The sequence below is a fragment of the Pedobacter kyonggii genome, from assembly GCF_004310665.1.
GTDB lineage: Bacteria > Bacteroidota > Bacteroidia > Sphingobacteriales > Sphingobacteriaceae > Pedobacter > Pedobacter kyonggii.
The window spans coordinates 1-57671 of the sequence record NZ_SIXF01000014.1; the positions used below are offsets into that span (position 1 = coordinate 1).

At 37.0% G+C, this 57671-nt stretch carries 52 protein-coding genes (1 of these 52 running past the window's edge); 19 read left to right on the forward strand and 33 right to left on the reverse strand.

The features are described from left to right. Nucleotides 1–264: IS3 family transposase (locus tag EYS08_RS14705; protein ID WP_208745862.1), on the forward strand; the 264-nt coding region annotated here is incomplete at its 5' end. Between the two features lie 113 nt (nt 265–377). On the opposite strand, the gene EYS08_RS14710 is transcribed toward EYS08_RS14705, so the two are convergent. From EYS08_RS14710 to EYS08_RS14730, 5 genes are all read right to left on the reverse strand, one after another. Further along, nucleotides 378–1775 carry a SusD/RagB family nutrient-binding outer membrane lipoprotein gene (locus tag EYS08_RS14710; RefSeq protein ID WP_131030762.1) on the reverse strand — a complete coding sequence of 466 codons (1398 nt, stop codon included), beginning with the start codon at nt 1773–1775 and terminating at the stop codon, nt 378–380. Nucleotides 1776–1800: 25 nt separating this feature from the next. Next, nucleotides 1801–4809 (reverse strand): SusC/RagA family TonB-linked outer membrane protein, encoded by a 3009-nt coding sequence (locus EYS08_RS14715; protein ID WP_131030763.1) that lies wholly within the window; start codon nt 4807–4809, stop codon nt 1801–1803. A gap of 299 nt (nt 4810–5108) precedes the next feature. Beyond that, complete coding sequence (locus tag EYS08_RS14720) at nt 5109–7514, reverse strand: hypothetical protein (RefSeq protein WP_131030764.1); 2406 nt, start codon at nt 7512–7514, stop codon at nt 5109–5111. Nucleotides 7515–7588: 74 nt separating this feature from the next. Next, nucleotides 7589–9427 carry a UbiD family decarboxylase gene (locus tag EYS08_RS14725; RefSeq protein WP_131030765.1) on the reverse strand — a complete coding sequence of 613 codons (1839 nt, stop codon included), beginning with the start codon at nt 9425–9427 and terminating at the stop codon, nt 7589–7591. A 105-nt stretch (nt 9428–9532) separates the two neighbouring features. Continuing rightward, the gene (locus EYS08_RS14730) at nt 9533–10012 is read right to left on the reverse strand and encodes a Dps family protein (protein ID WP_131030766.1); all 480 of its coding nucleotides are present in this window, start codon (nt 10010–10012) and stop codon (nt 9533–9535) included. Between the two features lie 283 nt (nt 10013–10295). Between EYS08_RS14730 and EYS08_RS14735 the strand changes: the two genes are divergently transcribed. Together EYS08_RS14735 and EYS08_RS14740 are read left to right on the forward strand one after the other, a co-directional pair. Next, nucleotides 10296–11819: a muramidase family protein gene (locus EYS08_RS14735; RefSeq protein WP_131030767.1), complete on the forward strand. Its 1524-nt coding sequence runs from the start codon at nt 10296–10298 to the stop codon at nt 11817–11819. Between the two features lie 2 nt (nt 11820–11821). Next, nucleotides 11822–12466, forward strand: a complete 645-nt coding sequence (locus EYS08_RS14740) for a uridine kinase family protein (protein WP_131030848.1) — start codon at nt 11822–11824, stop codon at nt 12464–12466. 120 nt (nt 12467–12586) lie between these two features. On the opposite strand, the gene EYS08_RS14745 is transcribed toward EYS08_RS14740, so the two are convergent. From EYS08_RS14745 to EYS08_RS14765, 5 genes are all read right to left on the reverse strand, one after another. Then, the gene (locus EYS08_RS14745) at nt 12587–13246 is read right to left on the reverse strand and encodes a CoA transferase subunit B (RefSeq protein WP_131030768.1); all 660 of its coding nucleotides are present in this window, start codon (nt 13244–13246) and stop codon (nt 12587–12589) included. Between the two features lie 64 nt (nt 13247–13310). Continuing rightward, entirely contained in the window at nt 13311–14012 is a 702-nt protein-coding gene (locus EYS08_RS14750) for a CoA transferase subunit A (RefSeq protein ID WP_131030769.1), read from the reverse strand. A 297-nt stretch (nt 14013–14309) separates the two neighbouring features. Then, the gene (locus EYS08_RS14755) at nt 14310–15398 is read right to left on the reverse strand and encodes a PQQ-dependent sugar dehydrogenase (protein WP_131030770.1); all 1089 of its coding nucleotides are present in this window, start codon (nt 15396–15398) and stop codon (nt 14310–14312) included. A gap of 177 nt (nt 15399–15575) precedes the next feature. Next, nucleotides 15576–17954: an endonuclease MutS2 gene (locus tag EYS08_RS14760; protein ID WP_131030771.1), complete on the reverse strand. Its 2379-nt coding sequence runs from the start codon at nt 17952–17954 to the stop codon at nt 15576–15578. 1 nt (nt 17955) lies between these two features. Next, a complete protein-coding gene (locus tag EYS08_RS14765; RefSeq protein ID WP_131030772.1) occupies nt 17956–18513 on the reverse strand; it encodes a DUF4296 domain-containing protein in 558 nt (185 codons plus the stop codon). A gap of 69 nt (nt 18514–18582) precedes the next feature. Here EYS08_RS14765 and EYS08_RS14770 point away from each other — a divergent pair, with 69 nt between their 5' ends. The 4 genes from EYS08_RS14770 to EYS08_RS14785 all read left to right on the forward strand — a co-directional run bounded on the left by EYS08_RS14770 (nt 18583) and on the right by EYS08_RS14785 (nt 22291). Continuing rightward, on the forward strand, nt 18583–19284 hold the full coding sequence (locus EYS08_RS14770; RefSeq protein ID WP_131030773.1) for a YggS family pyridoxal phosphate-dependent enzyme: 702 nt from the start codon (nt 18583–18585) through the stop codon (nt 19282–19284). A 1-nt stretch (nt 19285) separates the two neighbouring features. Next, entirely contained in the window at nt 19286–19753 is a 468-nt protein-coding gene (locus EYS08_RS14775) for a GNAT family N-acetyltransferase (protein WP_131030774.1), read from the forward strand. 1 nt (nt 19754) lies between these two features. Beyond that, nucleotides 19755–21017 carry an aspartate kinase gene (locus tag EYS08_RS14780; protein ID WP_131030775.1) on the forward strand — a complete coding sequence of 421 codons (1263 nt, stop codon included), beginning with the start codon at nt 19755–19757 and terminating at the stop codon, nt 21015–21017. Nucleotides 21018–21103: 86 nt separating this feature from the next. Continuing rightward, on the forward strand, nt 21104–22291 hold the full coding sequence (locus EYS08_RS14785; RefSeq protein ID WP_131030776.1) for a class I SAM-dependent methyltransferase: 1188 nt from the start codon (nt 21104–21106) through the stop codon (nt 22289–22291). 486 nt (nt 22292–22777) lie between these two features. On the opposite strand, the gene EYS08_RS14790 is transcribed toward EYS08_RS14785, so the two are convergent. The 4 genes from EYS08_RS14790 to EYS08_RS14805 form a co-directional block, all read right to left on the reverse strand. After that, nucleotides 22778–22975 carry a cold-shock protein gene (locus tag EYS08_RS14790; RefSeq protein ID WP_029276380.1) on the reverse strand — a complete coding sequence of 66 codons (198 nt, stop codon included), beginning with the start codon at nt 22973–22975 and terminating at the stop codon, nt 22778–22780. Nucleotides 22976–23183: 208 nt separating this feature from the next. After that, nucleotides 23184–23819, reverse strand: a complete 636-nt coding sequence (locus EYS08_RS14795; protein ID WP_057934275.1) for a peroxiredoxin — start codon at nt 23817–23819, stop codon at nt 23184–23186. Nucleotides 23820–23981: 162 nt separating this feature from the next. Next, nucleotides 23982–25082, reverse strand: coding sequence for a S1 family peptidase (locus EYS08_RS14800; RefSeq protein ID WP_131030777.1), 1101 nt, complete (start codon nt 25080–25082; stop codon nt 23982–23984). A gap of 6 nt (nt 25083–25088) precedes the next feature. Continuing rightward, nucleotides 25089–25655: an RNA polymerase sigma factor gene (locus tag EYS08_RS14805; protein ID WP_131030778.1), complete on the reverse strand. Its 567-nt coding sequence runs from the start codon at nt 25653–25655 to the stop codon at nt 25089–25091. Between the two features lie 203 nt (nt 25656–25858). Here EYS08_RS14805 and EYS08_RS14810 point away from each other — a divergent pair, with 203 nt between their 5' ends. From EYS08_RS14810 to EYS08_RS14835, 6 genes are all read left to right on the forward strand, one after another. Continuing rightward, the gene (locus tag EYS08_RS14810; RefSeq protein WP_057934272.1) at nt 25859–26077 is read left to right on the forward strand and encodes a hypothetical protein; all 219 of its coding nucleotides are present in this window, start codon (nt 25859–25861) and stop codon (nt 26075–26077) included. Nucleotides 26078–26213: 136 nt separating this feature from the next. After that, nucleotides 26214–26432 (forward strand): hypothetical protein, encoded by a 219-nt coding sequence (locus tag EYS08_RS14815; protein ID WP_131030779.1) that lies wholly within the window; start codon nt 26214–26216, stop codon nt 26430–26432. Nucleotides 26433–26568: 136 nt separating this feature from the next. Next, the gene (locus EYS08_RS14820; RefSeq protein WP_131030780.1) at nt 26569–26790 is read left to right on the forward strand and encodes a hypothetical protein; all 222 of its coding nucleotides are present in this window, start codon (nt 26569–26571) and stop codon (nt 26788–26790) included. A 140-nt stretch (nt 26791–26930) separates the two neighbouring features. Further along, nucleotides 26931–27128: a hypothetical protein gene (locus tag EYS08_RS14825; protein WP_131030781.1), complete on the forward strand. Its 198-nt coding sequence runs from the start codon at nt 26931–26933 to the stop codon at nt 27126–27128. A 126-nt stretch (nt 27129–27254) separates the two neighbouring features. Continuing rightward, entirely contained in the window at nt 27255–28601 is a 1347-nt protein-coding gene (gene purB / locus EYS08_RS14830) for an adenylosuccinate lyase (RefSeq protein ID WP_131030782.1), read from the forward strand. A gap of 87 nt (nt 28602–28688) precedes the next feature. Beyond that, entirely contained in the window at nt 28689–29240 is a 552-nt protein-coding gene (locus EYS08_RS14835; RefSeq protein ID WP_131030783.1) for a NifU family protein, read from the forward strand. Nucleotides 29241–29387: 147 nt separating this feature from the next. Here the strand turns inward: EYS08_RS14835 and EYS08_RS14840 are convergent, their stop codons facing one another. The 4 genes from EYS08_RS14840 to EYS08_RS14855 form a co-directional block, all read right to left on the reverse strand. Next, nucleotides 29388–30179, reverse strand: a complete 792-nt coding sequence (locus EYS08_RS14840) for an inositol monophosphatase family protein (protein ID WP_131030784.1) — start codon at nt 30177–30179, stop codon at nt 29388–29390. Nucleotides 30180–30235: 56 nt separating this feature from the next. Next, nucleotides 30236–31384 (reverse strand): prolipoprotein diacylglyceryl transferase, encoded by a 1149-nt coding sequence (locus EYS08_RS14845; protein ID WP_131030785.1) that lies wholly within the window; start codon nt 31382–31384, stop codon nt 30236–30238. 463 nt (nt 31385–31847) lie between these two features. After that, the gene (gene mtaB / locus EYS08_RS14850) at nt 31848–33170 is read right to left on the reverse strand and encodes a tRNA (N(6)-L-threonylcarbamoyladenosine(37)-C(2))-methylthiotransferase MtaB (RefSeq protein WP_131030786.1); all 1323 of its coding nucleotides are present in this window, start codon (nt 33168–33170) and stop codon (nt 31848–31850) included. A gap of 159 nt (nt 33171–33329) precedes the next feature. Beyond that, nucleotides 33330–33899 carry a UbiX family flavin prenyltransferase gene (locus tag EYS08_RS14855; protein WP_131030787.1) on the reverse strand — a complete coding sequence of 190 codons (570 nt, stop codon included), beginning with the start codon at nt 33897–33899 and terminating at the stop codon, nt 33330–33332. 711 nt (nt 33900–34610) lie between these two features. Between EYS08_RS14855 and EYS08_RS14860 the strand changes: the two genes are divergently transcribed. Continuing rightward, the gene (locus EYS08_RS14860; RefSeq protein ID WP_131030788.1) at nt 34611–36467 is read left to right on the forward strand and encodes a PAS domain-containing sensor histidine kinase; all 1857 of its coding nucleotides are present in this window, start codon (nt 34611–34613) and stop codon (nt 36465–36467) included. Nucleotides 36468–36499: 32 nt separating this feature from the next. Here EYS08_RS14860 and EYS08_RS14865 read toward each other — a convergent pair whose 3' ends face one another. Further along, the gene (locus EYS08_RS14865) at nt 36500–36745 is read right to left on the reverse strand and encodes a hypothetical protein (protein ID WP_131030789.1); all 246 of its coding nucleotides are present in this window, start codon (nt 36743–36745) and stop codon (nt 36500–36502) included. A 260-nt stretch (nt 36746–37005) separates the two neighbouring features. Between EYS08_RS14865 and EYS08_RS14870 the strand changes: the two genes are divergently transcribed. After that, nucleotides 37006–37206: a DUF3606 domain-containing protein gene (locus EYS08_RS14870; RefSeq protein WP_131030790.1), complete on the forward strand. Its 201-nt coding sequence runs from the start codon at nt 37006–37008 to the stop codon at nt 37204–37206. A gap of 603 nt (nt 37207–37809) precedes the next feature. On the opposite strand, the gene EYS08_RS14875 is transcribed toward EYS08_RS14870, so the two are convergent. The 7 genes from EYS08_RS14875 to EYS08_RS14900 all read right to left on the reverse strand — a co-directional run bounded on the left by EYS08_RS14875 (nt 37810) and on the right by EYS08_RS14900 (nt 45469). Further along, on the reverse strand, nt 37810–38130 hold the full coding sequence (locus tag EYS08_RS14875; RefSeq protein WP_131030791.1) for a hypothetical protein: 321 nt from the start codon (nt 38128–38130) through the stop codon (nt 37810–37812). Then, entirely contained in the window at nt 38120–38251 is a 132-nt protein-coding gene (locus EYS08_RS26470; protein WP_262711735.1) for a hypothetical protein, read from the reverse strand. Before EYS08_RS26470 ends, EYS08_RS14875 begins: the two co-directional genes overlap by 11 nt. Nucleotides 38252–38470: 219 nt before the next feature. After that, nucleotides 38471–39052 (reverse strand): HPP family protein, encoded by a 582-nt coding sequence (locus EYS08_RS14880; protein ID WP_131030792.1) that lies wholly within the window; start codon nt 39050–39052, stop codon nt 38471–38473. A 119-nt stretch (nt 39053–39171) separates the two neighbouring features. Then, nucleotides 39172–40035 carry an OmpA family protein gene (locus EYS08_RS14885; RefSeq protein WP_131030793.1) on the reverse strand — a complete coding sequence of 288 codons (864 nt, stop codon included), beginning with the start codon at nt 40033–40035 and terminating at the stop codon, nt 39172–39174. A 74-nt stretch (nt 40036–40109) separates the two neighbouring features. Beyond that, complete coding sequence (locus EYS08_RS14890; protein ID WP_131030794.1) at nt 40110–42620, reverse strand: beta-L-arabinofuranosidase domain-containing protein; 2511 nt, start codon at nt 42618–42620, stop codon at nt 40110–40112. A gap of 358 nt (nt 42621–42978) precedes the next feature. Next, nucleotides 42979–43371: a nuclear transport factor 2 family protein gene (locus tag EYS08_RS14895; RefSeq protein ID WP_131030795.1), complete on the reverse strand. Its 393-nt coding sequence runs from the start codon at nt 43369–43371 to the stop codon at nt 42979–42981. 112 nt (nt 43372–43483) lie between these two features. Further along, entirely contained in the window at nt 43484–45469 is a 1986-nt protein-coding gene (locus EYS08_RS14900) for a sialate O-acetylesterase (RefSeq protein WP_131030796.1), read from the reverse strand. A gap of 219 nt (nt 45470–45688) precedes the next feature. Here EYS08_RS14900 and EYS08_RS14905 point away from each other — a divergent pair, with 219 nt between their 5' ends. Then, complete coding sequence (locus EYS08_RS14905; RefSeq protein WP_057934255.1) at nt 45689–46003, forward strand: RNA recognition motif domain-containing protein; 315 nt, start codon at nt 45689–45691, stop codon at nt 46001–46003. A gap of 288 nt (nt 46004–46291) precedes the next feature. Next, nucleotides 46292–47542, forward strand: coding sequence for a Na+/H+ antiporter (locus EYS08_RS14910; RefSeq protein WP_131030797.1), 1251 nt, complete (start codon nt 46292–46294; stop codon nt 47540–47542). Between the two features lie 416 nt (nt 47543–47958). Here the strand turns inward: EYS08_RS14910 and EYS08_RS14915 are convergent, their stop codons facing one another. From EYS08_RS14915 to EYS08_RS14925, 3 genes are read right to left on the reverse strand one after another with little or no spacing between them, the layout of a single operon-like run. After that, the gene (locus EYS08_RS14915; protein WP_131030798.1) at nt 47959–49635 is read right to left on the reverse strand and encodes a sodium/sugar symporter; all 1677 of its coding nucleotides are present in this window, start codon (nt 49633–49635) and stop codon (nt 47959–47961) included. 39 nt (nt 49636–49674) lie between these two features. Continuing rightward, a complete protein-coding gene (locus EYS08_RS14920) occupies nt 49675–50826 on the reverse strand; it encodes a galactokinase (protein ID WP_131030799.1) in 1152 nt (383 codons plus the stop codon). A gap of 10 nt (nt 50827–50836) precedes the next feature. Further along, entirely contained in the window at nt 50837–51898 is a 1062-nt protein-coding gene (locus EYS08_RS14925) for a UDP-glucose--hexose-1-phosphate uridylyltransferase (RefSeq protein WP_131030800.1), read from the reverse strand. Between the two features lie 161 nt (nt 51899–52059). On the opposite strand from EYS08_RS14925, the gene EYS08_RS14930 reads away from it, so the two are divergent. Continuing rightward, the gene (locus EYS08_RS14930; protein ID WP_131030801.1) at nt 52060–52758 is read left to right on the forward strand and encodes an NUDIX hydrolase; all 699 of its coding nucleotides are present in this window, start codon (nt 52060–52062) and stop codon (nt 52756–52758) included. 24 nt (nt 52759–52782) lie between these two features. On the opposite strand, the gene EYS08_RS14935 is transcribed toward EYS08_RS14930, so the two are convergent. Beyond that, nucleotides 52783–53553 carry an SDR family NAD(P)-dependent oxidoreductase gene (locus tag EYS08_RS14935; RefSeq protein ID WP_131030802.1) on the reverse strand — a complete coding sequence of 257 codons (771 nt, stop codon included), beginning with the start codon at nt 53551–53553 and terminating at the stop codon, nt 52783–52785. A gap of 179 nt (nt 53554–53732) precedes the next feature. Here EYS08_RS14935 and EYS08_RS14940 point away from each other — a divergent pair, with 179 nt between their 5' ends. Next, nucleotides 53733–54263, forward strand: coding sequence for an OmpA family protein (locus tag EYS08_RS14940; RefSeq protein ID WP_131030803.1), 531 nt, complete (start codon nt 53733–53735; stop codon nt 54261–54263). 380 nt (nt 54264–54643) lie between these two features. Here EYS08_RS14940 and EYS08_RS14945 read toward each other — a convergent pair whose 3' ends face one another. The 3 genes from EYS08_RS14945 to EYS08_RS14955 all read right to left on the reverse strand — a co-directional run. Beyond that, a complete protein-coding gene (locus tag EYS08_RS14945; protein WP_131030804.1) occupies nt 54644–55501 on the reverse strand; it encodes a glycoside hydrolase family 16 protein in 858 nt (285 codons plus the stop codon). Nucleotides 55502–55621: 120 nt separating this feature from the next. Then, nucleotides 55622–56854, reverse strand: coding sequence for a DUF4998 domain-containing protein (locus EYS08_RS14950; RefSeq protein WP_165456469.1), 1233 nt, complete (start codon nt 56852–56854; stop codon nt 55622–55624). 25 nt (nt 56855–56879) lie between these two features. Next, nucleotides 56880–57671, reverse strand: partial view of a DUF5000 domain-containing lipoprotein gene (locus tag EYS08_RS14955; RefSeq protein WP_165456470.1) — the 3' portion only. The gene runs 396 nt beyond the window's last position; 792 of the gene's 1188 nt are visible here — the last part of the coding sequence; the start codon falls outside the window, past its right edge; the stop codon is at nt 56880–56882.

Below are 57671 nucleotides of genomic sequence, written 5' to 3' on the forward strand. Positions count from 1 at the left end.
CATTACGGATATAGAAAGGCTCTGGAAAAAAATGGAATTATCCAAAGCATGTCCAGAAAAGGAAATTGCTTAGATAACGCCTTGGCCGAAAGCTTTTTTGGTATTATGAAGACAGAATTGCTGTACAGAGAGAGCTTTGAAACTGCAGAAGAATTTATCACTTCGTTAAAAGAATATATTCATTACTACAACAATAAAAGAATAAAAAACAGGTTAAATGGAAAGAGCCCGGTGGAATACCGAGCTCTCGTACAAAAAACTTAATTTTGAATCTGTCCAACTTTTTGGGGTCACACCAAGTTGAACTGGCGCTTTTTTTAATAAAAAAAGGATACCCAATCGGGTATCCTCAACATTATTAGCCAACTAGCATTTATTTAATTAACATCCCACCATAACCTGTCGGTAATTTTAGCCTTTTGTTGCGGTTGTGGGTTTGCTGTAATTTCGGTATTTGGGTAAAGTACTCTTCTCGGAATTTCTGAGAGTGCATTTTTAACTTTGGTTAAAGCCGGGAATCCGGTACGGCGCCAATCTGTATAATTTTCAGCATTAAGAAAGTTTGCAATCGACTTTTCCTCCATAATTAAACGGAGCGCATTTGTACTGCTAAGTGTCCCCCGCGAAGCAATGTAGGTATCCATATCTGCTGTGCTCACCCCTACCTTGGTCATGTGCTGTTTAATACCATCCTGATAAACAGGTTGTGCGGCAGCAAAACCCGATACTACCAGCGTGGCTTCGGCTTTTATGAATAATGCCTCGGTGTAATTTACAAGGTAATTATTGGCATTGGCACCTGCGTAAAAATCGGCAGGGATTGAGTAAGCCTCCAGACTTCCAATTTCGTCTAAACCAATTTGCCGGCCGGTATATAAACCAGTTTGTTTCGCGGGTTTAACCATTTTGCTTAATCTTGGATCGTTTCTGGTTGTAAAAGCATCAACAAAGGTGTTGGCAAGCACAAATGTAGTGCCTGGTAGAAAATTCTGCTGCCATGGATTTTCTGCTCCTGCTGCACCACTGAAAGCAATTTTAGCATCGTCATCGTTGCTTTGCATACCATCAGTTAGTGCAGTCAAAGCCAGCTGTGCCTGCGCAGAAGCTGTATTTCCAGGTGCTTTACTCAGGTGCATGTAATAACGTGCTTTTAAAGTATAAGCCAATTTTTTCCACTTTGCCATATCGCCCCCATAAATGTAATCGTCGCTTCCGGGTTTAAGGCCGACATTTTTTGCAATATCGGCTATTCCATCATCCAGTAAAGCTTGGATCTGAACATAAATCTGCTGCTGACTATCATACACTGGGGTTGGCTGTGTTACCCCTAAAAAAGCCTGGCTGTAAGGAAGATCACCCCAGGCATCTGTTGCATAGCCCAAAGTATAAGCAGTAAGAATTTTAGAAATGGCACCGTAATTAAAATTGCCATTGGCAACAGCTTTAACCTTTAATAAATTGAGGTTGTTTAATGTTCTTACGTACACATTATTCCAGTCGCCATCCATATCGATATTATACATCAGATAGGTACCGAAATTTGGTGCAACCTGGTTCAGGGCCATTACCTGCAAATATTGTTGCAACACCACACTTAAATTCCCGTCGCCTGATGCATTGATATTCTGCGAAATCAGCATTTGTATAGGTGGTAACATGAGCGATTCTTTAACATCAATAGGTCTGTTTGGATCTTCATTTACATCCAGGTATTTTTTGCACCCGGCTAGTGCCACCATAAGGGCAAAGCCTAAAATAAAATATATCTTTTTCATGTTATTTATTTCTAATTGTTAAGGCTTATAAGGTAAGTTTCAAACTAAAATCAACAGATCTTGATGTTGGCGTTGAGAACGAATAAATCCCTTGTGAACCATTTGATGAACCAAATGAACTTACTTCCGGATCTCCACCAGTAAAGTGTGGCGCGTAAATCCAAAGGTTTCGTCCGGTTACCTGAAATCCGATGGTTTTGAAAGGTGTTTTTTGTAACCAGGCAGGTTTAACATTATAACCCAGACTTACATTTCGCAATTTAACATAGGTTCCATCCTGAATTACCGATTCGAGAACACCGTTAGCACGTTGATAATAAGCTTGTCCCGTAGCTGAAACCGCATTTGGCAAGCCTGTTGTGGCATTTACACCCTCAACTATACGTGGTCCGCGGTCTTCGGTAACCTTAGGTGTACCATAGAAATAGCCATAACCATCTACGTTATTCTGAATGTCGCCACCCTTTTTCATATCAAAAGAGAAACTAAGCGTAAACTGTTTATACTTGAAATTATTAACAATACCACCCATCCAATCCGGATTAATATCTCCGATAATACCTTGCTCATCGGCTGCAAACGGAAGACCTCCATCATCAGTAAGCAATTGGCCTGCTGCATTTCTGGCATATCGGGTACCATAAATTACACCGTAAGGCTGGTTAACAAAAATAAAGGTGAAACCATTGCCAACCTGTTTCAGGTCTTTGTAAATAGAAAGCACTTTGTTTCTGATTCTACTGTAGTTTATCGTTAAATCCCAGCTAAAATCCGGGGTCGAAACTGGTTTCGCATTTAACAAAACCTCTATACCGCGGTTGCGCATAGCTGCAGAATTTACACTTGTTGCGTTAAAACCTGTAGATGGTGCCAAAGCCACCGACGGAATGATGCCATTTTTAGTTCGCTTATCAAAATAGGTAAGCTCAATGCCTAAGCGGTTTTTAAAGAAACCGGTTTCTAATCCAATTTCAAACTCGTTAATACGCTCATTTTTCAGGTTTGGATCGCTAAGTACCTGGCTGATTAAGAAACCCGATTGTCCCTGATAAGGAAAGGTAGTATTTCTTACCGTTTGCGATTCGTAGGGAGTAAGTAAACCATATGGCCCTATACTTGCATTACCTACTGTACTATAAGAAAGCCTTAACTTACCAAAATTCATCACCTCAGAAAGGCCATTAGAAAAGAAATTAGAGAAAATAAAACTCGTAGCAGCAGAGCCATAAGGATAAAAACTGTTGTTTTTGGACAGTACCGAAGTGCCATCGTATCTGCCGGTTAATGACAAGATAATAAACTTTTTATAATCGATATTCGATTGCAGATAAAAGCCTATTTTCCGTGTAAGGTAACTGGTTTCTGTAAACTTAACCGTCGAGGCAGAGCCGATATTATTAAAACCTGGAATCGTAATTCCTAAGCCATTGGCATAGCCATTTTGCGAATAAGTTGAAATGAGGTTGTTACCCAATAAGGCTTCGATATTAAAATCACCAAAACTTTTATTGGCGTTCAGTATCAAATCATTATTATACTGCCTGAAATTGGTATTGTTATTTACAATTCTTCCGTTAGGATTAGAGACCGACAGTAAAGACTCTGTGTATTTACCTTGCTCAACATAAACATCGGCACCAAAACGTTCAGTAATGGTTAACCAGCTTAAGGGTTTATAATCGGCCGTAAATGTGGGCAGAAAACGATTAACAACTGATGTATTGCTGATATTATCTAACACCCAGTAAGGATTATTGCGCGAGAAACGGAATAAGCGCTGACTTCCATCAGTGTTTACCGAAGGTTGCAGGTCGTAAGAAACCGGGGCAGAAAAAATAGTCCACACCGGACTTTCCAAAGCATAACCTTCAGGTAGCCGACGGTTTTTGGTATTGGCGTAATTTAAGGAGAAAGTAACATTCAGATCCTTAACAATTTGTGTGGTGAATTTCCCAAAAACGGTATTCCTGTCGAAAGAAGTGGTGGGTACCGTTCCATCCTGCGCAAAATTGGTATACGATATAAAATAAGAATTGTAAGCTCCACCTCCATTTATAGCTACTGTGTTGGTATATGTTTTTCCGGTTTTAAAGAATAAATCAGACTGATCATATACCTGCGCGGGCTGGCCGTTAATTTTTAAGGTATCCATTCTTGCCCCCCACGATGTACTTGTTTTTTGATTCACGCCATCAAAATATACACCATTTGAGCCAAGAGAATATTTATTCTGAATTTCTGGCAACAGCGGTTTCTCCATTGAAAAAGATGAAGAAAAGCTAATACCAGGCTTTTTATTCAGGCTACCGGCTTTTGTAGTAATAATAATTACTCCTTTTGCGCCATCAGATCCATATAGCGCTGTTGCTGCACCACCTTTTAACACATTAATACTTTCAATAATATTAGGATCAAGATCGGCAATTCGGTTGGTGCCTGGACCTGAGTTGAGGTTACCAGTTTCATCATTGTTAACCGGGATACCATCAATTACCATCAAAGCTTCGTTGTTTCCGTAAAGGGAATTAGCTCCCCTGATCACAATTCTGGATGAACTGCCTGGAGTGCCCGAAGAACTTGTAATCTGAACACCAGAAACCTTACCGGCAAGAGCATTTACCAAATTAGGCTCTTTGGTCTGGGTCAACTGCTCGCCTTTTACCTCTTGCGAGCTGTAGGTGAGGTTACGTTTTTCCCGCTTTACACCTAGTGCAGTCACTACAATCTCATTCAGGCTTTGCTGGTCTTCACTTAATGTGATGGTGATGTTGCTTTGCCCGTTATAAGCAAATTCTTTGGTTGCATAACCAATTCCACTAAAAACCAGTATAGCCGGATTTGCACTTTTAATTGAAAAAATCCCCTTCGCATCGGAAGAGGTGCCAACAGCGGTTCCTTTAACTTTTACCGATATACCTGGGATTGGTAGCCCCGATGCATCTGTAATTTTGCCGCTAATCAGCGACGTTTGACCATAAATCTGCATGCAACAGAGCATAGTCAAAATGAACAAAGTAATCTTTAATCTGGTCATTGTATTCAGTTTAGTTAGTAGTATGACCAAAATTAGGTTTATAAGAAGCCAGATAGAACGATGATTTTAACACGTATTGCCCAGAAATTAACACAAATGTTACAATCGTTGTAAATACATTAATAAACTATGATTTGTTTAACCGATCAAACAAAATTTCGAACTATGGAGCCGATGTTGAAGTAATTTGTTGGGTGTTTAGGCTTTCTGCCCCCAACTGATTGTTTGTCCGCGCTAATCAGATTTTCAGCACTGGTTTCGGTTGGTTAAGCGATAGCATAAAGCGTGTTGTCTTACAACTATTTCCCTTGCCTACTGCTTTTTACCGTTATTTCCTGCTCGCCATAAACCACACCATTATCAGTTACACCCTGTACAATAATTTTAAACTTTCCGGTAATATCTCCTGTATAGAAATTCAAAGGCGTTTCGCCATTTACAAGCACCTGGTAGTTCCAATAAACTGTATCAAAGTTAATGGGTTCGTTTTTGTTCAACACATCAGAAACGTAAAACTCTTTAGGCAGATTAATGCCTTTTAATATCACCAGATTCGATTTAGGTTCATCATCTGCGCAGCCCTGGTAAACAATTGTACCACCTGCCCTGCCATCCCTATAGGTCCTACCTTTAACAGGCACATGGCTGTCAAAATCGCCAAAATGGTTCGGGCAATTTAAAATATTGTACTTGCAAACATAATCGCCACATCTGTTATATCCTCTCCTGCCAAAACTGTTACTGTTATCTTTGGTTCTGTTAATTACCACATCTTTCAGTTTAATGCCCGCTGCAGTTGTAATACTTTGGGTATTTTCATCAGCTCCGGCAGTTTTACTTACCGGCTGTACAAAATCCTGCAAACCCAAGTAAGTTTTAACATCTTTTTGTGGCTCGTTAATCTTTAGCTCGTAGTTTTCATGTTTGGCGGTAACCATACTTAACCATACATTGGGCTTGGCTTCTTTGGTGAGCAGATTTGCGAAAGGGATACTAAACTTACCGCTGCTATCGGTACTTAAAAAATTTATGTTAGTACCGGCAATGATGCTTAAACTCATAGGAACTGTTAAAGGCTTCTTTTTCCGGGTTATATTTCCGCTATACTCCAGACTTGAAAGTACGTTAACAATTTCGTGCTTGCCCAATTCTACTTCGGGCCATTTATACTTCCGCCATCCCTTTACCAAAAGTACATCGTTTAAATAGTTTTTATCTGCATATTTCAGTCCAAAACTATTGTTTGCGAAATCGGTCAGGTTATTGTTTAAGTAATAGGCATCAACAATGGTGTTATTATTAGACAGCAATATCCGGTTTGCCCGCACACAGGCAATCGAAACCAGCCCGCTTACAGGTTTATGCTCCTTGTCAGTTATTTTAAGTTTTAGGTTTACCTGTCCGCGTGTTTGATATTCGCTTTTATCAGGTTCAACATTAATCTGGTTAATCCTGTCATAATGCGCAAAAAAGATCCTTTCCGCTAGGGGTTTGTAGTTACTATCTAAAACGGTTATAGTGTGCAATCCAACCGGGACAGAATCTAAATTAAACCTGATGCTTTGCATTTTACCAGCTTTTAAAGCCAAGGTGGTCTGTAAAAAGATATTCGTAAAATTATGTACCAGCACATGCACGTTAGCATTAACATTAGCTTCGAGCTGTGTTTTAAGTTCGTCATTACCAATGGCCGATGGCATACTCAAAGCCACACCTTTTTTTAGGGCGAGTGGTAAATGGTAAGACATAGCCTGCTGGTCATTTGCCAGTAACTTTACGGTATAGTGTTTTAATGATTTTGGCATTAGATAGAAAGCGCCAATGCCCATCGAACTGGTGGCAATGGTATCAACTGCGACACCATTTTCGTATAATACTCCCCGACCCTTTATACCGGCCCCGGTCCCATCTTTTATTTCAAAACCCACTTTGCTCATTAAATCAGTAATCAGGTAGCCACTTTCCGGATAGAAATTTACCTGGTATTTTGGGCTATTCCTTACCGGAAGCTCAAATTTAACGTAGCGGTTATCATTTCCCTTCTTAATGCTTATGGTTAGCAGGTTGTTTCCCTTTGTAATTTTATCTGCAGGATAATCGATCATCAATTCTCCAATGACACTACTTTTGGCTACTGCCGACTTTAAAACCTGCTTATCGCGCCCAATCTGATATTTGATTTGAGCATCTTCTACAAATCGGTTTTCGCTTGATAAAATTTTCAATAACACGGTACCATTACCTGTACGTTCATCATAAGGCTTAATTATGGATACCTGGTCCACTAGAGGGCTTAATGTAGTCGATTTAATAGTAACGGCCTGAATAAATTCAGCATCGGGCTTGCCGTTTAAGGTGATGTTCGTATTGGCTACAAAGCGGTAAGCCCCGCCCGGCAACGAATCTGGGAGATTCAATGCACCATAGCAAAACCCCTTATCCATTAAAAACTTTCCCTGGTACACCACGCTGCTATCTCTGTTGTTCACCAGCGATAAATAAAGGGTGTGGTATTGTTTCATATCGGTTACCGTTTTAAGCAGGTAAGCGGTAAACCAAACCTGATCGTTATTGGTATACACATTCTTATCAAAATGTACAAAGAGGTCCGAATGAGCAGTACTTAAACCATAATTATTCAGGTTTGTAGCCACACTATCGAGTTTATGGTCTTGCGCCTTTACAGATACACAAAATAGCATCAATAAAAAAGTAATTAACCGGGACGTTGGAAGCATAGCGTTTGTATGCTTAAAAATCAGTTTTTTATTTTAATTATTCAACTAATTATTCCATGCAGACTTCCGCCTTTTTGGACTAAAACATCAAGTTTTTTTTCTATAGCCTCATCTTTAATCAATTCAGGTGCGTGGTGGGGCTTTTTCCTTGCATCAATAATCAGTGAGCCTTTACATCCCCAATGTTTATTGATGGTTAAATCATTGATACCATATATATCAGCTGCCGGATTGCTTCTTGTAAAAGTTACCCAAACCAGATTATCAATGTTGGCAGCAGTAAATACTGCATCATCTGCCAATATAATTAAAGGTAAACCTGATAAATCCTGATCCATCAAAGCCATATTCAATAAGGCAATTTCTGCAGCTGTTTTCTCCGGGTTCAAATATTTGTTGCTTTCTAAAACCAGAACTCCCGGAATGGCTATCTTCGGCTGATAAAATCCATCGCTCAGTTTCAGTCCTTCAGGAATCTTATTCCAAAGTTCGCGTTGCTTATCCCCTGCTGCTGCAATTACGACCTTCGATCCGCTGTTTAATCCATCGCCGCTATAATCAAGCGTATCAATTGTAGTATTGGTATAAAAATGAACATCCCTCGTTAAATCGATCCGTTCTAAAATATGGGTAAGAAATGTTTCAATATGGTGCGTGCTTAATTGCTGATCATCTTCTTTGGCTGCAATAAACAGATATTTAGCCAAACTCAATTGGTTTTTCCCTAAGATGTGATTGGCAATGGTTAAAATTTCCTGAGGTCTGCGTGCTTTTAAATATGGAGTATAACGTTCACTACCGATAGCAAAAAGTAAAGGGTGAACGCCAGCCGCATCAACCGCATGAACTTCTTTTAAACCATGAATTTCCTGTGGTATGGCCGAGCCTGTAATTTCATGAATCAAAGCCCCAAAACTGGTATCCTCCTGTGGCGGTCGGCCAACAACCGTAAACGACCAAATGGCATCCTTTTTATGATATACATTGTGCACCTTCATCAAAGGAAAAGGATGCGTTAAACTGTAATAACCCAGATGATCGCCAAAAGGCCCTTCTGGTTTATTTTCGTTTGGATAAACCGTTCCGGTAATAATAAAATCGGCATCTGCAGAGATGCAAAAACCTTCATCATCATAAAAATAACGGAAACGCCTATCGCCCAATGCACCTGCAAAGGTCATTTCCGATAGGCCTTCTGGTAAAGGCATCACCGCAGCCAAAGGGTGTGACGGTGGGCCGCCGACAAAAATGCTCACCTTTAAGGGCTCGCCTAATGCATTGGCTTTCGATTGGTGTACCCCAATCCCCCTATGAATCTGGTAGTGCAACCCGATCTCCTGATCCTGAATATAATCGTTCCCACCCAATTGGATGCGATACATACCCAGGTTTGCATTTAAAACGCCTGGCTTATCTATATCTTCAGTGTAAACCTGTGGCATGGTAACAAAAGGGCCACCATCCATAGGCCAATTTACAATTTGTGGTAACTGACTAATACTTGTTTTTAAAAATTTGCTTTTTGCCGAACGTGTTTTAAGTGGCAAGGCCGATAAAGCCGACATTGCAGAACCCGCATATTTAAACGGATTTTTTAATGCTTTTATGGGATCGTTCCGTAAGGCTACTAACTGCTGTACTTTTGGTAAAGTATCTCTAAAAATAAACTTCGATCTTTCTAAGGTTCCAAATAAATTAGAAACTGCAGGGAAAGGACTTCCTTTAACTTTTTCGAATAATAGTGCCGGTCCTCTTTTTTCGTAAACCCTTAAATGGATGGCTGCCATTTCTAAATAGGGATCTACTTCTTCTTTTATTCTGATTAAATGACCGTGCTTTTCAAGATCGGATACACATTCTGCTAAACTTTTGTATGCCATGCCCAAAGATAAATAATTAGATTTTCTCAGAAACAAAAAAGCCTCATATAAGCAGATTTTACAATAAAGCTACTTACACAAGGCTTTTAACCTAAATTTTTGGTATTACTTTTTTCCGGCGAAAGAGCGCAACATCCAGGTGTTTTTCTCTTTAAACTGCATAAAACGGTTAACCATGTCGTTAGAACCATCATCTCCGGCCGCATCTGTAGCTTCTAAGAGTTCTCGTTCTAATTCGATCAATGCAGCCATATCATCTAAAATGGCATCAACCATATCAAGATCTTTTAAACCAATGGTATCAATTTCTTTAATTTGAGATTCTTTTATATAATCGGCGAAACGGCTATGCGGTGCTTTACCTAAGGTTAATACACGCTCCGCTATCTCATCAATAGTTAATTGTGCATTGGTATATAATTCTTCAAACTTAACATGTAAAGTAAAAAAGTTCTGACCTTTAATATTCCAGTGGCAACCTCTTAATTTTTGATAATGAATATGATAATTGGCCAAATAATCGTTTAAAAGATCTACAACTGGTTTAACTTCTTTTTCGTTTAAGCTTATTTCTTTAGCGTCCATTTTTTTTATTATTTATGATGTTTTTAATGTCTACGTAACAACCCAAATTTATAAAAGTTTTGCTCAATTTTGTCTTTTGAACAATACGTTATTTATTAGATCGTTTAATATTCAATATTACAGGGAACAACAATTTTACAAACATTTGTTAATGAATGATATATCGGTATCAAGATATTAAAGTCATCTTATTTTTACTTAAAAACGAATAACCGAACATAGACTGGTTAACAATATTATTCGTATAATTGCTCCCTTTGACTTAGAAATTTACATAAAATAAATGCATAAAATATATTTATCTGCCGTAGTGTTATTTGCCTTAAACATTGCAAATACCAAAGCCAACACAGCAAGAGACTCTATCGGTGTAGAAAATAATAAAGGCAAAAAACTGATCGTTCACCAAACTGTAGCAAAAGACACCTATTATTCAATAGGAAGAAGGTATAATGTTTCCCCTAAAGAGATTATGGCCTTTAATGACAACAAATACCTTCAGGTTGGGGTAATCATTAAAGTACCAACAAACATTCCTTTTACCGCAACAGGATCAGCTAACAGCAAGCAAAATCAAAGCGCTTCTACTGGCAATATAATAGAGCATACCATCAAGCCAAAAGAAAACTTAAACATGCTCGCCGAAAAATACGGCACAACCATTAATGAGATTAAAGCTTTAAACAACCTTAGCAGCAATAATTTAAGCATCGGTCAGCTATTAAAAATCCCTGTTAAAAACGGAGAACAAACTGCAACAGCTACTCCGGTAACACCACCAGCGAAAAATAATACAGAAACGCCTCAAGCCAATACATCATCTGCAGATCAAACCATGATTGAGCATACTGTTGCGCCTAAAGAGTTTTTAGGAAAAATTGCAGAGAAGTACGGCACTACTGTTGAAGAAGTAAAAAAAGCCAACAACCTTTCTGGGAATAGCTTGCGTATCGGCCAGAAGCTTAAAATTCCGGCAACTAAAAACATTGATGAGAACAAAGTAGTATCTGCCGCTGAAGAAAAACCAGTACAGGAGAACAAATCTACAGATGCTGCCGGAACACATACTGTTTTAAGGAACGAAACTATTTTCACTATCGCCAAACAATACGGCATTACCGCTTACCAGATTAGAAAACTGAACGATTTGCCTGATAACGCCATTACTATTGGACAGGTTTTAAAAGTGCCTGGTGGTATTATTACAGATGTTCAGGTTCCGAAAGAAAAGCAGGCAGAAGCAAAAGTTAAAGAAACGCCAGCAGCAAAAGAAGAAAGTTTTATTCATACCGTAGCTACCGGAGAAAACATTTTTACCATTGCCAAAAAATATAATTTAACTGCTTACCAGATCAGAACAGCAAATAAACTGGAGGATAACGCGATAAAAGTTGATCAGAAGCTGATTATTCCTAAACCACCGCAACCTAAATCGGTAAATGATTTATCGAAAGAAGAACAGGAAAATGAGCCAGATAGTACTATGGTTAAAGATCCTAAACTTCGCCGCGATCCTAGTGTATATGGTTTAAGTCAGATCGAAGAAAAAGGAACTGCAGTTTGGATTGCAGACCATGATCTGGACGGAACCAAAATGCTGGTTTTACACCGTACGGCACCTGTGGGCAGGGTAATTAAGATTACCAACCCAATGACCAACCGTACTACCTTTGCCAAAGTTGTTGGTAAATTTACGGAGAACGAATCCACAAAAGATGTTATAATTGTAATGACTAAAGCTGTAGCCGATTCATTGGGCGCTTTAGACAAACGTTTTTTCTGCAATTTAACATATAGTGCTCAATGAGTTTGAACAAAAAGCCATTTATAATTGGTATTGCCGGTGGTAGCGGATCGGGTAAAACATTTTTCTTAAACTGCTTTCTCCATCATTTTAAACAGGATGAAGTAACACTCGTATCGCAAGATGACTATTATATCCCAGCGGGCGAGATGACACAGGAAGAAAACAAGTTATACAACTTCGACCTCCCTTCTACCATTGATAGCGAGCAGTTTTTAAGAGATATTAAGCAATTAATGAGCGGCGAGGTTGTTTATAAAAAAGAATACAACTTCAATAATCCATTGGCCGTTGTCAAAATTTTGGAGATTAAATCGGCGCCTATCATTATTGTCGAGGGGCTTTTCATCCTTCATTTTAAAGAAATTGCCGCACTGTTGGATCATACCATCTTTGTTGATGCAGATGAAGAGGTTGCTTTAGACCGCCGTATTAAACGCGATGGCTTGGAACGTGGTTACCCTGAAGATGATGTATTGTACAAATGGCACAACCATGTAGTGCCAGCTTATAAAGAATACCTGCTGCCCTACCGCGAACAGTGCAACAAGGTAGTAATGAATAATACCAATGAGCCTGAAGAAATTATCGGTATAACAGAAGATATCTCTAACGATTTAAGAAATAGCATTTTAGTAGATATACAATAACCTTCAAAGAAGTCAAGCTTTTATAAAACTTGACTTCTTTTTTGATAATACGTTTTGTCAGGCTGAGCGGAGTCGAAGCCCTGCTTATCAAGGTTTACGCTGCACAAACCATATTTCGTATTAATCCAATCTCATTTCAGGAATCTCTCCTTCTACTACCAGTCTTCCAGCCGTAGATTGTTGTATAAATTCGATACTTACGCCTGGGGCACGCTCCAAAAGTTTAAAACCACCTTCAGTCAGAATATCCAAAACCGCCAATTCAGTTACAATTTTTTTGATGCATTTTACACCGGTTAAAGGCAAAGTGCATTTAGGCAGTAATTTACTTTCTCCAGCCTTGTTGATATGTTGCATCGCCACAATGATATTTTTGGCTGACGCTACTAAGTCCATAGCCCCTCCCATTCCCTTTACCATTTTACCTGGGATTTTCCAGTTGGCAATATCACCATTTTCTGATACCTCCATGGCTCCCAGAATAGTCAGGTCTACTTTTTGTGCACGGATCATCCCAAAACTCATGGCCGAATCAAAAATAGACGAGCCTGGCAAAGTGGTGATGGTCTGTTTCCCTGCGTTAATTAAATCGGCATCTTCCTCTCCTTCGAAAGGAAATGGCCCCATACCCAATAAACCGTTTTCAGACTGTAACACTACATTAATTCCCTTTGGAATATAATTGGCGACTAAAGTAGGTATGCCAATACCAAGGTTAACATAGTATCCGTCTTTTATTTCTTTGGCAATACGCTGTGCGATTTCTTCTTTTGAAAACATATTTTTTTAATGATTGATTGAAAGAATTTCGAATGAGTGAATGAACCACCAATGAGCTAATGAATTATTGAACCTTCCTCAACGTTCGTTGCTCGATTCTTTTCTCATAATCTTTCCCTTGAAAAATCCGATGAACATAAATACCAGGCGTATGGATATAATCTGGATCTAATTCACCGGCCTCTACCAATTCTTCTACCTCGGCAATAGTTACTTTACCTGCCATAGCCATTATAGGATTAAAATTACGACTGGTAGACCTGAATATTAAATTTCCAGCGGTATCACCTTTCCAAGCTTTAACAATAGCGAAATCAGCATCAAAGGCATATTCCATTAAATAATCTTTGCCATCAAAATTGCGCACTTCTTTGCCTTCTGCCACTTCTGTTCCTACACCTGCAGGTGTAAAAATTGCGGGCATACCGTATCCGGCAGCCAGACAACGCGTAGCCAAAGTGCCCTGTGGAATAAGGTCTACTTCGAGTTCGCCACTCAGCAATTGCCTTTCAAATTCGGCATTTTCACCTACATACGAAGAAATCATTTTTTTTACCTGGCGTTGTTTCAGCATTAAACCAATACCAAAATCATCAACACCAGCATTATTAGAAATACAGGTTAAATTTTTCACCTGTTTGTTTACCAAAGCATTTATGCAATTTTCTGGAATACCGCAAAGCCCGAAACCACCAAGCATGAGGGTAGCACCATCTGATATATCTTTGATAGCGTCTTCAGCTCCAGATACCACTTTATTTATCATCTTATGAATTTTTTGGTTAGTTCGCTAAATTACAAATTGCCTTCAAAAATGTAGCATTTATAATTTATAAATCTTCCTGGAATATTAATTAATTGGAATTAATCTAAATAACCATTACCTTTGTGCTGCAATGATTTACGAGAGAGAAGAAAGTTTATTCATATTACCCACCGATCCTGAATTTCAAAAAGGCATGGGTTTTATTTTCAGCTGTACGGCTGAGCACAAAAAGTGTTGCGAGAAATTTAAAAAAGGCAAACGCTGTAAAAAATGCCCTGGCAATAAAAAGAAATAGGTCTACTTTCCTATTTCTATAATTTTATCATCACTTCCGTTACTCGTACAGATATAAATTTTCCCTTCTGGCGATTGGCAAACAGCCCTTATCCTACCATAAGTGTTTACATAAAAATCTTTCGTTCCAGTAATTTTTGTTTGAGCATCGTCTAATTTAAGCTGCATCAATTTAGTTCCTTTTAATACAGCCAGCAGCAACGAGTTTTTAAACTGCGGAATATAATCTGAATTGTAATAAGCTAAACCACTAGGCGCAATGGTTGGTGTCCAATTGATTAATGGCTCTACTACATTATTCGAACTGCAAAACGATTGTTCTCCACTTTCATTACAAAAACCTTTAATATTTGGCCATCCGTAGTTTCTTCCCTTTTCGACGATATTAATCTCATCATCAGAATCAGGTCCATGCTCAGAAGAAAACATTTTGCTACCAACCTGGGTCAATCCTTGTGCATTTCGATGTCCTAAAGACCAAACCGGATTATTTGGATAAGGATTATCACCAGGGACAGAGCCATCTAAATTTATCCTTAAAATTTTCCCTGCTAAAGAATTAACATTTTGAGGAGTGCCAGTATCAGCAGCATCGCCAGTACTGATAAATAGTTTACCGCCACTGATCAGCAAACGCGAACCATTATGGATTGAAGCAGCGGGAATCTGATCCAATAAAACCTGCGGACTCGTTAAATTTCCTCCGCCGTAAGTATAACGTACAACTTTAGCTTTATAGGTGCTACCATAGCCATAAATTACATAAACATAAGGGTTACTGGAAAAATCGGGATGTAGCGTCATGCCAAGTAAGCCGCCCTCTCCATTAGTGCGTACTTCAGTTATGGTAAGTAAAGGCGTTACTTGCCCGTTGGTAGGATTTAAACGACTAATTTTACCTGCTTTTTCGGTAAACCAGATGAAATTATCAGGTCCATAAACCATTTCCCAGGGGAGGCTCAATCCGGATACAACTACTTTTGATTTTAATTCTACATCAGGTAAAGTACCTGGATTGTTGTTATCATCACCATTCTTTTTGCAATTTGTAACGAATAGCATTACAAATAAGCAAAGTAGTATTGCCCTCATAACCGTAACATTTTAGAAATAACAACGTTAGAGTTATAAAGTTTTGCTTTTATTGGGAGGAGACATCATTTCGAGCATAGTGCAACGAAGCCGAGAACCACGAAGTGCTCTGCGCAGCAAAATCTTTATATAACTAGCTTTTAGAGTGCTGTCAGATGTTACCATCTGACACCACGATTAATTCAAATACACGTAAGTAATTCCATCCCCGCCCCTATCAGCATGTTCATCTTCCATCCTATTTACCTGACTATATTTACGCAGGTATTCTCTGATCATTTTTCGCAAAATACCGTCACCTTTACCGTGGATCAGTTTAATGGACGGAAAACCAAGCATAATGGCCTTATCTAAATATTTCTCTACTTCGAACAAGGCATCTTCAGTGCGCTTTCCACGCAGATCCAGTTCTGCCCTAAAGCCAGATACGGCATCATTCATCCGCCCTGCAAAAGAATTTGCACTGCTTTGGATTACTTTTTTAGCTTCACGGTTACTCACCTTTTGAACGCGGTTCTTTTTAACAGTCGATCGTAAATCGCCAATAGCCAAAATCAGTTCATTGCGGTTAATTTCTAAAACCTGGCCAATGGTTTCACTATCCGTAAATTTCACTAAATCACCTATTTCAATCTCACCTCCTACAACAATTGGAGCAGGTTTTGGACGCTCTTTTGGCACAGTATTTTTCACTAATTCCCGTTGTAAATTCTGGCGGAGTTCTTTAGTTATTTCCTTATCGGCTTGCTTTTCTTTAATTTCGGCAATGGTGTTTTCAACCAGTTTATTGGCATTTTTAATAATATTCTGCGCCTCTTGTTTCGCCTCTTTAATCAGTACCTTTCTATTCTCCTCTAAAAAGCTTTTCAACTTTTCATTTTCGGCAACCAGGTTTTTAGCTTTATTCTGCTGATTGGCTAAACTTACTTTGGCATCGTAAACATTTTTCTTTTCGCGCTCCAGATCAACAAGCATGGTATCTACGCGGTTCTGGTTAGATCCTGTTTTTTCTTTAGCCAGCTGGATTACCTCTTTTGGCAAACCAATATTCTGAGCGATTTCGAATGCATAAGAACTACCGGGTTTACCCATCTCTAAAATATAGAGCGGTTTCATTTTGGCATTATCGAAAAGCATAGATGCATTTTCCAAACCAGGTGTATTACCTGCAAAAAGTTTTAAATTAGAATAGTGGGTAGTAATAACCCCCCTAACCTTTTTATTGTTCAACACCTCTAAAACAGCTTCAGCCATTGGTCCCCCAAACTGTGGATCGGTTCCGGTACCAAACTCATCAATCAGCACCATCGTTTTTGGCGAAGCATGCTCTACAAAATAGCGCATCTTCTTCAGGTGTGCACTGTAAGTACTTAAATCACTTTCTATCGATTGATCATCGCCGATATCGGCAAAAATATTTTCAAAAATACCTACTTCACTATTCGCATCAACCGGAATTAACAAACCTGTTTGAAGCATAATCTGCAAAAGGCCAACTGTTTTCATACAAACCGATTTACCACCTGCATTTGGCCCTGATACCAATACCACCCGGGTTTCGGCATCTATATGGATATTTAAAGGCGTAACCGTTTTCTTTTCGGCGGCAAATGAGATCGATAACAAAGGGTGCCTTGCATTAATCAGCTTGGTTTTAGGCTCTTTTAACAAACCTGGCATTTCAGCTTCAATATCCATCGCAAATAAAGCCTTTGCACGAACAAAATCCAGTTTGGTAAGGAAACCATGATAAGAAAGCAATAATGGCGAGTATGGTCGCAAATCGTCAGTTAAGGCAATTAAAATCTTAATAATTTCCCGGCGTTTGTCAAATTCTAAATCGCGCAACTTATTATTTAAGGTAAATACTTCTTCAGGTTCAATATAAACGGTCTGTCCTGTAGCCGATTCATCGTGTACAAAGCCTTTGAGTTTACGCTTGTTTTCAGCCAAAACCGGAATACACATTCTACCATCACGAATGGTTAAACTCCCATCAGCAACCCAGTTATTGGCAATGGCCTGCTTGTAAATCGAATCCATGCGCTTACGCACATCTTGTTCCGCTTTCGAAATGGCAGAGGTAATTTCCTGCAATTCTTTTGATGCATTGGGTTTGATCTTTCCTTTGGCATCTATAACGGTTTCTATCTTACGAAGGATCGTTTTTTCGATCGGCAGATGCTCAAATAAGGCTTCCAATGTAGGGTATACTTCTGCGCGTTCTTCGAAAAAACGGAGTACGGAGAAAACAGTATGCAATGAAGTATATACCTGAAACCACTCATCTTCTAAAAGATAAGTACCTTCAACCCTGATTTTTTCAACCAGCGACTTAATATCAAAAAAGGTATTAATCTGTAGTGGTTCCTGATTTTGCAGGATACTCTTAAACTCGTTTGTTTGACGTAAAAACTTATCGATCTGATCAAAACGGTTCATCACCTGCATCTTTTCCACCAATGCTTGACCCATCGGGCTCAAACAATGTTTGCTAATCAGTTGCCTGATCTCAACAAAACCTAAACGTTCTAAACAGTTTTCGGGATATAACATATTATTGTGCAATAGCTGGACTTGGAGTTACTTCCGATACACCAGCTTTTTTTATATTAATTAATGAATCGGCCTGTTTTTTCTTCTTTGCAATTGCAGCAACTGCTTTAACCTTCGATAAAGAATCTGGTTTCATTTTTTTTCTGATCGCAAGAGAATCGGCCTTAAATTTCTTTGCTATCACTAAAGAATCGGCTTTAAATGCTTTTTTCTTGATTATCAAATCAGCTAACGCCGTTCCCTTTTTTTGCTTGGCTAACAATTTTTGTATGTTTTTATACACCGCCTCTAATTCCTTAGGGTTGGTATTATACCAAATTAAACTCCTGTTGTATTCGGCAGAATCTGTACCAAATTTTTTGTAGATCCCTTTATAATAAGCAGCTGCCACCTTCTTCGCTGAATCTACTATGTAAATGCTTGAAAGGTAGCCATCAACAATGTGCATATCGTATAAAATCTTTTCCATTTTATCAGGCTTAATAATGCCATCAGGTATGCCAGGTTTACAACCAAACCATAATATAGCTGTCATTAAAACCCATATTAATCTTTTCATGCTTAATTTAAATATTATTTTTTGCCCAAATTGCGGCAAGGTTATTAATTTTACCAAAAATAGTTATAAATGAGCATAGCTGATAATCTTAAACAATATAAAAGCGAAGTTGAATCAGGCGGGGTAAAACTAATTGCCGTTTCAAAAACACAACCAGTAGAATCAATTTTAGAAGCCTATAACGCCGGGCAGCGCATTTTTGGAGAAAACCATGTACAGGAAATGGTAGATAAACAGGCGCAACTTCCAAACGATATCGAATGGCATCTTATTGGCCATTTACAAAGTAATAAGGTAAAATACATTGCTCCTTTTGTTAAACTTATTCATGGGGTAGACAGTTTGAAACTGCTACAGGAAATCAATAAACAGGCCGCAAAAAACAAACGCGTAATTGATTGTTTATTACAGATTTACATTGCAGATGAAGACACTAAATTCGGACTTGGTTTTGATGAAGTGATCGAGTTATTGCGGGCAGAAGAGTTAGCCGAATTGAAAAATATTCGTATAGTAGGTTTAATGGGGATTGCCACAAATACCAAGAACGAAAAGCAGATTACAACCGAGTTTCACGAACTAAAAGTATTTTTTGATGGCATTAAAGTAAGCTTTTTCCGTAAAGATGATGCTTTTAAGGAAATATCTACCGGAATGAGTGCCGATTATAAAATCGCAATTGAAGAAGGAAGTACAATGGTGCGCATTGGTAGCAGTATTTTCGGAAAAAGGGTAATCAAACATTTCAAAAACGACATTACAGCAAATTAATATGGATTTTAATATCAGGTTTGCGACTGCAGAAGATTGTCCAAGAATATTGGAATTAATTAATGAGCTGGCCATTTATGAGCGTGCTCCTGAAGAAGTAACGGTTACTTTAGATCATTTTATCGATGCTGGTTTTGGTAAAAACCCAGTATGGAAAGCTTACGTAGCCGAAGTAAATAATACTGTTGTGGGCTTTGCATTATACTATACACGCTACTCTACATGGAAAGGATGCAGGTTATATCTAGAAGATTTTATCGTAACAGAAGAATTTAGAGGAAAAGGCCTGGGTAAAGTATTATTCGAAAAAGTGATGGAAGAGGCTAAAAATGGCAACTATAGCGGCATGGTTTGGCAAGTGTTAGACTGGAACGAACCGGCAATCAATTTCTATAATAAATATAAAGCATATTTAGAAAGCGGCTGGTTAAACGCGGCTTTATCTAAAGAACAAATCAAGGCATTTTAATATGGATATTTTTAAGTTTGGTGGTGCCTCGGTAAAAGATGCGAATGGAGTAAAAAACCTGGCCAATATTGTCCGCGATTACAAAAAAGGAAACCTTCTGATTGTAATTTCGGCGATGGGTAAGATTACTGATAAACTGGAAAAGTTAACGCAGGCATTTTTATCACAAAGTGATGAAGCACATACAATTTTTGATGAGATTAAACATTTCCATTTCAGCATTATAGATGAGCTGTTTCAAGGCAAAGCCAATCCGGTTTATGATGATGTGGCTAACACATTTGTTGAAATTGACTGGTTAATTGAAGATGAACCAGATAACAACCCTGATTACATTTACGACCAGATTGTATCTATCGGTGAAGTGGTTTCTACAAAAATTGTGGCTGCCTGGTTAAATGAAACAGGTAATAAAGCGCTTTGGATAGATGCGCGGAACTATATCCAAACTGATAACACCTACCGCGAAGGAAAAGTAGATTGGGCTAAAACCAATCAGATTATACAAAAAGACCTGTTACCACTTTTAACCGACAACATTATTGTAACACAGGGATTTATTGGTGGCACCAGCGAAAACTACACCACAACTTTAGGCAGGGAAGGTTCTGATTATTCAGCAGCCATATTTGCTTCCTGTTTAGATGCTGCTGCATTAACCATCTGGAAGGATGTTCCTGGAGTATTAAATGCAGATCCAAAATGGTTTGACGAAACAGAGAAAATTGCCCAGCTTTCTTATCATGATGCAATAGAGCTTACTTATTACGGCGCAACAGTAATACACCCAAAAACAATAAAACCACTTCAAAATAAAGGAATTCCGCTTTTTGTAAGGTCATTTATCCAACCAGAGGGCTCAGGAACGGCAATTACCAAAGAAAATAACCCATTGCCTATCCCCTCTTTTATTTTTAAGATTAACCAGGCGCTGATTTCTATTTTCCCTAAAGATTATTCCTTTATTATCGAAGAAAACCTGAGCAATATTTTTGAACTTTTCCATACACACCGGATCAAAATCAATACCATGCTTAACTCTGCCATCAGCTTTTCGGTAAGCGTTGATGATCATCCTACTCAGATTGAGAAACTGATCAAAGATTTGTCGCAAGAATTTACCGTAAAATATAATAAGGGCCTGGAACTGGTAACCATCCGCTATTATAACCAACAAACTATTGATCGTGTAACGGTTGATAAAGATATTTTATTGGAAGTAAAGAGCCGCCATACCTGCCAGATGGTGATGAAGAATAAATAGTCAGAAGTCTGGGGTCCGAGGTCGGAAGATAATTGCCCATCTTCATACTTAATACTAGATACCGAATACTTGACACTCCTAAAACAATGAACAACAAACTTTTAGCCAAAGCTGTACAGGATTACATCAACGCCAATTTAAATGCTGATGTGAATCAGATTGCTTTAGCAAAAAGTCCGTTCGAAGGTATAACTGCAGCCGAACTGGCCACACAAATTACTGCAAAAAAAAAATCTGAAAAGAAATTACCAACCTGGTTTGATACCCCAGATATTTATTACCCCCCCGTATTATCAATCGAGCAAACTTCTTCTGAAATTACGGCGAAATACAAATCCAAACTAGCTAAAGGTGATACATTTATTGATATTACCGGAGGCTTCGGGATTGACAGCTATTACTTTTCTAAAAAGGTAAAAGCGGTTACACATTGCGAAATTAACCATGAACTATCCACAATAGCTAAACATAATGCGCAGTCTTTACAGATAGTAAATATCGAATTTAAAGCAGAAGACGGAATTGCTTATATCCAGGCTAGTGATACATCATTTGATACCATTTATCTAGATCCTGCCCGACGAGCCGAAAAGGGCAAGGTTTTTATGTTAAAAGACTGTACACCCGACATTTCAGGCAATCTTGATGCCTTATTAGAAAAATCGTCAAGAATAATCATCAAAACGGCTCCTTTACTCGATATTTCAGCAGGATTATCAGAATTGAAACAAGTTAGCGAAATCCATATTGTCAGTGTCAGAAATGAGTGCAAGGAACTTTTATGGATCATAGATAAAGGTTACAATGATGATACAAAAATTATAGCTGTAACCCTAAATAACGAAATTGAAAAAGATTTTTCCTTTTACAGATCATCTTCAAATGGTTCAATTCAGTTTATTGACGATTTAAACACTGGTGATTACCTGTACGAACCAGATGCTGCTTTACTAAAATCGGGTGCTTTTAATTTAATTGGCGAAACTTACAATCTTTTAAAACTACATCCTCAAACACAGCTGTTTAGTTCAGCTAATGTAAATAAAGATTTTCCAGGCAGGATATTTAAAATTGAAGCGGTACTCACTACCACAGCACTTAAAAAACAAGAAAATTTAAAAGGAAATGTGATTGTCAGGAACTATCCGGCAAAGCCTGAAGATTTGGTTAAAAAATATAAAATAAAAGCAGATCAAAATCAGTTTTTAATTTTCACCAAAGTGGGCAACGGAGAAAACATCGTGGTTAAAGCATCAATTATACAGTATTATTAGGTTGTCATTCTGAGCAAAGCGAAGAATCTTTTATCTATAAAAAACTTTAAACTAACGACCAACTACTTTTTTTTGGAAAGCAGGTTCAGAAGCATTTGGGTTATTACAGCCCCGCTCCCGCTTCTGCCGATAAAAAAAATCGGCATCTCGCTAAGATCGGGTTTAGATGGCTTAAACAGTACTGCTATTAGGGGTAAAATAAACCCGACCGACGGCGTTATCCCGATTTAACATCTATTTTTTTTATTTGTACGAGATTTCAATCGGGATTAAGCAAAGGGCGGGGCTATAGGAATCGAAGTAGTACAGCAATTGCTTTTCAAAAAAACAAATTACTTCAAGATTAGTAAAGAAAAAGAAGTACGACATTCTTAGCTAAAACACTCAGGTTCTTCATGCGTTCAGAATGATAAGGTTGTTAACACAAAAAGCCTCTCAATCGAAAGGCTTTTTGTGGGGATGAAGAAATAATTATTATATTATTGCTTAAACTTTCTTAACATTTACTGCCTGTAAACCTTTTCTGCCTTCAGCTACTTCAAATTCTACTGTGTCGTTTTCTTTCAAGCTTTCGATTCCACCTAAAACATCTTTAAAATGTACAAATAAGTCTTTATTGTCTTCTTGCACAATAAATCCAAAGCCTTTCTGAGTGTTAAACCATTTAACTTTTCCGGTTGCCATAAAAAAATAAAAAATTGTATAAAATAAATAAACCTTTTATGCCTTGATCAGCATTTCATTTAACCAATTGAGTATTAATATGAATAAAACAACCAGTTTAAGCGCTAATATTGAAACAAAACTACCAAATATAATAAATTACGAATATAATGCAAGCCATTTCTGGTCTTTCAACAAGAATGTTGCGTTATTAAATAAAATTTTTGGATTATTTATTTGGCTGAGGAGTGGTACGTAAATATGGTTTAATTACTTGGTGTCCTTTAGGAAATTTAGCTGGAATATCTTCGGTTTTAATGCTGTTTACCACAATTACATCTTCTCCATCTTTCCAATCGGCAGGCGTAGCCACGCTATAATTGGCCGTAAGTTGTAAAGAATCAATCACACGTAAAACTTCATTAAAGTTTCTTCCTGTCGATGCCGGATAAGTAATGGTTAATTTCACCTTTTTATCGGGACTGATTACGAACAACGAGCGAACGGTTAAAGTTTCTGAAGCATTTGGGTGGATCATATCATAGAGATTTGCCACTGTTTTGTCTGGATCTGCAATAATCGGAAATTCGACAGAAGTATTTTGAGTTTCGTTAATATCATTAATCCATCCTTTATGCGACTCGGCAGAATCAACACTTAAGGCCAAAACCTTAACGTTTCTTTTTTCAAATTCGCCTTTTAAAGCGGCAGTTCTACCCAGTTCTGTAGTACAAACCGGGGTATAATCGGCAGGGTGAGAAAACAATACACCCCAGCTATCGCCTAAATAATCGTAAAAATCTATTTCGCCAATGGATGTGTTGGCTTTGAAATTCGGTGCGGTATCGCCTAATCTTATGCTCATAATGGTATTAATTTAAGTTGATGAAAACAAATCTAAACAATACTATACTAAATACATAGATTTAATATTATTTTAAGACCTCCAAATTACAATTCCAATAAAAAAACCCTGAAGAATCAGTCTTCAGGGTTTAAGAATATTAATTTGTTTGGGGTGTTGCGTTTAGTATGCTTTTATCATAAATACATAATCCTGTATTTTTTCGATCTGTTTGGTGCGTTTTAAACCAGACAGCAAGCTCTTCTTATTGGCAGAAAGTTTATTTACGCCTAGCGAATCTTGGGGAATGGCCCTCATCGCCTCTAAAATATATTTTGATTTAATGGCAAAGGCTGCACCTTCAGTCTGATCTGGCTTACCACTAATAATACCTACCAAATTTCCGTTATTATCTAAAACAGGACCACCGCTATTACCTGGATTAACTGAAATGGCTACCTGATACTGAGTAGTATCTCCAATAAAACCATTTTTAGAACTCACGTACCCTTCTCCAAGTACAGCATCATCTTTTGGATAACCTAAGGTATATACAATTTCGCCGATGTTACTTGTATTTCTTTTAATGGTATAAGGAATAGAAGATAAGTTACTGAAGTGTCTATCGTTTATTTTAAGAATTGCAATATCGTTTTGAGGATCTGTGTAAACTGACTTTACCTTAAATGATTCTCCCCTACTGTTTTGCACATATAAAGAATCAGCGCCATTAATAATATGCAGGTTAGTTAAAATGTAGCCATTTGTAGAAATTGCAAAACCGGTACCACCAAAACTATTCTGAGCATTTGGCTTGCCAGAAGTTGTATTGTTATTATTATGCTTAATGTTTCTGATTAAGCTATTTTGTGTTTTAATAGCATTATTTACCTGATTACTTAACTGCCTGTAACGCTCTGCCTGTTGAGTATTATGCTGAATAGAGTAAATAGAAACCAGAGAGAGTACAACAAAAGATGCTGCAACTGCAATTGCAGATTTATGTTTGCGCCACAATTGAACCACACGTGATGGATGAGGCCTAAATGTAGAAGCCAAACTCTCCACGTCAATTTCTGAATGAATATGATTTAACTGTTCTTTTAAGCGCAACTGCTCAGCAAATGTTCCCATAGATTCTAAAAAGAACTTATGCGAAACTACTTTATGATCTACTGTGGCATCATTACGACGTAACTGTTCAAAAGCTTCAGTTTCCTGTGCATTAAGTTTACCTAAAAGGTAATCTTCAATAATTGCATCTAACTCCAAATCGTTTCTCATTTCAAATTATGGTTGAAAAAATATTTTCTTTAACCTTTGCAGGCATTTATATTTCTGCGTTTTTGCATTATCAGTATTGGTATAACCAAACTTTTCGCAAATATCCTGCATGGACAAATTGTGGATATAAAAATCCTGAATAATGGTTTTACAAGGTTCGCCCAGATGATCGAGTGCCGATTGCATTTTCACAAAAGCAGCATCTTTCTCTTCGTGGTGCTCTACATCTTCCTCAACAGCAAATACATCTTCATAATCGGTAATACTACCGGCCTTTTTACTGTTTAGGCTAAGTTTCTTTAGCCAAATACGCCTACAAACCGAATAAATATAGGTTTTCAGTTTACTGCTCAGCTCAAAATTGCCTGCCTTAATTTTGTTATATAAAATGATTATACCTTCCTGATAAACATCTTTTGCATCATCTTCATCACCGTTATTATTCAGGATAAATTGCAAAACCATCGCATAATAAGCCTTGTATAACTTGTTAAGTGTTTCTTCTGAGTTATTTAGAATACCTAAAATAACCTCTCTATCTGTTGGAACTGAACTCTTTAAACTGTTATTCACTAGTTAATACATTTTTCTATAAATAGTAACCCAATATTAGACAAAAAAATATTTATAGCTACTATAATTGCTTAATACAAAATTAAAGCAAACGGTAACCCAAACCTCAAAAAAAATATTTTAACAATTTTGTAAATTATCGGGTTACCTTTTTACCTTTGCGGCATTAATAAGAAATTAATTACTTAAAAAAATTCAAGAAAATGAAAAATGCATTCAAATTAGGCTTTTTAGCTTTAGCTTTATCTTTATCAGTTGTTGCTTGTAACTCAGAAAAAAAAGCTGAAGGTGCTGATACAACTTTAACTGATTCTTCTACTATCGTTACTGATACTACTGCAAAAGATACTACAGTTAAAGATTCTACTGTAAAAGATACTACTGTAAAAACTACTACAACTACAGAAGAAGTTAAACACTAGTTTAACTTTACTCATACAAAAAAGGCTCCTGATTTAGCATTGGGAGCCTTTTTTATTTTTTTTATTTTTTTTGGGTTACCTTTTCGGGTTACCAGTATTAAGGGTAAATTAATTAATTACTTAAAAATACTCAAAAATGAAAAATGCATTCAAATTAGGCTTTTTAGCTTTAGCTTTATCTTTATCAGTTGTTGCTTGTAATTCAGAAAAAAAAGCTGAAGGTACTGATACTACTTTAACTGATTCTTCTACTATCGTTACTGATACTACTGCAAAAGATACTACAGTTACAGATTCTACAGTAAAAGATACTACTGTAAAAACTACAACAACTACAGAAGAAGTTAAACACTAGTCTAACATTATTTATAAGAAAAGCCTTTGGGAATTCATTTTTCAAAGGCTTTTTTATTTTGCAAAAAAAACAAGGGGGTTACCTTTTCACGTTTTGGGTATTAAGGGTATATATTAACCCTAAAACATATATCAAAATGAAAAATGCATTCAAATTAGGCTTTTTAGCCCTAGCTTTATCTTTAACAGTTGCTGCTTGCGGCGAATCAGGTAAAAAAGCTGATGGTGCTGATACAACAGTTACAGATTCATCAACTATTATTACTGATACAACTGCTATTGATACTACTGTAAAAGATTCTACAGTGAAAGACACTACTGTAAAAGCTACAACGACTACCGAAGAAGTAAAACACTAATTTATTTTACGATTTTCTATAAAAAAGCTCACATTTCAGACCGTGAGCTTTTTTATTTAACATAAATGAGTTAATTTTTAAGTTTTTTGTATAAATTAGCAAGTAATTAATTTTTTAGAACCAAACAAATCGAAAAAAAAATGAAAAATGCATTTAAATTTGGCTTTTTAGCTTTAGCTCTTTCTTTATCTGTTGTTGCTTGTAACTCAGAAAAAAAAGCTGAAGGTGGTGATTCATCTGCTGTTGATACTTCAGTTGTTGATACAACAGTTAAAGACACTACAGTAAAAGACACAACAGTTAAAGACACTACAGCAGCTGATACAACTAAAAAATAGTTTATCTGTTACTGAAAAAGGCCTTAGAAATTCTGAGGCCTTTTTTATTTTATATTAATTTCTAAGAATCAAGACCTTAAAATCCACCAATTGTAGTAAATTTGCGGCAAAAATATAATCCGCATAATGAATTTAACATCACTACAAGCTATTTCACCAGTTGATGGCCGCTACAGAAAAACAACCGAAAGTTTAGCTGCTTACTTTTCTGAAGAAGCCTTAATCAAATACCGTGTTTTTGTAGAAATCGAATATTTTATCGCACTTTGCGAAATCAACTTGCCTGGCTTAGAAAGTTTTGATAAAAATCTTTATGCTGAATTACGCAAAATCCACGAAAATTTCGCAGAGATTGATGCCTTAGAAATTAAGGAAACTGAAAAAGTAACCAACCACGATGTTAAAGCTGTTGAATATTTTATCAAAAGTAAATTCGATGCGCTATCACTTCAGCACTATAAAGAGTTTATCCACTTCGGGTTAACCTCTCAAGACATTAATAATACTGCCATTCCTTATTCTATTAAATTAGCACTGAATGAAAGTTATTATCCAGCAATTAATACGCTGATTGAAAAAATAAATGCACTGGCCACAGAGTGGAAGGACATTCCGATGTTGGCACATACACATGGCCAACCAGCCTCTCCTACCAAATTAGGCAAAGAATTTTTGGTTTTCGCCGAACGCTTGGCTATTCAGGTAGAAAGTTTAAAAAACATCCCTAATAGTGCAAAATTTGGTGGCGCTACCGGAAACTTCAACGCACACCATATTGCTTACCCTGAAGTTAACTGGGTTAATTTTTCTAACCAGTTTGTTAACGAGACCTTGGGCTTAACACGTGCACAACATACTACACAAATTGAACATTACGATCAATTTGCAGCTCAATGTGATGCTTTAAAACGCATAAATAATATTATTATAGATTTAGACAGGGATATCTGGACGTATATTTCTAAAAATTATTTCAAACAGAAAATCAAAGCCGGAGAGATTGGTTCGTCGGCTATGCCACACAAGGTTAACCCAATCGATTTCGAAAATGCTGAAGGAAATGCAGGAATTGCCAATGCTTTGTTCGAATTTTTCGCTGCTAAACTACCAATTTCACGCTTACAGAGAGACTTAACCGACTCTACTGTTTTAAGAAACGTAGGTGTTCCTTTTGGACATACCTTAATAGCTATTCATTCTACGCTACGCGGATTAAACAAAATTTTATTAAATGAAGCTGCCTTACATGCCGATCTGGACGAAAACTGGGCAGTTGTTGCCGAGGCCATTCAAACGGTTTTAAGAAGAGAGAACTATCCTAACCCTTACGAAGCCCTAAAAGAATTAACCAGAACAAATTCAAAAATCAATGCAGCAAGTATTGCAGAGTTTATTGAAGGTTTAGCTGTTTCAGAAGCGGTTAAAGTACAATTGAGAACGATTACACCTTTTAATTATACTGGCGTTTTCTAGTCAAATTAAATTGACGTTAAGCAGACAGCCAACAACGGTTTTATTAGTGAGTAATTGTTAATTTTGTTTATTCAAATTGATTAAGACATGACGATTAACGTATATACAGAACAGACTCCAAATCCAGCTACCATGAAATTCATGGTAAACAAGCTGTTAATAAATGGCAGTGAGGATTTTGCAACTAAAGAGAGTGCAGAACATTCGCCTTTTGCTAAAGAGTTATTTAAGTTCAATTTTGTTTCTGGTGTTTTTTTCGCCAGCAATTTTGTGACCATTACCAAAACAGACGATGCAGAATGGGCTGATATTGAAGCTATTTTAAAAGAATTTGTTAAGGGAGCTGTAGAATCTGAATTAAAAATTAAAGAAACAACTTCTGAAGAAGCACCGGCTTTTGAGGGTACAGAAACTGAAATTAAAATTCAGCAGATTTTGCACGATTATGTACGCCCAGCTGTTGAACAGGATGGTGGTGCAATTACATACAAATCTTTTGATGAAGGTGTAGTTACGGTAGAACTACGTGGTTCTTGCAGTGGTTGCCCGTCTTCTACCATTACGCTTAAATCTGGCATCCAAAACTTATTACAGAGAATGGTACCAGAAGTTACAGAAGTAGTTTCTGAAGCGCTTTAAAATTGTGCATTTTTCATAATACATATAGTGAAAAGGTCCCGATGAGAATCGGGACCTTTTTTGTTGCAAACGAGTCGTCACCCTGAATTTATTTCAGGGTCTTAATTGCAGAAAAGATGCTGAAATAAATTCAGCATGACGATACTTCTAATTAAAATACTGCTTAATCGCGGTTAACATCTCAGCAGTAAGTTTACCATTGGTAGCCAAAATCTCTCTTTTGGAAAAATAATCATTTCCACCAGCAAAATCGTAAACCTCTCCTCCTGCCTGCTGCACAATAAAGCACCCAGCTGCAAAATCCCATTGTTGCAGATTATATTCGAAAAAAGCATCGAAGCGCCCACAGGCTGTATATACCAAGTCTATTGCTGCTGCCCCAATTCTACGTACACCGTGGCTTTTCTGCATCATTTCGGTCAATAATTTTAAGTACTGGGGCTGTTTATCAAATTGATAATATGGAAAACCCGTTGCCAATAAACTCGATTTTAGATCAGGATTAGTAGAAACTTTAATTTCTTTCTTATTCATAAGGGCAGGTCCGCCTTTATACGAATAAAACATTTCTCCCCTATTTAATTCGTAAACTACACCAATAACAGGTAATCCATCTTCGTAAAGTGCTACACTAATACCATAAGCTGGAATGCCATGGATAAAATTGGTTGTACCATCCAATGGATCAATTATCCAGGTATAGGTTTTACCTATACGGTTAATGGTTTTCTCTTCGGTTATGAAACCTGCATCGGGAATTAATTTTTCGAGATTTTGAACCAGTTTCTGCTCTGCTGTTTTATCAACATAAGAAACCATATCATTTAATCCTTTGTATTCTATTTTCTGAACATCGAACTGCATTGCTTCTTTACGGATAAAATTTCCCGTAAGCCTTACAATCGATATTACCTTTGTACACAATAATTCGTAATTCATAACTATTTAACAATAAAACGAGGCGATTATTGGATTATAAATGAACTTATAAAATTTTAAGCTAGTTGATTCTTGTTCCTTAAGGCATAAGCACTTAGTGCAATACCGCCAACTACAAGAAAAGCAGAAATCATTTCTGCCTGGGTAAAAGACAAACCAAAAACGTGGTATTTTGAGTTTACACGGATTAATTCGATGCAGAAACGCTCAATACCGTTCAAGATCATGTAAATACCAAACATTAAACCTGGCGCTTTTATTTTATCTCTAATACGCCATAAAAAGGCAAAAAGAATTAAACATATAATTACTTCGTAAATTGGTGTTGGGTATACCCCTTGTGCCAGTTCGTTACAAAACTTACCAGTACAACCAGGAATTGGGATTCCTTCTCCTACCACATTATTCGGATACTTATAAGACCACAACCAATCTGGAAGCCAAGAAAATGGCTTAGGATTTGAATTTACAATACCCCAATCGCCATCGCCAGCTAAGTGGCAGCCTATACGGCCTACTGCATAAGCGAGCATCATTCCGGGGCCACCTACATCAAGCATATGGAGCGGTTTAATGCCGTTTCTTTTAGCAATAATTAATACAGCCGCACCACCGCAAATTAAACCACCATAAAAAGTTAAACCACTAAAGGATAACAATCTTTCTATAGGGTTTTGAACAAAATCATCCCAGTACTCTAGGTTATCGAAAAACTTTGCCCCTAAAAACCCCCAGATAGCCGCCCAAACAATCAGATTACTCATGGTTTGATATGGATGTACGGTTACCTGTGTTTCTTTTGGTTTATCCAGCTTGTGTTTATTCTTTTCGGTATAGTCCCAATATGCAAATAGCCCTGCAAAAAACAACCCACCAATTATATTTCCTTTGGTCGACATTAAAATCGACTGTGCATCATTTACAAAAAGTTTGTAGTTTAACAACGCATAAACCAGTTTATAACCAATAACAAAGCCGAAAAGGCCATTCATGATCAGCTCTGATGTAGTAGCAGGTTTGCCAACCACAATTGTCTTTTTAATTGGGTGGAGTATGCCTAATGCTTCCTTACGCTTAAGTTCTTTGGTGAAAGCCCAGTAACCGGCAACAAACGCCAGTGCTACAAAAACACCGAAAGTATTAAATGGAAGCGGTAAATTAATGCCGAATAAGTATTCTAAAAAATGTGAAACGGTAGGAAACATACAAATAATTTGTTGCGAAGATAGGAAAGAAAGACCAAAGCTGAAAGATTAAAGAGGAAAGCTTAAAGACTAAAGGAGAAAGACCAAAGCTCTTAGTTGAAAGCAGAAAAAGCGTGTAAAGGTTTATTTTTTTATTTTAGAAAAGATTGGTTCTATATTTCATCGGTTAATACAGCCCTGCTCTCTGCTTTACTTCGTGCCCGCTGCGATCAGGTTTAATTAACTTATTGCAGTAGTTTTTAGGGGGTATCGGGTGTAAAATGATAGATTCCAAAACCAGTCATCCCTTTCCACTCATTTATCATCCTGAACGCAGTGAAGGATCTATATAGAGAAAGAAAGTTTTTTTGTATTAATGTTGGCTTTTGTTTAAGTATTTTCGGGGTTCTGCATTTTACAGATAAAAGATTCTTCACTGCGTTCAGAATGACATTAAGAGATATTGACTTCCGACTGAAGCCTTTTAATGATGTGCGTAAGTGGTTTCCAATTCGGCTACTTCTACCTCTCCATCGGCTGTAATTTCTAAAAGCTTAACTGCTTTCAATTCATTTACCATAACCGGATCGTATTTGGCGCGTACTTTTACATAATTTTTGGTAAAACCATGCATGTAACCCGATTTCTGATCGGCTTCGAATAGCACTTCAGCTTCAGCACCAATTTGAGATTCGTAGAAAGCCCTACGTTTTTTATCAGATAAAATATGGAGCATTTTACTGCGCTCGTTACGCTCACTGCCCGCCACAACACCTTTCATTTCGGCTGCAGCTGTTAATTCGCGCTCAGAGTAAGTAAATACATGTAGATAAGAAATATCTAGCTGATTTAAGAATTGATAAGTATCCAAGAAATCTTCTTTCGTTTCGCCCGGAAAACCAACAATCACATCAACGCCAATACAACAATGCGGCATTACCTCCTTAATTTTGGCAACACGCTCTACATACAGATCACTACGGTAACGACGGCGCATTAAACCTAAAATTTTATCAGAACCCGATTGCAAGGGGATATGAAAATGCGGAACAAACCTTTTAGAAGTGGATACAAACTGAATGATCTCATTGCTCAAAAGATTCGGTTCAATAGATGAAATGCGGATTCTTTCAATTCCTTCTACCTCATCTAAAGCTTTAACAAGGTCGAAAAATTTATCTTCACGCTGGCCATTTCTGATTCCGAAATCGCCAAGATTTACACCGGTTAAAACAATTTCTTTAACACCGCTATCTGCAATCATTTTTGCACGATTCACCACATTTTCAATGGTATCGCTACGACTTGCACCGCGTGCTAAAGGAATAGTGCAGTATGTACAAGGATAATCGCAACCATCCTGTACTTTCAAAAAAGTACGTGTCCTATCGCCAATCGAATAAGAGGCAATAAAATTATGATTTACTTTCTCTATATTTTGCTGATGAATAAGGGTTTTCGGTTGTTTAGTTAAATCGGTAATATATTCTACTATCCTGAATTTTTCTGCAGCGCCCAAAACCATATCAACACCTTCTATTTCGGCAATTTCCTGTGGTTTTAACTGCGCATAGCAACCTACAATGGTTACAAAGGCATTAGGAGAATATTTTAAAGCTTCTTTAACAACTTTACGGCATTTTTTATCGGCATGCTCGGTAACAGAGCAGGTGTTAATCACATAAACATCGGCCTGATCCTGAAATTCTACTACGGCATAACCTGCATCGGTAAATAAACGACCGATGGTTGATGTTTCGGAGAAGTTGAGTTTACAACCTAATGTATAAAATGCGACCTTTTTCATTGAGGCTGCAAAGATAGGAAATTTGTTTGGAGTTAGTAATTTCATGCAGTGATAGCACACAAATTACAGTGAATTAACAAAAGATTAGTTTGGCGTTTGGAGTTTAGAAAATTTTATGAAATATTAATTTACTCCAAACGAACAACTCAACACTCACAACTAATCTTCCTGCCAACGATAACTTTCCTGTTCGAAACCTGCCAGGTCTAACACGCGGCTAGTTACCGTGCCGGCAACTTCTTCTATTGTTTGAGGCAAACTGTAAAAAGACGGATTGGCCGGACAGACGATTCCACCCGCTTCAGTTACGGTTTTCATATTGTTGATATGGATTAAACTGAACGGGGTATCTCTTACTACAGCTATTAATTTCCTGCGTTCTTTTAACACAACGTCTGCTGCCCTCGAAATCAAATCGTTTGATATTCCATGTGCTACCCTACCCAAAGTTCCCATAGAACAAGGAATGATAATCATGGTATCGTATTTTGCCGAACCTGAAGCAAAAGGTGCATTAAAATCGTTCTTATTATAAAATGTAAAGTCTTTAAAATGGTTATAATCCTGGTTTCCCAGTTCGAATTGCCAAACCGCTTTTGCATTGTCGCTCATCACTACACCAACAGCCTCAATCTGATCTTTTAATATTAATAACCGGTCAAATAAAACTTTTGCATAAATAGAACCACTGGCACCTGTAACCGCAACAATCACTTTCTTTTTAATCATAGCACAAAAATACTTTTTCTAAATCCATTAAAACAAAAAAGGGCCAGAACATTGTTCTGACCCTACATCTACCTATGAAAAACATACCCTCGAAAGGGTAAGAACAAATATATATAAATTTTTAAAAAAATGTAAGTGAGAAACGTTAAATCGCTTAAATCAAACATTTAATTTAAAAACAAAACGTAACAAACTGATTACCAAATAAATAATTTTATAAAAAAACATATAAAAACAATTTTTCCACTTAAAAAGACATCATTTTCAACAAAATATCGCTCAAGATTGTCTTACAAATCAGTCATAATTACTAAGTAAGGTCCTACTTTACAGTTAGGCTATCAATTTTTACACTATTGACTTTACAATTTTTTGATATTGATATAACATAAATAAATTCGGTTACTTAAGAATATTAAGGCGATTCTTACAACTTATAATCTTGAATGAGTGCCCTTTCGTAACTGAAGCGCAAACGAGTTATTACACACCTTTTTTATAGCCCAATATATGAAATGTTTAACCATAACAGACCAGGGCACCAAATAAGAGACTTTAAGCACGGAACTATAACAACTTACAAACAAACATAAAAACACGACACACTTACAATTTATACCATTCTGTATGATAAATATTATATCATCCTTATAAATCGGTTGGTGATTAGCTGCTTAACGATTATATTTGGGAAAGTGTCAACTTAAATTTATGATAGATTTAGCCTCTCCATTCTTAAAAGCACTATTAAAACATTCTAAGAATCCCATAATCATTTTTAAAGTTAAACCAATATTGGTGGTGGTAGAACATAACGATGCTTACCAAGCTTTAATAGAGCGGGTGGGAGGAAAATTAAAATTCTATGATATTAACATTGTTCCAAACCTCCTATCTGCTTCTGAAAAGGTGCTTCTGATTAAAACAGTTCAGAAAGTAAGCGAGCTTAAGGCAAAAAGTACGCTGGTTATTCATCCCATTTATTCTAACTCACCAAATGTAAAATGGGAACTGGAATTTTCTCCGGTATTACAAAACGATCGCCCTGTTGAATATATCATCTGTTCATTAAGGGAAATTCCGCTAGATGAAAATGACCTTGAAAATATTTTATTTGAACTTTCAGAAAGTGAAGCACGTTTTAGAGGATTTTTTGAACAGGCCCCTCTGGGCATGTGCGTATTAAAAGGCCCAGAGCTTATTACAGAATATGCAAACGATAACATATTAAAACTTTGGGGCAAATCCAGGAAAGAAGTAATCGGGGTTCCACAAGAAAAAGCACGACCAGAGCTCGAAAAACAGCAAGCACTTGTAGCGCATGTAAAAGATATTTTTAAAAACGGCCAACCTTTAACAATCAATGAATTAAAAATTTCGACACCTGTTTCAGACGGTTATTTCATCGCTTTTTATGAGCCGTTAAAAAATGATAAAAATGAAGTAAACAGGATTTTAGTGATTATTAAAGATATTACGGAGCAGGTAAATTTTAAAAAAGAACTACTTAAAGCTAAAGACATTTTAAAAATAGCCATGGATGCATCAGAAATGGGTTCATGGAATATCGATCTGGAAAGCAAACAGATACTTTTATCGGAAAGGGCACAACAAATTTACGAACTGGAAAATAACAGGTTGGGTATAGGAGAAGCCAAGTCATTGATATCTATGGAAGACATCGGGCACCTTACTAGTGGCATCAGACGCGCATTACACCACCGAAATGCTTTTAACATCGAATATCAGATTAATTTGAACGGCATAGGCGCTAAAAGCAAGTGGTTAAGAACAGCAGGCAAAGCCTATTATAACGAACAAGGAAAAGCCGTTTATATTGCCGGAGCTGTTTTGGATATTACAGAACATAAACAGGACGAAATTAGAAAAAACGACTTTATCGGTATGGTAAGTCACGAGCTTAAAACTCCATTAACATCGTTAAGTGCTTATGTACAACTTTTACAGCATAAATTTAAAGAAACTGATAACGACTTCACTATTCAGATACTTGATAAGGTAAATGTTCAGTTAAAAAGAATGTCGTTAATGATTGATGGCTTTTTAAATGTATCCTTATTAGAAGCTGGAAAAATTTTATTGAACAAAACAAATTTTAGCCTTGTTGATCTGATTAAAACCATAGCTGAAGAAAATAGAATTGTTTTACCCAGCCATTTTATCCAGGTGATTGGTACGGAAGAAATGATTGTAAATGCCGATATGGAGAAAATCGGCAATGTGATCACTAACCTGATTGGAAATGCAGCGAAATACTCAAAAAAAAACTCTTTAATTGCAATAAAGTGCGAAACACAAAAGGATTATGTAATTGTAAGTGTGGAAGATGAAGGCATAGGTATTAGGGAAAATGATATACCCAAACTTTTCGACCGTTTTTATCGCGTAGACAGCCCTGACACTAAAACAATTGCAGGATTTGGAGTTGGCCTGTATATCTGTGCAGAGGTAATTGAAAGGCATCAGGGAAAAATTTGGGCAGAAAGCAAATTGGGTAAAGGTTCTACATTTTATTTCAGCTTACCTACTGCAAATGACCAACAATAATATGTAATATTAATTTGCTTGGGTATGTGAAACTAACCTCTTATTTCTTCCATTTCTAATTTAACGTTAACGGCTACCAAACCACGTTTGTGTAATTCTATTTCAAAAATTATTTTCGAATTTATATTAATTTGATCAGATATATTATCTAATTGAAAGTGAATATCCTGGCCATTTTCGTCAATAATGATTCCGTGTCCATATTCAAAGTCAATCTGAGTAACGTCTCCCTTCCTCATATCTCCCATTACAGAATATTTTTTATAAATAATAGACAATTATAGTCATTTTATGTATAATTAAAAATACATATAACTATTTTTTGTGCAACTATTAATCATTACATACACCTTTTATTATTACTAAACCGAATTAATAGAACAAAATGAACGATTTCGACTCTATTTTAGTAATGATTAAAATGTTATTTTTTTTTTAAATAGCTGTTTTACAAATTGTTATTACAAATAAAAAATTCTATTTTTATTGAACCAAATCGAGCTTGTGCGTGTTATTAACTGAATTAATCATCCCAATTATGAAAAATCTCATCCAAACCCCGAGCATTAAAGAAGAAATCATCATATTATCGGAAGAAACAGATCGAAATTATTGGGCTAACCGTTTAGGCGTAAGTTCTGAAGCTTTGAAATCTGCGGTGAGGGCAACAAGAAGCATTATGTTAAATCAAATCACAGCTTATTTAAACCAGCAAAAGAAAAAAATCAGCATTTCCTGATTTTAAATCAGTATAATTACAAGTACTTTTTACAATTATTTGGGTTGGTTTAAACCTTTAATCAATTCAATAGTTCTTTATATACAATATAAAGAATTACAAATGGCAACTACAACAAAAACAGCAAGCGCTACTAAAAGACTTACATCCTCTGTAGTCACAAAGTTTATTTCAGATTCGAATTTGTCACTTTCAGCTTGTTCAAACGCTTAAGAATGTCTTCGACAGGCTATCAACGACATATTTTTTTTAAACACCTTATAATAAGCATATTATGCAACAATTCAATAAAGAGCATAGGCTTAATAAAGTTACGAATCTGTCATCAACACTCCGATGCATTTGAAAAATTCTAGCCTCTACCATTGACAGATTCAAAAGAACGGACGTCATTGCGAGGAGGAACGACGAAGCAATCTTTCACGCTAGTGATCCTTGCCATAAGGATTGCTTCGTCGGCTGAAAAAGCCTTCTCGCAATGACGATAATCTGAGGAGATTTAATCTCTTAAATTTACCCGTTGTTAATATTGATTTTTATACTATAAATTAACCCTCAGGATGACAAATAGATACAAATAATATAGCTTCTTCTATTTTACGATTAATACTTTAATCTTCCCGTACAATAAGCCAATAGATTAACAGATTCTTTTGAAATTTTCTTGGGGTTAAGGTTATCCTTGATATTGGTAACTGCGGTTCCAAGCTTCTCTTGCAAAAGATCGAGCATCCCCATTACATTTTCTGGTACTATGGTTAAGGATAATAAGGGATAGTATTTATTCTCCAGATCCTTTTTTTGATTATTTGTCGCCAAATTTAAAGTCCATTCTTCAGTTGCAGAAAAACCATATTCATGCTTCGTATTATTAAGTTCGTACAAAAAAACTTTTGCCTGAACTTTCAGATCGTTACTTGCCATTTTTACCTGGCTTTTTTGCAAATAAATCTGTCTCGACCTTTGCCGACTTACCTTTTCCGGATTGATAATCTGAGGGTGCCTTTTTGTTTACACTAGCCTCTTTTTTTTTGTCTCTACTCATCTTTAAATGATTACAGTTTGATAAGACCAATCATCATTGCATAAACAATTCGGTGATTGGAATAAAAAATACTCATCTAAAATTTAAGATTAGAGAATACCGCAATGGTACATCAGCGAGAGAAAAGCAATGTAATTAGATTATTAATTACTGACATAATCAAATATACATTTATAATAGGCTAAAATCGTCATATCAATATCGTTATCGAGATATATTTTACCTGCGGTAGCGGTGCCAAACCCTATACCATTTTTTATTATTAGGGTAACTGCGATGCGACGTTCTGTTGTTTATCATTATAGCGACTAAGAGTAAAATACTAGCGCCAGATAAAACCGGGCACAGTACATATAAATAACCTAATGAATGGATTTTAGCAGACCCGATATTGGCTATTAGTGCAGTAGCTCCACCTGGGGGATGCAGTGTTTTGGTAATCTGCATCAATACAATAGATAAAGAAACCGACAAGGCAGAAGATAACCACACTTCGCCGGGAATAAGTTTATGAACGGTAACGCCTACCAATGCACAAACCACATGTCCACCGATTAAATTCCTCGGCTGCGCCAGTGGGCTGTTTATAATTCCATAAATAAGTACCGAAGAGGCTCCAAATGAACCGATGAGAAACAAGTTATCGTTGGCTGTAAAGTATTTAGAATGGAGTAAGCCGATAATGCCAATACCTAAAAACGCTCCAATAAATGTCCAAACATGTTCTTTAAAATCAACTAAAGTTTCTTTGTAGACAATATATTTTGCTGTGCGAAGGTGTTTTCTTATCCGTTTTCTCATAACCTGTACTGGAGCGCGTGCAAAATTAGCAAAATATAAAAGGGAAAAGAGAATGTTTATCAAATAAAAAAGGGTTGAAAAATGAATTTCAACCCTTTAAAATGATTCTTATTTTCGATTTATTTTTGAGACTGTTCAGGCGCTTTTCCGATCAGATCCATAAACTGATCTAACTTAGGTGTAATAATGATCTGTGTACGTCTGTTTTTCGCTTTCCCTCCTGCTGTAGTATTATCAGCAATTGGATTAAATTCACCACGCCCGCCTGCTGTTAAACGCTTAGGATCGACAGCATATTTGGTTTGCAATACCTGAACTACTGACGAAGCACGCAAGGCACTCAAATCCCAGTTGTTTCGGATATTGGTCTGCGCGATAGGCACATTATCGGTATTACCCTCAATCAGCACATCATAAGTATCGTAATCTTTGATGATTTTTGCGATTTTGTTTAAAGTTTCTCCCGCTTTATCGGAAACTTCGTAACTGCCCGATTTATACAACATATTATCAGCTAAAGAGATATAAACTACGCCTTTAAGCACCTGTACATCAACATCTCCCAACTCTTCTTTACTTAATGATCGCGTCAAATTATTAGTCAACACCATATTAAGTGAGTCACTTTTATTTTTGGCATTCACCAGTTGTTTGATGTATTTATTCGAACTGTTAATTTCATCAACCAATTTCGAAATGTTAACATTGCCCTGGCTACTAGAATTTAAACATTTGTTCAAAGCATCCTGCAATGCAGTTACATTGGCTTTTTCTGAGGCAATCTGTTCTTCTAAACTTTTAACCCTGCTTGTGCTGCCGCTAAGCTCGCGTTGGCTATCCTGGTATTTATTGCTTAACTCCTGGTTCCTTTCTCTCAGCTTGGAATAGGTATCCTGAAGTTCTGCATATTTCTTATTGCTTACACAACCAGCTGCAAGCGCTAGGGCAAACAGCATTATAGGAATTGATTTGTATAATTTCATAATCTTATTTTTATTTATTGATAATAGGTTAACAAATTCCTTGCCGCAAAGTTCAATACCGGCCTGAACCGATGTTAAAAAGCGTTAATCTTTACCGAATCGAAGCTAGCCAAAGCTTTATACGCTCTTAATCCTATACTACCGGATTGATATTGACTATCTGCTGCAGAAAGAATGGATTCTGCCGACCCGTTTATAAAAACATCAAATTTATCTCCTTTCGCCACTATCTTTAAGGTATACATTTTGTTCATTTCAACAGGATATTTTCCTGAACTTATAACTGTCCATTTTTGCCCGTCAGCTTTTCCCAACAGTACCGTTCCATTAGACTGATCCAAACCCACATAATACCCTTGGTAAGCATCGGCACCAATTGCCGGATCAGAAACCCTGAACATTAAACCAGCATCGCCGGCAGTATTGATTTTAACATCTGCCTGGTAACTAAAATCTTTAAAATCTGTTCCATTAGCCACATATTTAGATCCATTTATGCCATAACCACCAGAGCCTGCGTTTGATGCCGAATTAACCTGTCCATCTTTCCAAAACCAGCCACCTCCATAAAAAACCCAATTATTGGCCATTCCATGATCAAAATTTTCGGCCAAAGCCTTATTTATTTTTTTTGGCCGACCGATTACAGGAAAACAGCTTAGGCGTATATTTTCAGATCCGTAAGGCACCAAGGTAATTTCTTCCTGTTTTTCGGTTGAGGAAATTGGACTAAAAGGTACATCAAAAGCAGCTATTTTATTATAGCTTAAGCCCCATGACGGAATCTTTTTTGCCTGAACCTTTAATTTAACTGGTGTATTAGCCGCGATAAAGGGATTTTCGGGCATTGTAGCGTTCACTACACTAACTTTGCTTAAATTACCTTTATCTAATACTAAACCATAATTCCATGCCGATTCCGGACGGATTTCGTAATCTGTAAAACCAGCAACCTGATGTGTTTTGGTTACCTTATTTGCTGCCTTAATTTCTAATGCATACACAATAGGACCACGTTCTACACTAATGGAATTGTTTACTTGGGCCTGAGTAGTAATTTGCATCGGAAAATTCAGTTCTAATTGATCCTGATTTTTCCATTCGCGGGATATGGTAAACATTTCACCGGCTTTTACTCCTTTTAATATAGTTCCATTTAATTTAATACTTGGTTTTACACTCCAGGCTGGGATTCTTAAAATCAATGGAAAGGATGTAGAAGTGGTAAGCCCCACTTTTAACCTGATCTGTTCTTCGAAGGGATAATTGGTTTCTTCGGTAATTTTTATTTTTTTTTTGTTGGCTACCACAGTTTCTATTTCCATTGGGCCATAGGTAATTACTGCCAAACCTCTCTCAGGGGTAGCCACTACACTGCTTTTTACAAAATAAGGCCAGCCCATGTGCATGTTATAGCGGCAGCATCCATAACCTGAATAAGGACTAGAAACGATACCTGAGCTATAATCCTGATTAAAGCCATGCTCCCCATGAATGCTTTGAACCTGATTGGGTAATGTATAATATGAATGGTTTTTAAAATCGCTGCTAAACTGAGCAGGTAAAGCATTAAAGGCCACTTTTTCCAACTGATCGCCGATACTGACATCATGAATAACCTTTGCCGCAGTTTCTAAACTCTGCATCCATTCTACCACGGTACAGGTTTCTACTCCTTCTATGCTGCTTGTACCCGCCAGAAATTCAGTTCCTGAACCTAAACCTTCTGGCTGACCATGGTCGTGCATAATGTGTGCTATACCTTTGGAAAGTGCTTCAAGATTAGAAGGACGATCTTGAAGTTGAGCATAAAGCACCGGGAATTTTAAGGCTTGAGCTACATTAACCATATGTTTTGGTTGAAAATCATCACCAAAAAAGTAAAACCCGTTATTGCTATAAATATCGATCCAAGGGTATGCCTGTTGTTTTAACTTTTCTACGAGTCGTAATAAATCCTGATCACCGGTTTTATTGTAAAGCCAAATGGCTATTTCCATATTATCACCCGCTCTTGATTTACCCCATTCCTTTAATGGATCGACATCAAGATTGGCCAGTTCGTATTTAAAATATTTTGACAGAAAAGGAATTACCCTTTTATCATTTGTGGCCTCGTAATAGCTTTGCAAAGCATACATCATTGGCATGCGTGGCCACCAATCCTTCATTTTCAGCGGGCCGAATAATCCGTTGGCTTGTTGATTGTTTAAAGTCCAATCGATATACTTTTGTGCTTTCGCTTTTAGCATAGGATCATCTAAGGTATAAGCCAATGCTACTAAACCTTTAACATAATATGGTACCCGCTCCCATCCATTTCCATCGCCTCCTAGCCAATCGGAGTTTTTGCCCAGATTATCTTTTTCCGGGTATAACTCTTCTGCCATTCCCGTTGCACCATCCCTTTGCTGTTCCAGTTGCTTTAACAACCATCCTTTGGCTTTAATACTCCCTATGGGCAATTGCACATAAACATGCTGTTTTAAGGGAGCTTTGTTGAATTCGGTTAAATTCTGGGCATTTAAAGTATGAATAGATAGACAGGAAACCAGAAAATAGATTGAGGTAAATATTCTTTTCATAAAAGGATTATTGGTTAGATAATATTTCATAAAACTAATAAATATGAGTGAATATTAAAACGATTTAGTAATCTTATATTCAAACAATTCAAAAAACACTGTCAAGTTGGTTAAAGCAAAGCTAAACGCTGAGAACAATAAATTGAAAGATAAAATTATACAGTTTGCAAAGCTGGAGGTTTACACTAGATTGTGATATATACCCATTTTTAACTCGCCATGGTAGGCATTGGCCTGGTTCGCTCTTTGCGCTTTTGGTTGAAACTGAGATTAGTTCTATATTAGATCTAGAGAGCGTTAATTTAGAATCGGGGGATAGCCATTGGTTATTCCCCGTTCTTATTTTTAAGCAAATATTTTATCCTGAAATGCTTGTACAACTGGCAGAAATTACTTTCCAATCTTCTCTCACTTTACCCCAAACCCTTAACCATTGATATTTCCCGTTAACTAAAATATTTGAATAACTTCCCTTAATAAAAAGACTTGCAGAAACAATAACAATAGATTCAAAAACACGTATTTCCCGTTTGGATACTTTGATTTTGGCAATTTTGATCATGCCACTCCGGTAGGCTTCCAGATCCATATCTTTATCCAACACATTCCCATACTGATCATGAAAAAGCATTCCATCGGCAAACAATAAGTCGAGTGTGTTCAGGTCTGTTCTTTTGAACCCATCTAATAATTTTTCTTCCAGATCGGCAATCAGGAGAATGGTTTCCTGGTCTGATAAAGTATTTGGCATAATTTCCGGTTAGCCAGTAAAAATATAAAGTAAGCCACAAAGAATAGCGTAACTTTAAATATTGCCTGCATTACACGGATTTAACCACACACATTGCACAAATTTTTATCAGTTATTTCTTGTCAAAGGTAAGGCCTTGCCAGGTATCTGTTCTGAATGGTGATGCCGGTAAGCCATCATTACTAACCAGGTTACACACAGGATTATTTCCCCATGCATAGCGAACCGCAACGGGATTTGCCACCTGATCGCTACTTACTATGATCTGATTCTCCTGGATGCTTGCTTTGGCCCAATAAAATTTTTTATCTGCTCCAGCGATGGCAAAACCGGTTAGTGCTGCACCATCTGCGGCTTTTAATCCATTTTCTGTATTGCCAAAAGTTAAACGGATCTGTTTTCCTTCTACTTTATTTGATAGATAAACGGGGCCAGAATAGTTTATTTTCTGACCATATGTTTTAGCCAGGGCAATTAAGGCTAACCTTCTACCCACCTCTTGTTTGTTTTTAGGGTGAATATCTTTTGCATCACCTATATCGATAATGGTCGCCATGCCTGTATTTGGCAGTAAAAGTGTTTTTTGTTGGGCTTCTCTAAGCTCTGCCCAGGCAGATTCTACAGGCGCGCGATCAACCTGCATAAAATTGGCCAGTTGAACGAAATAGAATGGAAAATCTCCCTGTCCCCATTTCTGGCGCCAATCTTTAATCATCGTTGGAAATAATTCACGGTATTGGTAAGCCCTATCGGCATTACTTTCTCCCTGATACCAAATGGCACCTTTAATTGAAAATTGCAGGTAAGGATGAATCATCGCATTGTACAAAACGGTTGGTCTGTTAGGGCCATTTTCTTCGTAAGGTTTAGCTTCAATATTTTTAAAATCTATCCCTACTTTATATTTCCAGTCGCCAACTAAAGAAATTTTCTCTGCCGTGTTGTTTGTTAAGCTCAAATCTTTGGCATCACCATATATACCGCCACCACCGCCACTATCAAAAACCCTAACGGTAATTGTATTTTCACCTGTTTTAAGCAGGTTTGCAGGTATCGTGTATGTTCTTCCAACATTATACCCTACCGTTTCGCCTACTTTTACTCCGTTTACGAAGGTGATATCGTTATCATCAATTGTACCTAAATTAAGTTTAGCACCATTTGTTTTCCAGTTTTCGGGGATGTTAATCTTTTTTGTAAACCATACAATGCCATCAAAATTTTTAAGTACTGCATCTTCCCACAAGGCCGGCAAAACCATGCTTTTCCAGTTTGTAGTTTCTGCCAAAGCCCATTTTGTTTCTCCAGCGTGATAACCCGAATCTTTTTCGGTTGTCATTTTAACCCAATTCTGCAGTTTTTCTTCATAAGAAACTGTTGAAGGATTTTTAGCTAATTTTTGGATCTTATCAATTGCAGCAGAAAAATCGGTCATTTTTTTAAGCGATTCGGCACTTGTCCAGGCTTCAGCAATTGTTCCTCCCCAAGAGGTATGGATTAGGCCAATAGGGATTTTGGTTTTTTCATACACTTCGCGGGCGAAGAAATAGGCTGTAGAAGAAAATTCGGCAATATATTTTGGGCTACATTCCTGCCAACCACCATTAGTCACTTTGGCATCGTTAAGTGGAAAACTACTGGTAACATGTTCTGCCTGCAATAAACGGATATTTGGAAATTTAGCATCAGCAATTTCTTTTTCGTTGTTAAGGATTTTCCCCCAACCTGCCAGTGGCATTTCCATATTTGATTGGCCTGAGCAAATCCAAACATCACCTATTAATACATTGTTTAACACCAACAATTCTCCGTCGGAAATGGTGATGGAATATGGACCGCCGTAACCTGGTGTTGCCACTTTAATTTTCCAATTGCCATTGGCATCGGCAATAGCCCCATAATTAATTTTATTCCACGAAACCGTTATCTTAACCGCTTTACCAGCTGTGGCTTTACCCCAAATGGCCGCATTTGTTTTTTGCTGCAAAACCATATTGTCGCTAAATACAGATGGCAATAAAATTTTCGACTGCACTAGTAGTGAACTGAAGAGGAATAATGCGCTAATGAGTATAGATTTTAACTTAGGGATGCTCATATTTTAACCTATTTTTTGATGATTAGAAAGCGAATGTACATTTTATGTCTGTCAACATCAATATATATGTCTGCTCTTCACAAATTTATGATAAAAATGAGGCAAAATTCATTCAATTAGTTTGGGTAAGAATATCATTTTGCTTATTTTGCAGGTCTAAAAGAACAATTCTGGATTTAAGTTTGATTTAACCGGATGTTCTCTCAAATTACTAAATTAATGGTTAAGATTTTTATAGGTGGCCTTCCTGACAATATCCAAGAGATGGATTTGGCAATATTGGTTAGCCTTCATGGTAGGGTAGAAACGATTAAAATTGTTCGCGATAGAGCTACTGGGAAGTGTAAAGGCTATGCTTTTTTAGAAATATACAGTTTACCGGATGCTAAAAATATTGTATCTACCCTAAATGGAGAAACTTTTAAAGGCAATGTAATTACAGTTAAAATATCGGAAGAGGAAAGTGGTGTTCAAGCGGCAAAGCCAAAAACCAACCAACCTTTTAAAAGCAAAAGGCCCAGGCTTCAGCGTTAGTTTCTAATTAAGGCTTTCCCACGCATGCTCTGCTATAATTTGCCGATATCTTAAGAGGTATTGTACGTTTCAGCAATTATAATTAGCGTTTCCTTTTTGTTGACCATTACGAATTGAAGAACATTAAGGATTTCTCCATTAAATTTAAATGTATTTATTTGCAGGAATTCCAGACATCCTCCGTTTCATTGAATAATTTATTTCGGTCAGGGACTTTTTAATTCAGTTCTAAACCTATATTTTGCAAGTAAGTGTTTCGATCTCTATTAAAAAACGCGTTTTGCAGATATGGAAAATTATGCCATTGTAATATTTATTTTAGCTGTGATGATTGGCCTTTCTGCTGTAGCCGATCGAATTAAAATCCCCTATCCTATTTTATTGATTATAGCTGGAATAGCAGTAGGTTTTGTTCCATCTTTACCACCAATTGATATTAATCCTGAAATTATATTTTTGATATTCCTCCCCCCATTGCTTTACGATGCCGCTTTTAATATCTCATTCAAGGAATTTAAAACCAATATCAACACCATATTCACATTGGCCATTACGCTGGTTTTTATCACCGCTATTGGTATTGCTGTAGTTGTACACTATATGATCCCGGGGATGAGCTGGCCAGTATCTTTTGTATTAGGTGCAATTCTTTCTGCTACTGATGCAGTTGCTGCTATGAGTATTACCAAAGGATTAGGTTTATCTCACAAAACAAATACCATATTGGAGGGCGAAAGTTTAGTTAACGATGCTTCTGCATTGGTAGCATATCGTTTTGCGGTTGCCGCGGTAACAGGAACAGCCTTTGTATTTTGGAAAGCATCGCTTGAATTTGCCTTTTTAATGGCCGGTGGATTCTTAATCGGCATGGTGATGTCGAAAACTCTCGCCTTCATTATTAAAAGAATCCATAGTAACCGTTTGGCTACCATTAGCTTTATGTTATTGATGCCTTTTGTTACCTATTTAATTGCAGAACAGGTACATGTTTCTGGTGTTATTGCAGTTGTTATTTTAGGATTGGGCATTTCGAGGTTTAGCAACAATGTATTTCCTGAGCAGCTTAAAAACCAATCAAAAAACATTTGGGATATCATTATCTTTTTATTGAATGGGCTGATATTCATTTTAATCGGGCTACAATTCCCTTATGTATACAAAAACATTAACAATGCCGATATTTTACCTTACATAGGTTATTCGCTGGTAATTACCATTGTTGCGCTGTTGTTAAGAATGGCCCGTGTTTTCCTACAAAAATTTAATCTTCAAAAAGCCTTTCAGAAAGGGAAACACCGTATTACTGAGGGTGCATTGCTTGATTTCAAGAACAGTTTGATCATCAGCTGGTCGGGCATGCGGGGTATTGTTTCATTGGCCATTGCAATTGGATTACCAGCTACTTTATCGGATGGAAGTGCGTTTCCGCAGCGTAATACTATTATATTTATATCTGTTGTAGTGGTATTGTTTACCTTAATTGGGCAAGGGCTTACCTTGCCATGGTTAGTAAAGAAATTGGCTACTGAAGAGGATTAGTAGCCTTTAGGTCAACCCTTTAAGGAATGAAAAATTAAAGGCTTGAAGGCTTGAATTTAAAAGCGAGCGTCATTCCGAGTTTTAATTTATTGTATAAAATTCAATATGAATGACATAGGGATTTTATAGCTCGCAATATATCGTCATTGCGAGGCACGAAGCAATCTTAATGCACTCGCAAATAGCGATATTTGTAGTATTGCTTCGTCGTTCCTGCTCGCAATGACGACCTTACTAATGAGATCTGTTATTGACAGCTTGTTTCAGGATCTTTTAGGATGGCAAGTTTTATCATTAAGGAGTTAAGAACATTAAGGCTTAAATTTAGAAGCGATCGAATCTTTCAAGAAGTGATTTTTTAACAAAAAAGGGATAAAATCTAATGACTTTATCCCTTCCTATTTTATACAATATCGTTACCAGTATACACTATAAAGTGCAACCAATAATCCGATGATGATTAAAGCCCCTACTGCAAAACTGGTAGAGGTTTTAAACATTTTAGCATCGATAGCCAGTCCTTTAGCTTCTGCCTTAACTTTGTTGCTCGCTAAACTGATAATCACCATACCAAGGATACAGAAAACAAATACAAAGCCCATCCGATCTAAAAATGGAATTTCGTAAACACCTGTTGCATTTTTAACAGAGAACCCCATTCCTGATAACCATGAAAGATCGGTAAGCGTAGGTAAGAATTTAAGTAAAATTGACAAACCAAAACCACCGATGGTAGCGAATAGTGCTGCACTTGATGTTGTTCTTTTCCAAAAGAAACCTAAAATAAACATGGCAAAAATACCTGGAGAAACAAAACCTGTATACTCCTGGATATATTGGAAACCACCTTTTTTATCGATTCCTAAATGTGGTGCAATTAATACACCCAGAATCATCGCTACAATAATCGAAATCTTACCTGTAGTTACTAAATTTTTCTCAGTAGCATCGGTTTTTAATACTTTCTTGTAAATATCCAGCGTAAAAATAGTTGCAATACTATTTGCTTTACCAGCCAAAGAGGCTACCACTGCAGCGGTTAATGCTGCAAACGAAAGTCCTTTTAATCCGGCAGGAAGCAAATTTAGCAATACCGGATATGCGCGGTCTGGATTTACTGATCCATCTTGCAGCATTTCCGCTTGAAAGGCACCGTCTTTATATAAAACATAAGCTGCGATACCTGGTAATACGACAATAATTGGCATTAATAATTTTAAGAATGCAGCAAAAAGAATACCTCCGCGGGCAGTCTCCAGGTTAGCACCCAAAGCACGTTGAGTAATGTATTGGTTACAGCCCCAGTAATTTAAGTTCACAATCCACATACCGCCTACAAGCACACTTAAACCAGGTAAATCGATATAATTTTCGTTATCTGGCTTTAAAATCATGTGGAAATGTTCAGAAGCCTTCGAAGTCATTAAGCTATAGCCTTCAAAAACACCTGTTGTTCCATAGTGGGTAGAAACTAAGTTTAAAGCCAAATAGGTAGTGGCCAAACCACCCAGAATTAAGAAAAACACCTGGATAACGTCGGTATATCCAATAACTTTCATTCCGCCAAGCGTAATAATAATGGCAAAACCTGCAATGGCGTACATACAGAAACTTAAATCGAAACCAGAAATGCTACTTACCGCTAAAGCACCTAAGTAAAGAATCGAGGTTAAGTTAACTACAACATAAAGCAATAACCAGAAAACAGCCATAATCATGGCTACCGTTCCGTTATAACGCTGATGTAGGAATTGTGGCATTGTAGCAATTTTGTTTTTCAGATAAACCGGAATAAAGAATACCGCAACAACCACTAAGGTTAAGGCACCCATCCATTCATAGGTTGCGATGGCCAATCCCATTTTAAAGCCTGATCCGCTCATACCGATAAATTGCTCTGCAGAAATATTAGATGCAATTAACGATGCGCCGATTGCCCACCAGGTTAAAGAGCCCTCAGCCAGAAAATAATCTTTAGAACCTGTAGATTCTGACTTTTTCTTGTTGTAAATGTAGAGCCCGTAAGCGGCCACAATAACGAAGTAAATTGCAAATACAATGTAATCCTTCGTGTCTAATAAGTTGTTTTTCATTGATTTATTTTGGTTAGTATACCTTGTGTTATTTAAATTTTAGCTGTATAAGCTGGTTCCGTTATCCGTTTGAACGGTGTAGGAACCAAGTTTGAGTCCGAACTGCAATAAATATTTTGAAGATAACGCTTCAATTAAATCAGCAATTTTTTCTTCCTTAACAATATTGATGGTACAACCACCAAAACCACCGCCCATCATTCTGGCACCTAACACATAATCAAGAGGTTTAACCGCATCAACCAGGAAATCTAATTCTTTACAGCTCACTTCGTAATCTTTGCTTAAACCTTCATGCGTTTCGAACATCAGTTTACCCAAACCTTGCAGGTTACCATTTTCCAGTTGCTCCGCAGCGGTTAATAAACGGCCGATTTCTTTCACTACAAAACTACATTTGGTGTAAACTTCAAGATCTTTTGGTTTAACATGGGTTTCTAACATGGCTAAATCTACATCACGAAGCGTACTTACATTTGGATAATGCTCCTTTACCCAGGCAACACCTTGTTCGCACTGTGATCTTCTTTTGTTGTAGGCAGAATCGGCAAGTGCGTGTTTTACATTCGTATTTAAAAGCAAAAGTTTATATCCATCCAGTTTTAAAGGAATGTAAATGTGTTTCATCGATCTGCAATCGAGCATAATGGCCTGGTCTTTCTTGCCAAATACAGAGGCAAACTGATCCATAATACCACAGTTAACACCAGCAAAAGTCTGTTCTGCCTTTTGTGCAATCAATGCGATATCCATTTTAGGAACAGAAAGCGAAAAAAGTTGATCGAGTGCAAAACCGGTAGCACATTCAACGGCAGCAGACGACGATAAACCAGCACCCAAAGGCACATCACCATCAATATAAAAGTTAAAGCCGCCCAACCGATGACCTCTTTCTTTTAACTGATCGGCAACGCCTAAAATGTAATTGGCCCAACTGTTCTCTGATTTTTTCAGGCTTTTAATCGATGAAATATCAAATTGCTGATAACTCTCCGAAAATAAATGTATTTCATCATCTTCTCTTTTTGATATGGCTACATAAATGGCTTTATCAATAGCAGCAGGCATTACAAAACCGCCGTTATAATCGGTATGCTCGCCAATAATATTGATTCTTCCAGGCGAACGCACTAAAATAGGCTCAGCGTTGAAAAGTTTTTTAAATGTATTTTTTAAATCCTGTGCATTCATTATTTAATATTTAGTCTTCAGTTTTGTTGATTTTATAGTGGATTGCAGACATCTCTTTTAAACGGTTAGCGGCAAATTCAGGGGTAATATCGCGTTGAGGGTTAGCCAACATTTCGTAACCGACCATAAATTTTTTAACTGATGCCGAGCGCAACAACGGTGGATAAAAATGCATATGCCAGTGCCATTCAGGGTAATAGCCATTGTTTACTGGTGCCTGATGCATACCTGCTGAATATGGGAAAGAGGTTTCGAACAGGTTATCATATTTGGTTGTTAACACCTTAATGGCTTCAGCTAATGATTTCTTCTCTGCTTCTGTGAACAATTTAATGCTATTTACATGGCGTTTACTGATAATCATGGTTTCGTAAGGCCAAACTGCCCAAAAAGGTACAAGTACCACAAAATGATCGTTTTCGAATACAATGCGCTCTTTTTTCTTTTGCTCCAGTTTTAAGTAATCGCCAAGCAAACTTCTTCTGTGAATAGCGTAGAACGTTTTCTGACGTTCGGTTTCTTTGGCAATTTCTAATGGAATATCGCTCTGCGACCAGATCTGACCATGTGGATGTGGATTACTACAGCCCATTATTTCGCCTTTGTTTTCGAAAACCTGAATGTATTTGATCCAATCATTTTCGGCAAGGCTATTAAATTCATTTTGCCAAACATTTACTACAGCAGTTATGGCTTCGACACTCATTTCGGGAAGTGTGAGGTTGTGTTTCGGACTAAAGCTGATCACCCTGCAAAGTCCTCTCTGATTATTGGCTACCAATAAGTCATCTTCGTTCATATTACCGGCAGGTGTATCTTCAAGCAATGCAGCAAAATCATTGTTAAAAACAAAGCTTTCGGTATATTCTGGATTGCTATCGCCATCTGCTCTACCATTACCAGGACATAAATAACATTTAGGATCATATTCCGGGCGGTTATCTGGCGTTACCTCTTCAACTTTACCTTGCCAAGGCCTTTTAGTACGGTGCGGAGAAACTAAAACCCATTCGCCAGTTAATATATTTAATCTGGTGTGTGGATTACTATCGAGTTCGAATGTTTGGTTCATTTTATATTTTCAATTGGTTAGAGAAAAGAAAGCGTTTAGCTTAACCGATCTAAGCCGCCAAATTATAAAATTATTATTAATTGTCAAAACGACAATTAATAATAATTTTTATTTTCGTGAAAATTTAAACATATTAAGCCCTTTAAAATCTCAGATAAAAAATGATTGAATATTCTGGGCAGCCACATTATCTGGTTGCTGTTGATTGCATAGTGTTTGGGTTTGACGGTGAACACCTTAAAATTCTGTTGGTTAAGCGGGGTTTAGAACCCGAAATAAACAAATGGAGTTTAATGGGGGGGTTTGTGGGTGCAAATGAAAGTCCGGACGATGCAGCGAACAGGGTGCTCAAAAAAATGACGGGTTTAGAAGGTGTTTACCTGGAGCAAATGCAGATTTATGGAGAACCTGACCGCGACCCAATTGAAAGAACGCTTTCTGTTGGATATTTTGCCCTTATTGATATCCATAAATATGAAGCACAGTTAAATGATGATTACGAAGCTGAGTGGTTTTTGATCAACGATAAGCCAAAACTTATTTTTGATCATAACCAAATGGTTGCTGATGCCCGAAAAAAATTAAGGTACAAGGCTGCCCTCCATCCTATTTTATTTGAAATGTTGCCTAAAAAATTCACCATCCCACAATTGCATATTCTTTTTGAGGAAGTAAACGATACTAAAATAGATACGAGAAATTTCAGCCGTAAAATTACCTCGACCGGATTATTGATTAAGCTGGCCGAAAAAGATAAATCGGGTTCAAAAAAAGGTGCATTTTATTTTAAACTAGATAAAAAAAAATACAGTGCCAATGCGCAGGCTTTCTTAAACCTAATGCCTAATTTAAAGGTTTAAATTAAATTTCATTATACGATTAGCCTATTGTTCTTCATAATGATAGGTTAATCCTCCATCTACAAAATAAGTTGATCCGGTTACATATGAGGCATCATCAGAAGCAAGGAAAGCTACTACTGCCGCCACATCTTCTACCTTACCCATTCGTTTTAAGGGGATATTTTGAAGTACTTTTTCCAGCTGTTCTTTATTGTTCAGTAAATCTTGATTAATCGGCGTTGAAACAGCTCCAGGCGCTACATTGTTAATCCTGACATTAAACTGGGCTAATTCTGAAGCAAGATTTCTGGTTAACATCTTTAAGCCTCCTTTACTTGCACAATACGCAGCAAAATGTGGAAATGCGATTTCTTCATGTACCGAACTCATATTGATTATAGTTCCAGCTACCTTACTTTTTCTGCAGTAATTTACAAACGACTGGATGCTAAAAAAAACACCTTTTAAATTTGTATTCATGATCAGATCGTAATCTTCTTCCGTAACTTCCCAAAAGCTGGCTTTTTTTTCTACGCCCGCATTATTTACCAAAATATCTAAATGGCCAAATACGGCTACGGCATCGGTTATCAATTTAGTGGCTTCTTTGGCTTTACTTAAATCAGCCTGCAAAAAAGTTGCTTTTCTACCCATGTCCTGTATTTCTGCAATAAGTTTTTCACCCCTTTCATCAAATTTATGGCCGTTTAAAATAATATCACAGCCATCTTTTGCCAACCTTAAGGCACATGCTGCACCAATTCCCTGACTGCTTCCGGTAATTAAAGCGATTTTGTTTTCAAAACGGTCCATAGTAAATGTTATAATACATAAAGGAAATTGATGTGAATATGTTTGAGTAAAATTGAAGTTAAATTAGACGGATTAACGCATTAAATATAACTTCTTCAAAAAAACACCGTTATAGCTGTAATCATTTATTAGTATGTTTGGGCAACAAACACACAGTAAACTTAAATTAATCTTAAAACATGAACATTACCAAAAACCTTTTATTTACTACGCTTTTCGCTTTGTTTACCCTTACAATGTACTCTTGTAAAACAAAAAAACTGGTAGCAAAACCTGCTCCAGCACCTGTTGAAAAGCCAGCACCACCGGTAGAAGAGAAAAAACCAGCACCTGCACCAGAGAAGGAAGAAGCTCCGGCTCCAGTTGAAAAACCCAACTTTAACTTAGATAATATCCAGTTTGAGTTTAATTCGTTTGTACTTAAAACATCGTCATTCGCTATCCTGGATAAGGCAGTGGCAGAAATGAAAAAATCACCTACCACCAAATTTGTACTTAACGGACATTCATCTGCTGAGGGTACACCCGATCACAATATGCAACTCTCTATCGACCGCGCAAATGCCGTAAAATCGTACTTTATAAACGCAGGTTTAAACGGCAGTAATTTTACTGTTGTTGGTCATGGCGAAAAAGAACCAATCAGCTCGAACGATAGTGAAGAAGGCAGAATGGTGAACAGAAGAACTGAAATAAAAGTTCAGAATTAATGCTTAAAAAATATATAGAAAGGGCCATGGTTTAATTTCCATGGCCCTTTTTAGTTAGAACGAAGTCGTCCTCCTGAACTTGTTTTAGTCCTTCGACAAGGCTGCCATTGACAGATCTCTTAAGAAAGGTCGTCTTTCCCTCGCAGGCGGGAATCTTAAAGTGCTTGCGTTACGATTATTCATAAGTTTTCCTTTTATTCAGAGGCGTTCATGAGCACTCCGTGGTTCCCAATCGAGTTGGGAATGATGCCCCTCCTAATCTAACATTTGCAAAAAAATCAGTTATTCATATTGATTTTTATACAATAAATTATCCCTCAGGATGACATACAAGTAGGTCTGCATTACGATTCCCAATCAAGTTGGGAATGACGAACCGCTTATTTCTGATACACTCTAACATAATCGACTTCCATCCTATTGGGAAATTTAGTATCATTTAACGTTCCACCGTTCATACCACCCATTGCCAGATCAAACAAGATGTAATGTTGTTGTTTAAAAGGATGAAAGTCTGAGCCATCATCATTTTTAAGATCGTTTAACAGCGTTTTGTTTAAAAGCATTCCATCTACAAATAAACTGATGGCTTCGCTATCCCAGTCCATGCGCCATGTATGAAATTTAGATGCCCATTTTTTACCGCCCAATTCAGCTACGGGTTTTGTGTTACTAAACCATTTCGCCTTTTTATCGGGTCCTGAGCTTGCGATATTGGCCAATAATTTTCCTTGGTAGTATTCCATAATATCGATTTCACCGTTTGCAGGCCAGCGGCCTTTTACGCCTAGTGTCCAAAAGGCAGGCCAAAGTCCATCTGAAATGTCGATCTTTCCTCTCATTTCGAACCGACCATATTGCCAGCTTTGTAAACCTTTAGTAATGATACAGGCTGAAGTATAATCTATATTTTTTGTTTTTTTACGCCACTCGTTGCTTCCTTCTATATATAGCGGGTTAGGTTTTATTTCTTTCCGTGCTTCGATGATCAATTTGCCATCTTTGCAGAAAGCATTTTCGGGCTGATACCATTGCAACTCTTCGTTACGGACGAAACCTTTCTCATAATCCCAATTGGTTGGATCGGGAGCACCATTCTTGTTAAATTCATCACTCCAAACAAGTTTATAGCCTTCCTTAGCATAAGTATTTGAAAAATTCTGGTTCTTTTTTATTGCGCAGGATTGCATTAAAATAATTAACAATGCAACAAGTGAGAATAGGATTCTATTTCGCATGGCGATTTTTATTCAACTAATTTAATGATATAACAGTAACGAACCGCTTAAGCTTGATATCAATTAGCATTAGCAATTTGAAATTTAATTTTCAAATCGCTAATGCGGCAAAAAAACTTCTTATAAATAATTGATTTTGTATAGTTTAACTGATGCTATCTTTGCATATTGCCCAGTACTGCCTGTCCCTGTTAGCGTTGCTGCAAAGCCTAAAGAAACCTGTTTTGACTGAAGCAATTCAAAATTAAGTGTCTTACTTTCCAGATTAGAGAAGGCAATACTCGAGCTTGTGATATTGGCTACATTCGGTATGGTAGTCCCCTCTGCAACGGTTAGGTATCTAGATCCGCCTGCGTTAAAATCAGTCATTACTATCTCAAACCGATAATTACCAGCTGGGAGATTAACCGTTTGATATATTTTACCATCGGTAACATTAGGCAATCCCCAACCTGCTTCGAGTGATATATAACCGACGTTACTTTTCTTCTCATAACCACCGAAACCACTCGCATTTTTTACAGATGTACTCGTAATCCAGTCGCTTAAGATACCCCATCTGTTGGCACTGTTAATAGATGAAAAGTTTACGTTAGGTCCAACATTTTTTAAATATGTTGTGGTTACATCAGCTTTAATAAATTTCGGAACATATAAACTGGCATAATCGGTATAAAATGTATCAACACTTAAAGAGTCGGGCAAGAATAAGGTGCGATATTTAATTGTTCCTTTTTCTTTAAAATTTGCCAAGGTAAAGTTGTTTGTATTGATTGGTATCCTTACGGTTTTGTCGACATTAGCATTATCTGTATAAATCACTTCCGTAGCGAACACACCACTCACCCTATCCATTCCTCCTAACTCGAGTGTTGTTACCCCGTTTTCATTTGTAAATGCTGAATTTATTGCTCTATTCGACAGGGTAATCTGATATCGATCGCCATATACCCTGCCCGTTTTATATACAGGAATAGATTTATTACCGGCACCATCATAAGTATAGATAATGAAATTCTGCACCCCTTCTTTCATGTTGTTAATGAAGAATTTAAGGGTATCAACATTTGGCGTTCGGGTGACCGGAATAATCACCGAATCTACATTATTGTTCCAATAAACTACACATTTTTTAACTTTCGGATCTGCAATAAACAAACCGTTTACTAACACACGATATTTACCGGAATTGATTTTGACAGAATCTAATTTCCCTGTGTAAGATATCTCTCCACCTTCAACAAACTTTTTGTAATCGTCTTTTTTAGTACAGGCAGCTATTGCTGCAAGTAACAAAAGGGCTAATCCCAATTGACATAGCCGTATGTTAATTTTTTTAGAAATTCTTTTCATCTTAATTTTATTTAGCGTTATCATATTATCTAGGATCACCATAAAGCTGAATTTCTCCGATAGCCATAAATGTTGTTCCTTGCCAGTTTTTCAAGCTTTTAATACGGATGTATCGTACTTTAGGGATGCCTGGATCGAAAGTGTAGTTTAAACCCGCAGCACCTATAGTATTATCTTCTGCGGTATTTACCCCATAGGCACTGCCTGATGGTTTTATAGATTTAAAGGTGCCTAATTTTGTCCAGTTTGTAAAACTACCATCTGATGGTGGATTATCCGTCCCCCATACCTCGAAGTCTAACAAGTTACCGCCATAATAATAGGTCCGACCATTTAAATACTCAGGATAATCCCACATTACAATACGGCTTAATGAGGATAGTTTGCCAATATCAAACGTTACCCATTGTGGAGTTAAAACTGCAGAACTCGTCATTAAAACTCTTGGCCATCCATTTGTATCTCCATCCCACATACCAGCAATACTAGTTGAGGTGTTTATGGCTACATCACTTGGCAATGTAACTGCCTTATAACCCGTTTTTGGGATAACAGCCTCGTAAAGTGGTGTTAATGTGATGTATAAGGTATCACTATAGTTTAACCACCTATCTCTAATGGTAATGGCAAACTTGCGTTCAATAGGATCATATCCTCTTATTGCCTGGTCTATATCAACTATTGAGGTATAAATATTTTTAGAAGTAGGTACGAGTTTGCCTTTACTATCTTCTGTTAAGATTTCTATCGCCAAATCTGCTTTGGCAATGTTTTTTGCCGTAAATCTTAATCCTCCAAAATCGGCCTGTGCTTTAAT

Coding starts and splice junctions, on each gene's coding strand:
- EYS08_RS14710 (WP_131030762.1), bottom strand. CDS start 1,775: ATGAAAAAGATATATTTTATTTTAGGCTTTGCCCTTATGGTGGCACTA.
- EYS08_RS14715 (WP_131030763.1), bottom strand. CDS start 4,809: ATGACCAGATTAAAGATTACTTTGTTCATTTTGACTATGCTCTGTTGC.
- EYS08_RS14725 (WP_131030765.1), bottom strand. CDS start 9,427: ATGGCATACAAAAGTTTAGCAGAATGTGTATCCGATCTTGAAAAGCAC.
- EYS08_RS14730 (WP_131030766.1), bottom strand. CDS start 10,012: ATGGACGCTAAAGAAATAAGCTTAAACGAAAAAGAAGTTAAACCAGTT.
- EYS08_RS14735 (WP_131030767.1), top strand. CDS start 10,296: ATGCATAAAATATATTTATCTGCCGTAGTGTTATTTGCCTTAAACATT.
- EYS08_RS14745 (WP_131030768.1), bottom strand. CDS start 13,246: ATGTTTTCAAAAGAAGAAATCGCACAGCGTATTGCCAAAGAAATAAAA.
- EYS08_RS14750 (WP_131030769.1), bottom strand. CDS start 14,012: ATGATAAATAAAGTGGTATCTGGAGCTGAAGACGCTATCAAAGATATA.
- EYS08_RS14755 (WP_131030770.1), bottom strand. CDS start 15,398: ATGAGGGCAATACTACTTTGCTTATTTGTAATGCTATTCGTTACAAAT.
- EYS08_RS14760 (WP_131030771.1), bottom strand. CDS start 17,954: ATGTTATATCCCGAAAACTGTTTAGAACGTTTAGGTTTTGTTGAGATC.
- EYS08_RS14765 (WP_131030772.1), bottom strand. CDS start 18,513: ATGAAAAGATTAATATGGGTTTTAATGACAGCTATATTATGGTTTGGT.
- EYS08_RS14770 (WP_131030773.1), top strand. CDS start 18,583: ATGAGCATAGCTGATAATCTTAAACAATATAAAAGCGAAGTTGAATCA.
- EYS08_RS14775 (WP_131030774.1), top strand. CDS start 19,286: ATGGATTTTAATATCAGGTTTGCGACTGCAGAAGATTGTCCAAGAATA.
- EYS08_RS14780 (WP_131030775.1), top strand. CDS start 19,755: ATGGATATTTTTAAGTTTGGTGGTGCCTCGGTAAAAGATGCGAATGGA.
- EYS08_RS14785 (WP_131030776.1), top strand. CDS start 21,104: ATGAACAACAAACTTTTAGCCAAAGCTGTACAGGATTACATCAACGCC.
- EYS08_RS14790 (WP_029276380.1), bottom strand. CDS start 22,975: ATGGCAACCGGAAAAGTTAAATGGTTTAACACTCAGAAAGGCTTTGGA.
- EYS08_RS14795 (WP_057934275.1), bottom strand. CDS start 23,819: ATGAGCATAAGATTAGGCGATACCGCACCGAATTTCAAAGCCAACACA.
- EYS08_RS14800 (WP_131030777.1), bottom strand. CDS start 25,082: ATGAGAAACGATTTGGAGTTAGATGCAATTATTGAAGATTACCTTTTA.
- EYS08_RS14810 (WP_057934272.1), top strand. CDS start 25,859: ATGAAAAATGCATTCAAATTAGGCTTTTTAGCTTTAGCTTTATCTTTA.
- EYS08_RS14815 (WP_131030779.1), top strand. CDS start 26,214: ATGAAAAATGCATTCAAATTAGGCTTTTTAGCTTTAGCTTTATCTTTA.
- EYS08_RS14820 (WP_131030780.1), top strand. CDS start 26,569: ATGAAAAATGCATTCAAATTAGGCTTTTTAGCCCTAGCTTTATCTTTA.
- EYS08_RS14825 (WP_131030781.1), top strand. CDS start 26,931: ATGAAAAATGCATTTAAATTTGGCTTTTTAGCTTTAGCTCTTTCTTTA.
- purB (WP_131030782.1), top strand. CDS start 27,255: ATGAATTTAACATCACTACAAGCTATTTCACCAGTTGATGGCCGCTAC.
- EYS08_RS14835 (WP_131030783.1), top strand. CDS start 28,689: ATGACGATTAACGTATATACAGAACAGACTCCAAATCCAGCTACCATG.
- EYS08_RS14840 (WP_131030784.1), bottom strand. CDS start 30,179: ATGAATTACGAATTATTGTGTACAAAGGTAATATCGATTGTAAGGCTT.
- EYS08_RS14845 (WP_131030785.1), bottom strand. CDS start 31,384: ATGTTTCCTACCGTTTCACATTTTTTAGAATACTTATTCGGCATTAAT.
- mtaB (WP_131030786.1), bottom strand. CDS start 33,170: ATGAAAAAGGTCGCATTTTATACATTAGGTTGTAAACTCAACTTCTCC.
- EYS08_RS14855 (WP_131030787.1), bottom strand. CDS start 33,899: ATGATTAAAAAGAAAGTGATTGTTGCGGTTACAGGTGCCAGTGGTTCT.
- EYS08_RS14860 (WP_131030788.1), top strand. CDS start 34,611: ATGATAGATTTAGCCTCTCCATTCTTAAAAGCACTATTAAAACATTCT.
- EYS08_RS14870 (WP_131030790.1), top strand. CDS start 37,006: ATGAAAAATCTCATCCAAACCCCGAGCATTAAAGAAGAAATCATCATA.
- EYS08_RS14875 (WP_131030791.1), bottom strand. CDS start 38,130: ATGGCAAGTAACGATCTGAAAGTTCAGGCAAAAGTTTTTTTGTACGAA.
- EYS08_RS26470 (WP_262711735.1), bottom strand. CDS start 38,251: ATGAGTAGAGACAAAAAAAAAGAGGCTAGTGTAAACAAAAAGGCACCC.
- EYS08_RS14880 (WP_131030792.1), bottom strand. CDS start 39,052: ATGAGAAAACGGATAAGAAAACACCTTCGCACAGCAAAATATATTGTC.
- EYS08_RS14885 (WP_131030793.1), bottom strand. CDS start 40,035: ATGAAATTATACAAATCAATTCCTATAATGCTGTTTGCCCTAGCGCTT.
- EYS08_RS14890 (WP_131030794.1), bottom strand. CDS start 42,620: ATGAAAAGAATATTTACCTCAATCTATTTTCTGGTTTCCTGTCTATCT.
- EYS08_RS14895 (WP_131030795.1), bottom strand. CDS start 43,371: ATGCCAAATACTTTATCAGACCAGGAAACCATTCTCCTGATTGCCGAT.
- EYS08_RS14900 (WP_131030796.1), bottom strand. CDS start 45,469: ATGAGCATCCCTAAGTTAAAATCTATACTCATTAGCGCATTATTCCTC.
- EYS08_RS14905 (WP_057934255.1), top strand. CDS start 45,689: ATGGTTAAGATTTTTATAGGTGGCCTTCCTGACAATATCCAAGAGATG.
- EYS08_RS14910 (WP_131030797.1), top strand. CDS start 46,292: ATGGAAAATTATGCCATTGTAATATTTATTTTAGCTGTGATGATTGGC.
- EYS08_RS14915 (WP_131030798.1), bottom strand. CDS start 49,635: ATGAAAAACAACTTATTAGACACGAAGGATTACATTGTATTTGCAATT.
- EYS08_RS14920 (WP_131030799.1), bottom strand. CDS start 50,826: ATGAATGCACAGGATTTAAAAAATACATTTAAAAAACTTTTCAACGCT.
- EYS08_RS14925 (WP_131030800.1), bottom strand. CDS start 51,898: ATGAACCAAACATTCGAACTCGATAGTAATCCACACACCAGATTAAAT.
- EYS08_RS14930 (WP_131030801.1), top strand. CDS start 52,060: ATGATTGAATATTCTGGGCAGCCACATTATCTGGTTGCTGTTGATTGC.
- EYS08_RS14935 (WP_131030802.1), bottom strand. CDS start 53,553: ATGGACCGTTTTGAAAACAAAATCGCTTTAATTACCGGAAGCAGTCAG.
- EYS08_RS14940 (WP_131030803.1), top strand. CDS start 53,733: ATGAACATTACCAAAAACCTTTTATTTACTACGCTTTTCGCTTTGTTT.
- EYS08_RS14945 (WP_131030804.1), bottom strand. CDS start 55,501: ATGCGAAATAGAATCCTATTCTCACTTGTTGCATTGTTAATTATTTTA.
- EYS08_RS14950 (WP_165456469.1), bottom strand. CDS start 56,854: ATGAAAAGAATTTCTAAAAAAATTAACATACGGCTATGTCAATTGGGA.